Here is a 53,515-nt window from a genome sequence, read left to right on the forward strand (position 1 = left end):
AGCGGCCCGCCGCGCCCCGATCCCTCGACGAGTTCGAGGCCGCGCGCGACCACGTCCTGCGCATCCTGGCCCTCGACGGCCGCGACATAGGCGGAATTGACCATCGACAGCCTGAGATCGCGCGCCCGGTACCACATCGGCAGCGGCGCCGCTTCGATCAGCCCGGTCAGCGCCTCATAGGCGGCACCAAGCCGCGCCGTCTCAGTGCCGAGGCGCTTGATCTCGGATTCGCTGTCCGTTGCATCGAACGCCCAGATCAGGATGCTGCCAGTTGCCCCCATCGCACCAGGCGCACGCGCGCCGCGCAGCGTGATGGCCCGCGTCGAACCGACGGGGCGGACGGCACGGACGAAGGGCCGGCCCGAACGCTGTGCAGCGGTCACATCAGCGGTCAGCGCGGCAGCATCCTCGGGTGAGAGCCCGGATTCCTCACCCGCCAGATCCATCAGATAGCGTGGCGCCGGAATACCCAGCCAGTCCGCCATCCGCTGCGGCATCTCCACTCGTCCATCCGAGCGGACGACCGTCGCGACGGCCGGCGACCCATCGAGCAACGCGCGCATCGTCGCATTCTCAGCGAGGGTCGTCGCGACGCCGGCGCGCGCGCGCAATCCCAGGAACAGCAGCAGCCCGCCAAGCCCGAGCAGCAGCAGCGTCGCAACGCCGGCCAGAACGGTCGCCCATGTTCCGGGGACCGTCATGTCCCGGAGACACTCTTCGCAACGAGATCGGGAAACACGGTAACCGCCATGGCTCCGTCTACGCCAACAGCCGCCCCCCGGGGGAAGACGGCGATCGGGAAATCGCATGCGGCTGATCGGGTGCCTCACCTGCACGCTTGGCGGCTCCGGCGCGTCAGCCCGAGGCGCTGGAAACCCAATCCCTCCAGACTGTTGCAAGGATGAAACACATTGTAAAAAAACGATCCTATTCGTCTCAATCGAGTGGATCGGGCCGCGCCGCGCGGCCTAACGGCGGCGCATCGACGAAGGTCAGCGGCTTTGCCCCTTCGTCGGAATGTTTCAGTCGAGAGTATTAAATGACCCAAGCCTATCGTCGCAGTCTGCTCGCCACGAGCCTCCTCGTTGCGGTTTCCACGCTCCCCGCTGCCGCACAAACCGCTCCGGCAACGCCTGCGGCCACGCCCGAGGCAGCCGCTCAGGCAGAGGCTTTGGAGCCAGCGACCCCGACCCAGACCGCGACGGATCAGAACCCGCAGGGTGCTACAGAAGCGCCGGCAGGCGAGATCGTCGTGACCGGCTCGCGCATCGCATCGCCGTCGGCCACCGCCGCCTCGCCGCTCCAGAGCGTCGGCATCGCGCAGATCCAGCAGGCCGGCGCGATCAACGTACAGGACGTCCTGCTCCAGAATCCGGCATTCGGTACGCCGGGCGTCAGCCGCACCAATTCGAGCTTCGCGACGCAGGGCGCGGGCGTAGCGACGGTCAATCTGCGCAACCTTGGCGAGGACCGCACGCTGGTCCTCGTCAACGGCCGCCGCTTCGTCTCGGGCCTTCCGGGCAGCAGCGCGGTCGATCTCAACGTGATTCCGACGCAGTTCCTCGAGAACGTCGACATCCTGACCGGCGGCGCATCGGCCGTCTACGGGTCCGACGCGGTCGCGGGCGTCGTCAACATGATCTACAAGACGAAGTTCGACGGCATCCAGCTCGACGGCCAAGTCGGCATGTCGCAATATGGCGACGGCTTCGACCGTCAGGTCAATGCCCTCGTCGGGAAGAACTTCGCTGACGATCGCGGCAACATCATGCTGTTCGGTGGCTATTCGAAGCAGGGTACAGTGCTGAAGCGCGACCGTTTCACCGAGGCGGGTTCAAGCGCCGTCGATTCGACAAGCCGCGGCTATCTAACAGGCAACGATGCCGAGCTGTTTACGCCGCAGCGGCCGTATCTTTCGGGGTTTGCGCCGCAGGGTCGCTATTATGCCGGCGACAGCACCTTCACCTATGGTCAGGATGGCGCGCTGCGCGATTGCGCGTCCGCCAACGGCACGGGGGGCTGCGTCAATGCCGATGGTACGGCCGCGGGCCCGGACGGCTTCAACCGGTCCGACTTCCGTTATCTCGCCGTTCCCGTCGAGCGCTACGTTGCCGCCGGCCGCGCAAATTACGAGGTGTCGCCTGCACTCAACCTGTTCGTCGAGGGCAATTATGCCAAGACCAAGGTCAGCACCGTGATCGAGGCGTTCCCCCTCGATTCGACCTTCAGCAACCCACGCAATTCGGGCCAGATCCCGATCCAGACGGTCGTCGGCGGCGTAACCTATCGCAACCCCTATGTGCCAGACGCGATCTTCAATGCTGCGACGGACACCGACAATGATGGACTGCGGGACATCTATTTTGATCGCCGTCTCGCCGATTTCGGACCCCGGACGATCCGGTCCAGCCGTGACCTGTTCCGCATCGCGGGCGGCGCAAACGGCAAGTTCCTCGAAGACCGCTTTAACTATGAAGTTTATGGGATCTATGGCCAGACCAAAGAAGACAGGTCGGAACCGGCCAATTTAATACCGCTAACTTCTTCCAGGCGCTAAATTCTTATCGCGACCCAGCAACGGGGCAGATCGTGTGCGCCGATCCGACCGCGCGCGCAGCAGGCTGCGTTCCCGCCAACATCTACGGCGCGGGCGCGCTCGCACCGGCGGCCGGCTATCTCGCCGTGCCGACCACGCTCAGCACGAAGGTCACGCAGACCGTTGCCGGCGGCAACGTATCGGGCAAGCTCTTCTCGCTGTTCGGCGCCGACCCGATCGGCTTCAGCGTCGGTACCGAATACCGCCGCGAGAGCAGCCGCAACGACTTCGATCTGCTCACCCAGCAGGGCCTGAACGGCAACAACGCGCTGCCATCGACCGCGGGACGTTTCCATCTCTGGGAAGGGTTCGGCGAGGTCGTCGCACCGATCATCCAGGACAAGCCGTTCTTCCAGTCGCTGAGCGTCCGCGGCGCGATCCGCGTGTCCGATTATTCGACCGTCGGCACCACCTACAGCTACAATTTCGGCGGCGAATGGGCACCGGTCGAGGATATCCGCTTCCGCGTGATGCAGGCGCGGTCGGTGCGTGCGCCGAACATCAACGAGCTGTTCCAGGCTCCGCAGCAGAATTTCCCAAGCGTCAACGATCCCTGCATCGGCGTGACCGCGGCGACGGCCGGAACGCTCGGCACGACCTGCCGTGCCGCGTCCGGCGTGCTCGCCAACATCGCGGCGAACGGCGGCGCGTTCGCCGCGAACCAGGCCGATATCCAGGCGTCACCAGCTTCGAGGCGGGCAATCGCAACCTCCAAGAAGAGAAGGGCGATTCCTTCACCGCGGGCGTGGTGATCAACCCGCGTTCGGTCCGAGCGCTGCGCAACCTCGTCGTCACGGTCGATTACTTCAACATCCGGATCAAGGATGCGATCGTCCAGACGCCGCTGCAATACATCGTCAACCAGTGCTACCAGCAGGGCAATTCGGATTATTGCAGCCAGATCACGCGCCGTGCGGCCGCGCTCGGGCCGAACAGCGCCGGGTCGCTCGACCAGCTGACGACCAGCTTCCTCAACAGCGGTGGCGTCAAGACCCGGGGCATCGATACGGTCATCACCTATCGCCAGGATCTCGCCGATATCGGTCTCGCCGGCACACTTGGTCTGCGAGGCTCATACACGCATCTGATCTCGGGCTACACGGTGCCCCTGCCCGATGCGGATCGTGACTATTTCGCGGGTGAGATCGGTGCGTCGCGCGACCGGTTTACGACGAACCTGTCCTATGACATCGATGGTGTCGGCTTTACGACGACGGGCACCTGGATGAGCCAGGCAAGCCTCGACGACCAGTTGACCGGCGCCCGCCCGGGTACCAATCCGCTGTACCGCGTCCGTCCGCAATTCTACCTGGACTCGCAGATCCGTTTCCAGACGAACGACGGCTTCGAATTCTACGTCGCGGGTCGAACCTGCTCAATAACAAGCCGCCCTATCTCGCCGATATCGGCGCGTCGGCCGGCCAGGATACCGATGCGGGCACTTATGATCCGCTCGGCCGCCGCTATTATGCAGGTGTCCGGATCAACTTCTGATCCCCGGACACATCGTACCTCAGGAGGGGAGCCGGCAACGGCTCCCCTTTTTTGTCCGAGCGACATGGACAAAAAAAAGGGCGCGGGCCGCGGGAGGATATCCCGATGCCCGCGCCCTTCACGTCTGGAGGATGGCGATCACGCCGCCATGAACATCTCCGGCGGCAACGCCATCAGCGACTCCGCGCCACCCTCGATCTTGCGACGCAGCGCGCCCGCGTCGGGCAGGATCCGCTCGGCATAGAAACGCGCGGTGATCAGCTTGGCGTCGAGGAACGCCGCCTCGCCCTCACCGGCCGCCTTCAGCTTGGTGGCGGCAACCGCCATCCGCAGCCACATCGCGCCGACCGCGACGATCCCCATCAGATGCATGTAGCTGACCGCACCGGCGCCGACATTCTCAGGGTTCTTCATGCCGTTCGCCATGAACCACATTGTCGCCGCCTGAAGCTGGCCGTTCGCCTTTTCCAGCGCCTCGGCAAATGCCGCCGTCGCCGGATCGCTCTTGGCCGCCGCAACGTCGTCCGCGACCAGCTTGAAGAACGCCTGGATCCCGCGACCGCCGTTCTGCGCCAGCTTGCGACCGACCAGATCCATCGCCTGCACGCCGTTGGTGCCTTCGTAGATCATCGCGATCCGCGCATCGCGCACATATTGCTCCATGCCCCATTCTGCGATGTAGCCATGACCGCCATAGACCTGCTGCGCGTTGGTGGCGATCTCATAGCCCTTGTCGGTGCCATAGCCCTTGATGACCGGGGTCAGCAGGCTGATCATGTCGCCCGCCAGCTGACGCTCTTCCTCGGTCGCGGCGTTATGCTCGAGATCGCCCTGCAGCGCGGTCCACAGGATCAACGCGCGCAACCCCTCGGTCATCGCCTTGCCCTCCATCAGCATGCGGCGCACGTCGGGATGGACGAACAGCGAATCCGCCTTTTCCTGCGGCTCCTTCGGCCCGGTCAGCGCGCGTCCCTGGCGACGGTCCTGCGCATATTGCACCGCATTCTGATACGCGACCTCGGCCACGCCCAGCCCCTGAAGGCCGACGCCCAAACGCGCCGCGTTCATCATGATGAACATCGCGGCGAGGCCCTTCATCTCCTCGCCGACGAGCCAGCCGGTCGCCGAGTCATAGTTCATCACGCAGGTCGAGTTGGCGTGGATCCCCATCTTGTGCTCGATCGACCCGCAGGTGACGCCGTTGCGATCGCCGAGCGAACCGTCTTCGTTGACGAGGAACTTCGGCACGACAAACAGCGAGATACCCTTCGAACTGTCGGGCGCGCCCGGCGTCTTGGCGAGGACGAGGTGGATAATGTTCTCCGTCAGGTCATGCTCGCCGCTCGAGATGAAGATCTTCGTGCCGGTGATAGCATAGGAGCCGTCCGCCTGCGGCTCGGCCTTGGTGCGGATCAGGCCCAGATCGGTGCCGCACTGCGGCTCGGTCAGGTTCATCGTCCCGCCCCATTCGCCCGACACCATCTTCGGCACGTACATCGCCTTCTGCGCGTCCGATCCCTTGGCGACCAGCGCGGCGATCGCGCCATGCGTCAGGCCGGGGTACATCGCGAACGCCATGTTCGACGAGATCATGTATTCCTGGAACGCGGTCGAGACGACGTGCGGCATCCCCTGCCCGCCATATTCGGGCTGGTTGCCAAGCGTCGCCCAGCCGCTCTCGACATACTGCTTGTACGCCTCCTTGAAGCCGTCGGGCGTCGTGACCGATCCGTCCTCGTGGCGGGTGCAGCCCTGCTGATCACCCGACAGGTTGAGCGGGAACAGGACTTCGGCGACGAATTTTCCGCCCTCTTCCAGCACCGCGTCGACGACGTCGGGGGGAAGCCGCGTCGAAGCCCGGCAGGTTGCTGTAGCGGTCGAGGCCGACGACCTGTTCGAGGACGAAGCGCGTGTCGCGGACGGGGGGGCGTATATTGGGGCATGGTCTATCCTTGCTGGTCGTTGGCGCGGCCGACTTCGAGAAGGGCCACGAAATTGGTAAGTTCGTCGATGGCGGCGTCGATATCCCGCTTCTGCGCGGTCAGCAGCGCGATCCGCGACTGGCTGCGCTCGATCACGACCTGACGCTGCGCACGACGCCCGTCGCCGACGTCGTAAAGGTCGATCATCTCGCGGATCTCGCCGAGGCTGAAGCCGACACGCTTGCCGCGCAGGATCCATGCGAGCCGTGCGCGGTCGCGGTGCGAGTAGATACGCTGCGTGCCCCGTCGCTCGGGCGCGATCAGCCCTTCGTCTTCGTAGAAGCGAAGCGCGCGTGCGGTCACGTCGAACTCGCTCGACAGATCCGATATCGTGAAATGGTCGCGATCATGCCGCGGTTCGATCACCGCATAGGATTCGGGAGATGCCCGTTCTGCCGGGGATGCTCTGGTCGCCATGCCGGAACATTTAGCTCTCGTTTACGTCAACGTCAATCTCGGCATAGAAATTTGCCCGCCTTCGAGCGCAGCGTGGCCGCCTCGGACCGCGACTCGCTCAACCGATCGACCGTCACCGCGGCAAGCGAGGCTCGTCCCGCACACAGCGCTTCGCACGCTTCGGGCATGTCGGCGGGGAATGTGATGCGATCCCCGTCGAACCGCGCATCGAATGCGCATTTGCCGAACGTCATCTGCAGCCGCTCGCCGGAGCGCTCGACGGTCCCCGATGCCGCGCAGCTCTGAGCTTCGCCATAATCGACGCTGACGCCGATCCGGCTGACCCGCTCGGTCCCAATGATGCAGATCCGGTCGGTATCGCGCGCCCAGGAGCCCTGAAGCGCGGCACCGGGATCACCAACGATACCCGCGCTCCGCGCCGCCGACTCGAGCCGCGAACCGGGCGTGCTCTCGGTATTGGTGATGCTGGTCGACGCACCGTCGCATCCGGCCAGCAGCGACAGCAGGAGCATGAGCCCGCCACGCCAGTGGCTCATTCGGCGGTCACCAGGCCATCACCCTCTATACGCCGGAAAAAACAGGTACGTTCGCCGGTGTGACAGGCCGGGCCCGCGGCATCGGCGATCACCCATATCGCGTCCTGGTCGCAGTCGATCCGGAGTTCGGCGACGCGCAGCACATTGCCCGACGTCTCCCCCTTGCGCCACAAGGCTTGCCGGCTCCGCGACCAGAAATGCGCCTCTCCGGTCGCCTGGGTCTGCGCCAGCGCGTCGGCATTCATGTGCGCCACCATCAAGACATCGCCCGACACGCGATCGGTGACGACCGCCGTCAGCAGGCCGGAGGAGTCGAACTTCGGATCGAGCGTCAGGCCCGTGTCGCGGCTGTGTGTCATGCCCGGGGACATACCAGAAAGCGGGCGCGAAGCGACGCGAGAGATCAAACCCATTGCGCAATGTTATTACAAGGAGGCGACAAACGTGTGAACCGCGACTATAGGGCATGCTCCGCACGACGTGAGACCCGGCATGCTGACCACAAACCCTTATGATGACGACAAACTCCGTGAAGAATGCGGGGTGTTTGGCGTCTCGGCCACCGACGGCGCGGCGGCGCTTGTCGCCCTGGGCCTCCATGCGCTGCAGCATCGCGGCCAGGAAGCCGCCGGCATAACGACGTTCGACGGCGCCCATTTCCATACGCACCGCGCGATGGGGCATGTCGCCGGGAACTTCGATCGCGACGACGTGATTCGCGCGCTGCCGGGCACGGTGGCCTGCGGGCACGTCCGCTACTCGACGACCGGCGAGACCGCGCTCCGCAACGTGCAGCCGCTGTACGCCGAGCTGTCGACGGGCGGTTTCGCGATCGCGCATAACGGCAATATCTCTAACGCAATGCGGCTGCGTCGCGAGCTCGTGCGTCGTGGCTCGATCTTCCAGTCGACCAGCGATACCGAGACGATCATCCATCTCGTCGCGACGTCGAACTATCGCACGCTGCTCGATCGCTTCATCGATGCGCTAAAGCAGGTCGAGGGTGCCTATTCGCTCATCGTAATGACGCCCGAGGGCATGATCGCCTGCCGCGATCCGCTGGGCATCCGGCCGCTGGTCATGGGCAAGCTTGGCGACGCAGTGATCTTTGCGTCCGAAACCGTCGCGCTCGACGTCGTTGGCGCGACCTTCGTCCGCGCGGTCGAGCCGGGCGAACTCGTGATCGTCCAGGGGTCCGAGATCCGCTCGATCCGCCCGTTCGCGCCGATGGCGGCGCGGCCGTGCATCTTCGAATGGGTCTATTTCTCGCGCCCCGACTCGATCGTCGACGACCATTCGGTCTATTCGGTGCGGAAAGCGATCGGGGCGCAGCTCGCGATCGAATCGCCGGTCGATGCCGATCTCGTCATCCCGGTCCCAGATTCGGGCACCCCCGCGGCGATCGGCTATGCGCAGCAATCGGGGATTCCGTTCGAGCTCGGAATCATTCGCTCGCATTATGTCGGTCGCACCTTCATCTCGCCGGGCGACAAGGTCCGCCATCTCGGCGTGAAGCTGAAGCACAACGCCAACCGTGCGCTGATCAAGGGCAAGCGCGTCATCCTCGTCGACGATTCGATCGTCCGCGGCACGACCTCGCTCAAGATCGTGCAGATGATGCGCGAGGCGGGCGCGGCCGAAGTCCATATGCGCATCGCCAGCCCGCCGACCCGCCACTCCTGCTTCTACGGCGTCGACACGCCGGAGCGCGCCAAGCTGCTCGCGGCCAAGCTCGATCTGGGCGGCATGACCGGCTTCATCCACGCCGACAGCCTCAACTTCATCTCGATCGACGGGCTGTACAAGGCGCTCGGTGAGGCCAAGCGCGCGGATATCCGACCGAAATATTGCGATGCCTGCTTCACCGGCGATTACCCGACCACGCTGACCGATCATGACGAGGGCGCCGAGGTCGATCAGTTCGCGATGCTCGCCGAACGCGTCATCTGAGAGTCTTGGAGCTAGAATGACCGACAAGCCTCTCGAAGGCCGGCTTGCGCTGGTCACCGGTGCAAGCGCGGCATCGGCGCCGCCACCGCGATCGCGCTCGCTGCAAAGGGCGCGCACGTGGTTTTGACCGCGCGCACGCCGGGCGGCCTCGAAGAGGTCGAGACAGCGATCCATGACGCCGGCGGCTCCGCGACGATCGCGCCGCTCGACCTCGCCGAGAGCGAGGCGATCGGCCGGCTCGCGAGTGCGGTCGGTGATCGCTGGGATGCGCTCGACATCCTCGTGTTGAATGCGGGCATGCTGGGATCGCTGTCGTCGGTCCCGGCGATCGATCCGAAGGAAATGGCGCAGGTCCTCACGCTCAACGTCAGCGCGCAGGCGGCGATGATCGCCGCGTTCGATCCGATGCTGAAGAGGGCGAAGTCGGCGCGCGTGATCGGCGTCACGTCGAGCGTCGGTCGCAAGCCGCGCGCTTATTGGGGGCTCTACGGTGCCTCGAAGGCGGCGTTCGAGACGCTGCTCGGCGCTTATGGGGACGAGATGGCCGAGATCAGCGGCATACGCACCGCGATCGTCGATCCCGGCGCTACCCGCACCAAGATGCGCGCGCGCGCCTATCCGGGCGAGGATCCGAATTCGGTCAAGGATCCGCAGGTCGTTGCGGACCGCATCGTCGCGCTGGCTGTCGAAGGGTTTGAACCCGGCCATTTCGAGCGCGTCGCCTAAATCCTTCCCCTTGCGGGGCGGACGATCAGCGTCGCTTCACCAGCGTTACCTGCGCGACGTCGATCCCGCCACCGCGAAACCCGCCCTCGCAATACATCAGGTAATAGCGCCACAGCGCAATGAACTTCGCGTCGAGCCGTGCCGGCAGGCGCCCCTGCGCAACAGCGGCGTCGAACGCGATCCGCCACGCCGGCATGTCTCGGCATAGTGCAGCCCGAAGCTTCGTTGATCCTCCCACGTCAACCCGCGCGCCTCCGCCAGAGCGCGGAACCGCGGCTCGGACAGCAGCATGCCGCCGGGAAACACGTAGCGCTGGATGAAGTCGACGCTTGTCGAATAGGCGTCGAAGATCGCATCGTCGATCGTGATATATTGAAGCGCGGCACGGCCGCCGGGTTTCAGCGCCCGTGCGACCGCGTCGAGATAGGCCGGCCAATAGGCCTCACCCACCGCCTCGACCATTTCGATACTGGCCACCGCGTCATAGGTTCCGACGACGTCGCGGTAATCGGTCAGCGAGACGGTCACCCCCGTCAGCCCTGCCTCGGCCATCCGCGCGTCGACCTGTCGCTTCTGCTCGGTCGACAGGGTGAGGCCATGCACGTCGACACCGGACTGCGCGGCGAGGGCTGCGAAGGACCCCCAGCCGCAGCCGATCTCGAGGATGCGATCGCCGGGCTGCGTACCCGTCCTGTCCAGAATCGCCTGGAGCTTCGTCGTCTGGGCATGCTCGAGCGGTTCGGCCTCGCTAATCGGCTCCGCGAACAGCGCGCTCGAATAGGTCAGGCTGGGATCGAGCCACGTCTCGTAGAAGTCGTTGCCGAGATCATAGTGCGCGGCGATGTTGCGCCGTGATCCCGTGCGGTGGTTGCGTCGCATCCAGTGCCAAGCGCGGGCCGAGAGTCGCGCAACCCCGCCCGATCGCGCCGTCCTGCCGAGCGATATCCGGTTGCGCATGAACAGGTCGAACAGCGGGACCGGATCGGGACTGGACCAGTCGCCCGCGGTCCAGCCTTCATACCAGCCGACCGATCCGGCCGTTGCCAGCCTTACCAATGCCCGCCAGCGATGGACGGTGACGATCGGCATCGGCCCGGGTGCACGCCCTCCCAGCAAACGGCGGGTGCCGTCGGGCAAGCTTGCCTCAATACCGCCGCTCTCGAGACCTGCATCGATCCGGTCGAGCAGGCGGTGGAATATCGGCGCGGTCAGGCGTGCTGCACTGGTTGCGCGCCCTGTAGCGGCATCGTCAAAGGCGTGGGCGGCGGTCATCGCGGCGCTCCATGCAACAGCGTCGCGACCTAGGAAAGAGGCGCGTGCCAAAAGGCGTCAGCGCGCGTGCCGCCCCGCCTCGAGCGCGCGCTCGCGTGCCTCGCGGTGACCGATGATCTTGGCCGGATAGTCGCGCGGCCGACACCCGGACTCGTCCGGGTCGTGGATCGCGTCGCCCGTAACCTTGGCGAGTTCCGGCACCCATTGTCGGATATAGTCGCCCGCATCGAATTTTTCCGATTGCGACAGCGGCGCCATGATCCGGCCGAACATGTTCGTATCGACCCCCGTGCCCGCGACCCATTGCCAGTTGACTGAATTATTGCCGTAGTCCGCATCGACCAGGCAATCCCAGAACCAGCGTTCGCCCTCGCGCCAGTCGAGCAGCAGATGTTTGACGAGGAAGCTCGCGGTGATCATCCGGACGCGATTGTGCATCCAGCCCGTCGCCCAGAGCTGTCGCATCCCTGCATCGACGATCGGATAGCCTGTCCGACCGGTCTGCCACGCTTTCAGATCGGACGCCGCCGCCTTGCCGGTGCGCCATGGCAACGCATCGAACGCCGGCCTTCCGTTGCGGCGGGCATAATCGGGGAGCGCCAGCACCACGCCCTGCGTGAAATCACGCCACGCCACTTCCTTGCGGAACGTCGTGACGCCGTCGCCGTGTCCCGAGACGGCATGCCAGACCTGGCGAGGACTGATCTCGCCGAAATGAAGATGCGGGGACAGCCGGGACGTCCCCTCGGTCGAGGGTATGTTGCGGTCGTGGTCGTAATCGTCGGCGACGTCCGCGAACCGCGCCACCGCCTTCCGCGCGGCGTCCTCACCGGGGCGCCAGTTGGAAAAGCCACCCGACCAGTCGGGCTTGGTCGCAACAGCTTCCAGCTCTCCACCGCGTCCGATTCCGGCCACGTCTCCGGCGCATCGATCTTGCGCGGCATCGCCACCGGTTCCGGTGGCGGCATCATCTGCGACAATGCTTTCCAGAACGACGAATAGACACGGAACTGCCCGCCTGCTCCGGTCGTGACGCTCTCGACCCGAGCCAGCTGGTTGCCATCATGGAGGCAGATCGCGTCGCCGAGCGCATCCTCGGCCTTGCGCCACCATGGCTCATACTGGCGTGTCGCGAACACCCGCTCCGCGCCCGTCTCCGTCATCAGCGACTGCAGCGTCGCAACCGCATCGCCCCGCCGCAGGATGAGGCGGGAGCCCTTCTTGTCGAGCGACTTGGCGAACGCCTCGAGGCTGTGATGGAGCCACCAGCGCTGGGCACCGCCGATTGCCCAGTCGCCGGGCGCGTCGTCGTCGAGGATATAGACGGGGATCACCGGCCCTTCCTGCGTGGCGGCGACGAGCGCCGGGTGGTCATGCAGGCGAAGGTCCTGGCGAAGCCAGAGAAGTACGGGTGTTGTCATCGCCTGCTGCTACACTTTGGAGGCCATTGCGGTTCCCTTGGCATCCTCGAATGCCGCACCAAGTGTCATGATCGCAGTGACATGGCGCTCGGCAATGGCGAGCGCATCGTCGCCATAGCCGCCGCCGACGGTGCTCGCCAGCGGGATGCCACGCGCGATCGCCAGCCGCGCGATCAGGCGTTCGCGTCGTACCAGTCCGTCGAGCGTCAGCGACAGCCGGCCGAGCCGGTCTCCTGCAAAGGGATCCACCCCCGCCTGATACAGGATCAGGTCGGCGCCAAAGGAATCGAGCAGCGGGACCAGCGTCTCTTCCAGCGTCGCCAGATACTGGTCATCGTCGACGCCGTCAGGCAGCGGTACGTCGAGCGTCGACTGCGCTTTTCGCACCGGAAAGTTCTTGTCCGCATGGATCGAATAGGTGGCGATTCCCGGCCGGCCCGCGAGCAGCGCGGCGGTGCCATCGCCCTGATGGACGTCGCAATCGACCACCAGGACCCGCTCGACGCTGCCCTCCTCGACCAGCCGGACCGCAGCGACGGCGAGATCGTTGAACACGCAGTAGCCCGCGCCCGTATCGGCGAGCGCATGATGACTGCCGCCCGCGGTATTGGCGGCAAAGCCGTGGCGCAGCGCGAGCACCGCGGCGACCCAGGTGCCGTCGGGAACGATCGCGGCGCGGCGGGCAACGGGGGCGCTGACCGGAAAGCCGATCCTGCGTTCCTTCAAGGGCGGCACGCGGGCTTCGAGAACCTCGGCGACATAGTCCGGCTCATGGACCGCCTCGAGCCATTCACGCGGCGTCGCGCGCGGCTCGTGCCAGGCCACCGCGCTGCCATGCGCGCGCAGCAGATCGCGGATGAGCCCGTTCTTGTTCCAGCGATAGGTCGACCGGGCGGGCGCCGGGGTCACATAATCGGGATGGTGGACAACATGGATCATCGCGACCGACCGCACGATTGATCCGCGCCGATCGTCGACGGCGCGGACAAACCCCGCCACTTCACCAAGGTCCGCCTCATCCCCCTGCTCCTATCATACGCGACCACCATGTCCTTCGCTCAACGCGGAGTCCTTTCGGAGGATGCATGATCGCGTGGCGCGGCTCGACCGCCTTCGGGCTTGCAGACGGTCAGGAAACACCCGAATGGGCAGGGATGACCGATCCGACCACCCTGCCCTATCGTCCCTGCGCGGGCATCATGCTGATCAACGGAGCGGGCCGGGTGTTCGTGGGCCGCCGCAGCGACTCGACGCTCGACGCGTGGCAGATGCCGCAGGGCGGGATCGACCCCGGCGAGGACCCTGAGGCCGCGGCCCTTCGCGAACTGGGCGAGGAAACCGGCGTTTCACCCGACAAGGTCACGCTGATCGCGCAGGCCCCGGGCGAGTTCGTCTACGATCTTCCCCCCGAACTTCTGGGCAAGGTCTGGAAGGGCCGTTGGCGCGGCCAGCGGCAGCGCTGGTTCCTCTACCGCTTCCACGGCGATGACGGGGATATCGCGATCGACACGGAACATGCGGAATTCGATGCCTGGCGCTGGATCGACCCCGCCGAACTCCCCGCAGTGATCGTTCCGTTCAAGAAACGCCTCTACGAGGAGGTGCTGGCCGCCTTCGCGCCACATCTCGGCGCAAGCGGACCGCGCTGAACCGTTCCCAACGCGGCGTGGTGACGCTACGGAACGCTGTGTGCCGATCCAGCCCCTCCTCCTGTCGCGATTTTGACCCGATTATGCGCTGTTTCCGTCTCCCGCTTTTCGCCGGCCTCCTGGTGACGGCATTGGCCCCCGCGGCCGCCATCGCCCAGACCGTGATGATCCCGGAAAATATCCGCGCGATGCTCGATGCTGCACTCGATGCGGGTAACGAGAGCGATGTCTCGACAATCGTCAAATATGCCCGCGCGGCCGACCCGCTCAGCGGCGACGCGGTTCTGGCAATCGCGGAAAAGTGGAAGGCCGATCGCGCCGCCCAACGCACACAGGTCATCCGTCAGGCCAGCTTCCTCGACCTCTGGAGCGGCCGCGCCGAAGTGGGCGGCTATCTCACGACCGGCAATTCGGACACGGCCGGCGGTACTGCGGTTGTCGACCTGACCCGCGAAGGCCTGCGCTGGCGGCAGAAATTCCACGCCCAGGCGGATTACCAGGAAAATCAGAATGTCGCCGTGCGAGAGCATTATCTCGCCTCCTACGAACCCAACTACAAGATCGATGACCGCGCCTATATCTATGGCGCGGCGCAGTATGAAGGGGATCGGTTCCTCGGCTATAATAACCGCTATTCGGTCTCGGTCGGCGGCGGGTACAGCGTGCTCAAATCGGCACGGACCAAGCTCGATCTCGAATTGGGGCCGGCATATCGGAACACCGAGTTCACCGACGACACGAACCAGAGCGCGATCGCCGGACGCGGGACGCTGAACTTCAGCTGGCGGATCACCAACGGCCTGTCGGTCACCCAAGTCGCATCCGCCTATGTCCAGCGGTTCAACAGCACGCTTGGTGGAACCACTTCGCTGACCGCGAAACTGATCGGTCCGCTATCGGCTTCGCTGTCCTATGCCGTTCAATATGAAAGCGAACCGCCGGCGGGATCGATGACGACCGACACGACCAGCCGCGCCGCGCTGGTTTACAGCTTCTGACGGTTCCCCCCCGCGCCGCGCGAGGCTAGGGTCGGGGGGATGAGAGGACTTTCGCACGACGAAACAGGCGCGGTCGCCAGGCTTGATGCGGCCGCGATGCTGCAGCAGGTGGAAAGCTGGGCCGCGGTCAACAGCGGCACGCGCAACCTGGAGGGGCTGGCGACGATGGCGGGGCTGCTCGCCGACGCGTTTTCGTGTCTTCCCGGCGATATCACACTTGTCGAGCCCGAACCGGCCGATAGCGTCGCGACCGATGGCACCGTAAACCCGCTGGACCACGGTCGGCATCTCCATCTTCGCGTTCGCCCGGATGCCGCGATGCGGATGCTGTTCACCGGTCACATGGACACGGTCTATCCGCACGACCACATGTTCCAGACATTGCGGAATCTGCCGGATGGCACGATCAACGGACCCGGCGTCGCCGACATGAAGGGCGGGCTGGCCGTGATGCTGGCCGCGCTCAAGACGATCGAGGCCAGCCCGCTGGGTCGGCGGATCGGGTATGACGTGGTGATCAACTCGGACGAGGAGACCGGCTCCTTCTCGTCTGCCGCCCTGCTCGCTCGCGCGGCGCAAGGGAAGATTGCAGCGCTGACCTACGAGCCGGCGCTTGCTGACGGCACGCTGGCCGGCGCACGCGGTGGCACGGGTAATTTCTCGATCACCGTCCGCGGCCGGAGCGCGCACGCCGGCCGCAATCCTGAAGAGGGCCGCAACGCGCTGGTCGCGGCCGCCGATATCGCGGTCCAGCTGTCAAAGGTCCGCAGGCCCGGGCTGTCCGTCAATCCCGCAAGGATCGATGGCGGCGGACCCAACAACGTCGTTCCCGACGTCGCCGTTCTTCGCATCAACTTCCGCCCGGCGACGCGCGAGGACATCACCCAGGCCCGCGCGCATATCGACGCCGTCGTCGCGACGGTGGCGGCCGAGCATGACGTCCAGATTGCGGTCCATGGCGGCTTCAATCGTCCGCCCAAGCCGATCGATACGGGGGCCGCGCACTTGTTCGCGCTGGTCAAGGCGAGCGGCGCGGACCTGGGCCTGGACATCGCCTGGAAAGCGACCGGGGGCGTGTGCGACGGCAACAACATCGCGGCCGCGGGCGTGCCGGTCGTCGACACCATGGGGGTCCGCGGCGGCGCGATCCATTCGCCGGACGAATTCATGATCCCCGAGAGTCTGACCGAGCGGGCGGCGCTGTCCGCGGTCACCATCCTGCGAATCTGCGAGAACGGCTTATGAGGACGCATCTGTGAGTTTCCGGATCCGCGCGGCGGTCGATAGCGACCTCCAGCCCTTGTACGAGATGGCCAAGCTGACCGGTGGGGGCTTTACCAACCTGCCCCCCGATCGCCGCGCGCTGCGCGCCAAGCTCGAACGCAGCCACGCCGCTTTCGCCCGGACCGCGCCCGCCGAAGACGGCGTGGTCAGCGACGAACTGTTCGTCCTTGTCCTCGAGAATTGCGAGACGGGGGAAGTCCGCGGCACGTGTCAGCTGTTCACGCATGTCGGTCAGAGCTGGCCCTTCTACAGCTACCGGATCGGCACGCTGACGCAGCACAGCCGCGAGCTCTCGCGAACCTTCCGCGCCGACATGCTGAGCCTCGCCACCGATCTCGAGGGGTCGAGCGAGGTCGGCGGGCTGTTTCTGCATCCGGGCGAGCGGGCCGGCGGGCTGGGCCTGCTGCTCGCGCGCAGCCGCTATCTCTTCATCAAGGCGCATCGCGCCCGATTCGCCGACCGGATCCTGGCCGAGCTTCGCGGGATCATCGACGAGGCGGGTGGTTCGCCGTTCTGGGACGGTCTGGCGGGGCGGTTCTTCGGGATGAATTTCCAGGACGCCGATCAGTTCAATGCGATCAATGGGCATCAGTTCATCGCCGATCTGATGCCGAAGCATCCGATCTACACCGCGATGCTGTCCGAGACCGCGCGTGCCGCGATCGGCTTGCCACACCCCTCCGGCCGGGCGGCGATGCGGATGCTCGAGAATGAGGGGTTCGCATTCGAGAATTATGTCGACATCTTCGACGGCGGGCCGACGATGACCGCGCGCACCGACAAGGTCCGGTCGATCGCGGATGCGCGCACGGCCCAGGTCGTGACGATCGCGGACACCCTGCCCGCCAGCGACGTCACGACCGAAGCGCTGGTCGCGACGGGTACGCTGGCGGATTTCCGGTGTGCGTTCGGCGATATCCGCCCGGTGGCCGATGGCATCGCCCTCTCGCGAGGCTGCGCAGCGGCGCTGGACGTCAGCGAAGGCGCATCCGTCCTCCACGTGGCGCGCCTCTGATGCGCGGCGCCAACCTGGTCGAGATCAACTTCGACGGCCTGATCGGTCCCAGTCACAATTACGCAGGGCTGAGCCCAGGCAACCTGGCCGCGACCCGTAATGCGGGTGCTGTCGCACGGCCCCGCGCCGCCGCGCTGCAGGGGATCGCGAAGATGCGCGCGAACCTCGACCTCGGGCTGGTGCAGGGGATCCTCCTCCCCCACCCCCGCCCCGATCATCGCTGGCTCGATGCGCTCGCGACCCGGTATGCGGACGCACCCATGCATCTGCAGGCGCAGGCGATGTCGGCCTCGGCGATGTGGGCGGCCAATGCCGCGACCGTATCGCCCGCCCCTGATACCGCGGACGGGCGCTGCCACCTGAGCGTCGCGAACCTCGGCACGATGCCGCACCGCAGCCACGAATGGCCCGCGACGCTCGCACAGCTGCGTATCGCCTTCGCCAACCCGGCCTTCGCGGTACACCCGCCCGTCCCGCTACCGTTCGGCGACGAGGGCGCGGCCAACCACATGCGACTGTGCGAAGCCCACGGCGCACCGGGCGCGAGATCTTCGTCTATGGCGAAGCCGGCGGCCCATTTCCCGCGCGCCAGCACCGCGAGGCCAGCGAGGCGATCGCGCGCCGGCACGGGCTCGACCCCGCGCGGACCCTTTTCGTGCGCCAGTCGGATGCGGCGATCGCGGCAGGCGCGTTCCACAACGACGTGGTCGCCGTCGCCAACGAAACCGTGCTGTTCACGCATGAGCAGGCCTTTGCCGACGCTGACCGCTTCTATGAGGATTTGCGACGGCTGATGCCCTCGGTCGAGATCGTCGAGGTGCCCAGCGCCCGCGTCAGCCTCGAAGATGCAGTCAGCTCCTATCTGTTCAACGCGCAGCTCGTCTCGCGCGCCGCGGGCATGACGCTGATCCTGCCCGAGGAAGCGCGGAGCAACGCACCGGTCTGGCGCTGGCTGGGCGAGCATGTCGCGGGCAACGGATCGATCCGCGCGCTCGAAATCGTCGCGTCCGCGAATCGATGGCCAATGGCGGCGGCCCCGCCTGCCTGCGCCTGCGCGTCGTCGCCGACCCCCGGACGGTTGATCCCCGCTTCCTCGTCGATCACGCCAGCCTCGACCGTATCGCCGGCCTCATCACCGAGCATTGGCCCGAGACGATCGACGCGAATGCGATCGGCGACGCGGCGCTCGTCGCTCGGATCGAGGCCGCGCATCGTGCCTTGCTCGAGGCCCTCGATCTTGTCGGGTTAATTGACAGATAACCCGAGTTGGCAGAATTGCGCGAGTCGCGAGCAGAGTTTTCCACTGTTTGTACGTTCACGGTTTGCTCTCCCACCGCGCAAGGGCGGCATCGGCGAGCGTCGATTGGTTGCGCTGTCGGGCGTAATGCTCGACCATCTGCAGCGATTGGCCGCTGACCGATGCGGTCTCGGCGGTTGAGCACCCGGCCTCGAGCAGCGCGATCACGGCGTTCTTGCGCAGGCCGTGCGGTACGCTGGGCGCGCCGGCAGTGGCCGAGAAAGCCTTAAGCATCTTGCGGGCGTTGTCGTCCCGCAGCGGCGCGCCGCGCGGCGTCCGGCATATCGCGCCCTCCACCCGCTCGTGCTTCGCAAGCTCCGCGCTCAGCGCGCTATGGACCGGGATGCTTAGTCGCTTCTTCGTCTTGTCTTGGCGGACCTCGACGCGATCGGTAGCAACATCCGACCAGGTCATTCTAAGCACGTCGCCGAGGCGCTGCGCGGTGTAGTAGAGCAGATGCGCGAGCAGGCGCACCGTGGGGTCTTCGGCGGCTAGAACCGCGCGCAGCACATGCTGCGGCCAAGGCTCGTGTTCCCCGCCATCCATCATCGTAATTCCGTCGCACGGGTTCTTCGCGATGTGCTCGCGATCGACGGCCCAGGCAAATAGCGCGCCGCTCGTCCTGAGGAATGCGTTTGCCGCGCCCGGCGTTGCGGCCATCTTGTCCAGCACCGTCCGCATGTCGCCGCGGGTGATGCCGTTGACCGGGGCGGTCGGCAGCGCCCGCTCCAGGCGGCGAAGATAGATGTCGTACAGCTTGCGCGACGACGGCGCCAAGGCGCCGTAGGCGGCCCCGCGCTGGTACATGTCGACGAGAACCGGGACCGTTACGAGGGTCGACTTCGTCTTCCGATTGCGGTGGCCCATCAGCGCCGCATAGCTTCCTCCGAACTCCATTGACCGGAGCGGCGGCAGGCGAGTCATCAGCCGCTTTCCGTCGACCACCTTGCCGGTGTCGAAATATAGGTACTCCCGGCCCTTCGACCGCACCCGCTTTACATATTTGGGCAGGTCATGCGGCAAGGCCCGGCTGATCCTTCCGCCAGTCGTTGGCCCCACTCGACATCTCGTCGAGGCTCGCGTCGAGTGCGGCGCGATCCCAACGCGGCCCTCCCGACATCGCGACCGACCCCGGCAGCCGGCCGGCGAACACCTCCGCGTCAAACTGCTGCGGCGTGAGCTCGCAGTATTTCGCGGCATTCGCCCGCTTGAGCATGCGCGGCCAATACGGAGCTGCGCTCATCGGTTCTGTCCTTCTTGATCTGTAAAGTGAGCTTTCACGGCGAGACCAGCGGCTGCGGGACCCAGCGGTGAGGGTTTTTGGGTGGCATGAACAAGGCCCGCCCTCCGGGGCGATAAGCGCACCATGTCAACTGCACGCCACGATGTGCAGCGTGCTACGGTGCTGAGTGTTCACCGGCGAAATATGCCGTCTCCGATCCTTCGTATGATCAATGGCATAGCGGCGCCGATGTGGTATGATGACCAAACGCGGGACGTTTTTAGGAATACAATAAATGGATTTCCCGTGGACCGAGGCCGCAACATTGGTGCGGATGCCAGCAGCGCAAAAAGACGACGAAGGAAACGAGCTTCTGTTCGAGGGGTCGTTGCTATTAATGGCCCAAAAGGTTCGGGCTATGAAGCCGCTTGAACGGCGCCATCTAAAAATCTCCCTTCCCGATAGAGTAGTGCGACCGCACACCTTCAAAGACGGTTCGCTCGCCGCCCTGATTGACGACATTCCCGTGGTGGGGTGACAATGTGCGTTTTCGATTGGCGCAACGGCGATTTGATTAATCGCATTTGAAGTGCCTAGCGAGCCGTCACATGTGCCGAGCCTGTCCTGCCATCCAGCAGGACTCGTCTTGAGGTCGCCATGTTTTCTTTGATTGCACTTTATCTGGAATATCGCAGGACGAAGGCGCGAGGCGGTACAGCTCGTGTCGTATCCGCGACTAACACAGCTGTTGCTGCCAATGACCGAGGCGCGTCGCAAACGGCCGCCGACGCAGCGTAACGCTCGACGGACGCTGACGCGGCGGTGCCGCTGCGCTAAAGCCGCTCTTTGGACGACCATAGAGGCACTACCATGCAGCGACGATCATCACTCCCAGCGGCACTGGTGCGATGGAGGCCGGGCTCGTACTTGACGAGGAAGGCAGCCGGTTCGTCGTCCTGACGTTCAAGGAGCCACAGGGCGAACCGACGCTCGTCACGTTTACAGTTCCGGTTTTTCAGAACTACGTCGAGCATCTGGTTCGAACGGCCAAGGCCGCTAACGAGGATGCCAACTGGGGCATTCCGGGCTGAGTATCTCCACCACAGTATCGTGCCGCGATCTTTTCGAAACAGCGTGACGGTACGGCGGCCTGCAACGGCCTTCGCAGTACGTTTTTTGTCCTCCGGGCTCACGCTGCCAATATTCGCTGCTCGATCGCCGCATTCTTGGCTCTCACCGGCGACGCTACTCGGGACCAGCGCGCGCGCGGTGCGGATGCTGCCCTCAAGCATGGCCTGGGCCACGTCGTTTGTTCTTTCGGCATCATCAGCCACGGGAAGCTCTCCGATCAATGCTGCGCAGCTGGGCGTGGATGGTGGTCAGGGCGGCGCTGCGCTCGGCGGAGGGCGGCTGCTGCATGAGGCGGTCGCGGCGGTCGAGGACTTCGGCCTGGTCGAGCACGCGCTGGCTCTCGCGGGGCCCGGCTGAGTTGCGGCCGATCTGGCTGTGCATCTTCATGCGACGCGCTTCGAATGGGTTGGCTGGGCGTCGGCCTCGTCGACGGGCAGCCGGGAATGACCAGTCCGGAGGGGACGGACCGAGGCAGTCGGGGAAGCTGGGGCGTCATCGAGGATGATGTTGCCAAGGGCGCGGGGCCAGATCCGCGACCAGTTGTGGAACAGCGCCTCGCCGATCATGACCATCGAGATGATGAAGACGCACGCGAGGCAGGCCCAACCAGCGCCGTACATGAGCAGGTTCCAGGTCACGGGCGATCTCCAAGGGTGAGGATGGCGATCATCAGGTCGATCAGGGTCTCCGCGGAGACGACGCCCAACAGATCGGGGACAGGGGGAAGCGGCGCGCGCGTGGCCGCAGCTGCGGGGTCGAGGTAGCTCACTGCCCCTGCCCTTCGGCCGCGGCGCGGATCGCCTGCCCCCATGCGTGGCTGGAAACCTGCGGATCGATCGGCTTGGCGACGTCGTAAGGCGCGCCCTTCTCGATGATGGCGGGGTGCACGATGCCGACTTTGCGCTGCTCGACGGCCTGGCGCTTCAAGGTTCCAGGCACCCATGCGGGCTTGCGGGGCGCCCGGAGCCGGCACACGCCGGGGATCTGGACCGTCCGACCAGCTGCCAGCGACGACAGGACGGCACCGAACACACGTTCGGCCATGTCCTGCGCGTCATCGGCAGCGATGCCCGACTCCGCGATGGCTGCGATGATGTGCTTATCGACCATGAACGATGTCCATCCACTGGATTGCCCCTGCGGGCGTGATCACTTGGGCGCGCTTTCCGTCGTGCCTGAGCCTGAGGCGCGGCAGGACGAGCTCGACGGCTTTGGGCGGCATGGTCCAGTCGTCAGGGTTTTCCCGCGGGCGCCGAAGAACAGTGGCGGTCGGCACTGAGACCGGATCCCGCCCTTCCTTCATCAGCGCGCCGATCTGCTGGACCGTCCAGCGCGAGGTCGGATGCGGGGTGCCCTGCCACAGCGACGAGGGGGTGATGGCCTGTGTCATGCGGCGCTCAGATCGATGTAGCGCGCAATGGCCCCAGCCGCGGATGCGCGGACTGCCGAAGTTCGCATGCGAAACTCGTTTTCGACCTTGTCGGCCTCGGCCTCGATGCGATCGCGCTCGGCGAGCTCGCCCATGTCGCGGACCATTGCCTTGATCATCGCTGGGGTCGGCTTACGCCGGTTGCGGCCGTAGAGGATCCACGCGACCTCCGTGACCAGCAGCAGCGCGCGCGCCCCGAGGTGGTGGTCCTCGGGTACCAGCTGCAGCTTCTCGGCCTTCGATCGCAGGGTCGCCCAGATCTCTCCCCGCTCGTGCTTGATTGCGGCGAAGTGCTTGTAGCGGTCGGTCGCAGCTGTCAGCATTTGCTGGTCGAGCGTCCGCAACCGCGTCGTGACATAGCGGAACTCGGTGATCGCGGAATCAAGGTCCGGATCGCAGGTCATGCTCGGGCCGGTCATGCTGCGACGCCCAGCGCGCGATCAGCCTGCGCGGCGAGGATTTCGCGGCGCAGCGGGCTCGCTTGAATGAATTCAGCGATCAGGCGCTCGTAGTCGATACCAGCCCAGAACGATCGCTCGCCCATGGCATGTTGCGCGTCGGCGCGCGGGCCCCTGTGACAAGCAGAGCAAAGGCTCACAGTGCGCCAGTCGTCCGGCTTCTGCCCCATGCCAGCACCAGACCCGATACGGACGTGCGCGGCCTCGACCGACTTCATCGAACCGCATTTGCAGCAAGCGAAGCCAGCGACGGACGTGCGGTGACGCTTCGATATCCAGCGGCTAGCGTGCTTCGCCGCCTTGGGAATGCGAGCTGGCAAAGCCATTACGCGACCACCCGGCAGGCAACGATGTCAGACAGGGCGTCCTGATGCGTCCAGCAGTCGCGGTAAATGTAAGCGGGATGGCCGTCGGCGGGGTTCGCGCGCTCCGCGGTGCGGCGGTCACGATCAAACCGGAACTGCACCTGGACACGTGCAAGATCCGAGACAGGGCACCCTGTCCCATCGCACTCGATCCAATCTGTGGAAGCCTGCTCGGCCACGTTGGTCTCCTAGCCGGGCCGGGCTGGCTGATAGTCGACATGTACGGTTACCGTATGCCTATGTCAAACGGTTTCCGTACACTCCGGGCGACTCGATAAAATGCCGGGCTAAGAAATTTCCTATCGACACACGCCGCCCAGCAGAACACAATGAGAACATGGCGCGCGAATCCCAATTCTTACCGTTGAGCGGCATTAATTCAGAAGGCGCATGCTTTCCGCCAGGCTATCGCTCGCGATGAGATTAGCGCACGAAAATGAGCGTCGCCTATCGGCGACTGAGCGCGATCTGCTGCTGACGTTGCAACTTAAGTGCGAGCTGGCAGGCGCGATCGACGACCATCAAGCCAGCCCTCCGCTCGGTCAAGATTTTCGCCAATCTGAGAAGATGCGGCGAACTCAGAATATGCTCGAATGTCTAGAGCGAGGTCTTCGACTCGCTCATCATCGGGATCGATCCGCACGCCAAGCTGCTGAGCAATATACTGAACCGCCAACCTTGCGACTGGTAGGCTCATCGGCTCAATCGGGCGATCCTCGTATTGGTTATCCAAGTCGAACGCGGTGATTAAGGCCATACCCTCGTCGAAACTCAGCTTCCGCGTTTTCCCGGTTTTCGGGTCCGGGTTGTAGAGCCGGGTTGCATTGTTCGTCGTTACGTTGAGGACCGCCGCGATCCGAGCATGCGTAACATTGCGCTCGCGCAGGGCCGCCAGGATCTTTTCGGACGTGTCCATTTTTAGTTGATGGGCGGCCCACGTGATACGCGCTAGCCGGAAAGTCGCACAATCCCCTTGCCAATCGTGTACGGATACCGTACTTGATAGGTCATGGAAAACGTTGACCAGATCATTGCGACGATCGGCGGGGTTCGCAAAACCGCAGCTGTGCTCGGCATCGCGCCGACGACCGTTCAGCACTGGAAGACGCACAACCGCGTGCCGGCTTGGCGGCAGAGCGACCTGACGGCAGCGTATGACCACGCCGTCAGCCAGAAGAAAGCGGCATAGGTGCTGCTCACCTTCCCATCCATGGAGCCGTCCCGCGTCGCTGGCGCCGCTACTGCGATCATCGCGATCGGTGAGCAGCGGTTCGGTTTCCATGCTGCCTCCGATCCCTTGTACATCGAGGCACCGGTCCTCGACGTCACGCACTGCACGGCCTGTGGTTGCCGAGCCGCAATTGCGGTTCGGTCCTGCCAAGCGCCGGTTTGTCCCTCCAGAGATCGGAAAGCTGCATGACCCTCGTCATGATCTGCGTCGCGTGCCTCGCGTGCTTCGCCTTGGGCCACGCCCATGCGGTCTGGCAGCGTCACCGTTTCATCCAGTCGCTGCTCTCGGGCAGGGACGCGGCGGCATACGGCAGAGTCATCCGCGACGCCGAAGGGAACGTCCTGTGACGGACTACTGGTCCATCGTCGCCATGACGGTCCTCATCACGATCGCCTCGGGCGTGCTGCTCTGGGGCATCGACCTCTGCTGCCGTCACGAGGTTGCGATGCTTGAGCAGCGCGCGCGCAACGGCGAGGCGAACGGCCTTCGGGGCGGTAATCAGGGTCTCAGTTTCCATGAACGGGAGAATGGCCGATGACCGTCGATAATTCTGCCCAAACTGGGCCCATCGTGTCGGACGAACGTATCAGGGACACGCTGCGGCGGCAGATCGAGCGCGCGTATAACGTCGACCGCTCTTTCAGCCGTGCCACGCTCTCGAACGAGAGCGGCGTCTCGGTCCACACGCTTGACCAGATCATGTCGCGGAACCCGGAGAAGAAGCGGCGCGTGACCATGGAGGACGCATTCTCCATCGCGCAGCTGCTCGGCGATCGTGCCGTCAGCGCCCTGCTCTCGACGATCGGTTACACCGCCCGCCGCATGGACGAGCCGGATGCGCTGCAGCCGATGCTGATCGCTGCGACCGCGATGGCCCACCTTTCGACGATCGCGACTGCTGCGGCCGACGGACGGATCGATCACACCGAGCAACCCAGGTGCCAGGAAGCGGCCGACATGATCATCGCGACTGTGTTGCCGATGTCGTCGGCGGGCCGTCAGGGCGCCTGAAGCCGACGAATATTACGCGGAAAACCCCGCAACGGAGATGACTATGGACGCGCTCAATAGCGCAGTGCCGGTTGAGCCCGGTTCTGCGAGCGAGTTTGCACGTGTGCCTGACACCTCGCCTTCGGTGGCGGGTGGCAAGGCATTCTCGCGTGCGCAGACCGATGATCCGGTCAACCGCGAGAAACATGACTTCTATCCGACGTGGCCCGCGGCGACGCGCGCTCTGCTTGAGGTCGAGAAATTCGACGGGGCGATCTGGGAGCCTGCATGCGGCGATGGCGCAATCTCCGATGCGCTGACTGCCGCCGGCTATACCGTCGTCAGCACCGACCTGATCGATCGCGGCTATGGCGAGGGCGAGCTCGACTTCCTGATGCAGTGGCAGCCTCGCGCGCCGAACATCTTCACGAACCCGCCGTTCCGCGACGCCCTGCAGTTCATCGACCGCGCGCTGATGCTAATTACGGGCAAGGTCGTGATGTTCCTTCGCCTTGCGTGTCTGGAAGGCGTCGAGCGGGGCAAGTGGTTCCCCAGTACGCCGCTAGCGCGCGTCTACATCATGTCGCGCCGGGTGCCGATGGGTCGCGGGAAGCTCGCCGGGGAAGGCGAAGGCCATGGGGTCATCGCTTTTGCGTGGTTCGTTTGGGAGCACGGTCATCAAGGACCACCCTCCCTGTTCTTCCTCGATTGGAAGACCTCGGCATAATGACGAAGCCCCGCCGCACCGCTGCGCAGTCCCGCGACGTCGTCTACGATGCACTGCTGCGCGCGGCGCGCGCCGGTGCCCGCTGTCCGACGAACCTCGCCTTGGCATCGCTGCTCGGTGTGCGGTCCTCCTCGATCCCTCAGAAGGCCCTGGTCGACCTCATCGCGGCGGATAAGATCGTGGTGACCACCACGCCGTTCTCGCGTGAGATCCTCATTCCCGAGCTGGGCGCAACGATCCGCGCCAGCAAGGCTCCGGATGGCTCAAAAAGGGAGACGGACCGCGCCGAGGCAATTGCCCAAGCCGAGCGCCGTGAGCCCCTGCCCCCGGTGCTCGATCGCACCCCCTGTTTCCGCTGCGGGATCCGCGCCGACATCGGCTGCGATCATCAGCCCGCATCGGCCCCCTACATCATCGACCTGGAGTTCGCGGCATGACGCGCACCTGCATGGACTGCCCGACCGAGCTCGGGGCGAGAAATCTGACAGGGCGCTGCAAGTCCTGCGCGACCCGCCACAACAACGCCGACCCAGTCGCCGCCGAGAAACGCCGTCAGGGCATCGCCCGGCGGTTCGCGGATCCGGAATATCGTGCCGCGCATGCCGCGCGCTGCGCCAGCATGAATCGGCACATCAGCCCGGAGGTGCGGGAACAGCGTCGCCAGCACGGGCACCGGATGACCGCGACGTTGCGCGCGGCGAACGACAAGATCACGAAGGATCAGCGGATGGCGGCGGGCGCGGCGCGATCGGCAACGGTGCTCGCCTGGTGCCCGCCTGAGTGGCGCGAGAAATACCGTGACTTGAAGCGCGGCGGCCGCCCCGCCGCGGACGCCAAGCGGCTCGTGCTTGATCTGATCGCCGGGAAGCCGATGCCGACGCCGTATGCCAAGCAGCGCGCGGCGCTCAACTGGTGCCCGCCCGCCCGCCGCGCTGAGTACGCTAGCGCGCGGGCCGCCCTGGGTGCCGCCGAGGCCCGCCGCATCATCGAGGCAGACATGACGCCGTTCGAGCGCCAGATGGCCCGCATCGCTGCCGGCGCTGAGCTCGTCGCCGCCCCTGACACCCGCACCGGCGGCCCGGCTTATACGCTCGGCGGCATTTCGTCGGGGATGCTCTGACATGCAGGCCGACACCCTTACATGCACCGCTAAACCGGCTCACCTCTCGACCGTAGAAGATCTCGACGCGGTCATGCGCGTGCGCGGCGATCTTCGGCGTCAGCAACAGGAAGCCGACGCGGCCAAGCGATTGGCATCTAAGCGAGCTGCCAAAGCGGCTCACACGTCGCATCTGCTGTCAGTACCGCGGATGGCCGGGCTGATGAAAGCTGGCGTGCTGCTGGGCAGCGCCGCGGCGCTCGCGGAGGCGATGAACATCGAACCCCGCAGCCTGCGCGCGAAGACCGGTGCAGAGCGCGGGATCTCGTGTGACGATCTCCGTGCGGCGGCTGAAGCGCTCGACGCGCGCGCCGCGCTAATGATCGAACATGCCGCTAAGCTGCGCGCCGAGGCCGACGCATAATGGACGGTACCGACACCCTCTTCGCCGTCTTCGCGGTGCTGTATGCGATCTGGCAGCTGATCCGGGTCGCCAACGGCGTTCAGTCGATCGCCACTGAGCTTCGCGCCCTGTGCGCCATTGCCGAGCAGAACCGCCGATGAGCGTCCGGATCATGACCGCAGTGTGGAGCGTGACACTGCCAGATAGCGAGAAGATCGTCCTTCTCGCGTTGGCTGACTGCGCCAACGATGAAGGCCTCTGCTGGCCCTCGATGGCGACCTTGGCTGCGAAGTGCAGCAAGAGCGACCGCACCGTCCAGGCTGCCATCAAATCGCTCGTGGCTAGCGGCCACATGAGCCGGCAGGAAATCGCAGGGCGCGGATGTCGGTACATCGTGCACCCAACCCCCGAAGCCGCTGCACCCCCGAAGCCGCTTCACCCCGAAGCCATTTCACCCCCGAAGCGAACAGCGCTGACCCCCGAAGCCGCTGCGGACAAACCATCAAGAACCATAACCTCTCCGGAGGCTTCGCCTCCTTCGAGGCGCGGGCGGGTGCAGGCCGTGAAGGTCAAGCCGTTCCGCCTTCCAGAAGATTGGGCGCCGGTTCGGTTCGCAGACGACACCGTTGCTCGAGCAATCGTCGATCGACGGGGCAAGGATTGGAGCCTGCGTGCACTCGAAAGCTTCCGGAATTGGGCTGCGAACGCCGCCGACAAGGACGGGCTGGGCCGGAAAGCCGACTGGCAGAAGGCGTGGAGCAACTGGATAATCGAACAGGATAACCGAGATGGACAACGATCAGGCAACGGACGTGTGGGCGGAAACGGGCAGTCGCGGAGCGGTCACGGTCGCACGGTCGATGCTGCCGAGCGATTCAAGGCGCGCCGCGGACTATCGGGACCTGGAGCCGGCGTCTGATGACCAGTTCATCACGACCCTGCTCCCATGCCTCCAGCTGGTTGCACCGGTCGGCATGGACGAAGACAGCAGGATACTTGGTTCGAAGCTGCCCGGATCGCGCTCGACGGCATCCCGATCGGCCTGCTGCAACGCGGTGCGGAAGCAGCGATGCAGAAGGCTGACCACCCTTCGAAGGTCGTTCCTACCATCATGGCTGAGATTAGCGGGGCTTGGGCTCGTCGCCAGCGGCTGGCCGCGCCGGCTGTCGGTGTTCAAGCGCCCGCCCTGCCCGAGCCTGACCGCTGTACGCCGGCAGAGGCGGCCGAGATAATCGAGCGCTTCAAGATTGGCCGCGGCGCGGGCCCGGTTCGCGACGCATCGCGGCCGGTACCAGTGCCCGGCGCCTCCGGCGCGCCCAGCCGCAAGCCGACCTGCGCGGATTACATCCGCCTCTTCGGCATCGATCCCGGCGAGTCCTACGACCAGCAGGCTGCGGCATGACACATACCTATAAGAGCGAGGGTTGAGACGATGGGGCGGGGAAACGATTGGTGCATCCTTCGAACAAGAGCGTCGCGCACGCTGCCGCTGGTCGCCTCTCTTGAGGCGGCCGGCTTCGACGTATGGAGCCCAGTGCAGACGCTGACTCGCCGCCGCGGGCGGACGCGCGAGCGGGTGGAGTACGCGGCGCCGATAATGCCCACGTTCGTGTTCGCACGCGCAATTCACCGTGATGAATTACTGCGGCTGGCCTCCCTGCCTTTCAGCGACCACCCTGGGTTCTCAGTTTTTCGGCACCTTGGCGGCATACCGCTGATCAGCGACGCGGAAGTCGCCGGTGCGCGCAGAATCGAAGACCGGTGCAAGCGCGCGGCGAAGCAGGGGCAGCGCCAAGCATTTGCCGTGGGGCAGCAAGTGCGAGTTACCGAAGGTGCAGCAGCGGGCCTGTTCGGCGAAGTTGTCCAAGATGGGGATGGCAAATTTGTGCTCGTCGCGTTCGCGGGCATCAATCTGAAGATCGGGTCTTGGCTACTGGGAACAGATGCGGTACAGGATCGGGCAGACGCTGCTTGAGCAGCTGCAACGAGCGCAGAGGTATCCTCCCCGTTGCCCCCAACCGATACGCGGGTGGGAAATGCGAAGCTATGGGGATTGGGGTGACTGGCGAGATAGGCCTCTTCGCTCTTATCCAAGGCCTTGCCGATTTTAACCGAAGCGGTGTGTACTTCCTCTATCGGGAAGGTGTCGTCGTTTATGTTGGCCAAGCGGTCAACGTCAGACGGCGGGTCGCTGATCACATCGGTGAAGGGGTCAAAGACTTCGACGCCGTCTCTTTTATTCCTTTCGCTCCAGACAAGCTGCTGGCGGCCGAAGCGCGATATATTCGTCGTCTGCGACCCGCCCTTAACAAGGCGCTCAACTCCGCGGCGGCCGGGTGGACTTTGTTCGGTTCGTTCTCGCCGTCTGAGCCTCTCACGAAGAGCGCTTTATCGGCGAGCGAAGCAGCGGCTCGGCTGGGCGTTCCAGTCGAGCAGGTGCTGAGTTTATGGCACGCGAATGGCTATCGGCCCAAACGCTTTGGGCGCTCTAAGAGTCGAGGCTTTTGCCCGATAGACTGCGACGAGCTAGCACAGAAGCTAGTGGCTGCAAGGCCCACGGAGGTTGACGATGGCGGCACCGCAATTGCGGCTCACCACAGCTGACCATGTCGAGGCGATCGGCATGCGCCTACTTCGGATCTCCAGAAATGTGCGCAGTTCATCGCGCCATCATGGTCGCAGCGATCCACTTATCGAGGATGTCGAGCAACCGGCGCAGAACCTTCGAGAGCGCGTTGGCTAGCCACCCTCGTCCTCTCACTCTGGAGCTATGCACCGAGCGATTGTCTTACGGTATGGTCAGACGCGACGTTACTTTGTGCGTTGATGTGGTCTATGCTTGGTGGCCCACTACGCTCAGGAACTTTATATGAAGAACGTCGTCAGTCTGGTTCTAGCATCCATCTTAGTTGCCGCTCCGGCGCACGCGCAGACGGTGAACGACGATGTCCGGTGCCTGGTTGTAACCAGTGCCGTCGGCGAGCAGGCCGAGAACGAGCCAACGCGGAAGGTCGCGAATTTGACGGCGGCGTTCTATATGGGGCGGCTGGATGGACGGGTTCCCGCAACTGTTGCTGCAGCCCTCAAGTCTCAACCGGCTGTCGCTGGAACCGCCGCGCTGGGAATTTTCAAAGCCTGCGCTGCGAGGGCACAGGGCGCACAGGCGCGCTTGCGCGCAGAATCTCGGTGATTTGACGGCACCAAGTAATTGAGCGTGAGATGAGACGCGGAATGGGAGGAGCAGTGTGAGACGCCCTCATGCCCTTACGCAGGAGCCATGCTGCGAGCGATTGTCCCACTGTATGGCGTAAGTCGCATGCTCTCTAAGCGGTTATCAGTACTCAGGGGACTGGCTCTCCAATCCCCTGAGTGGCGGTTTTATCGGGACCTTGTAGCGGATCCGTGATCTGAATAGGCGACTGTATTGTCGCCGACGATGTTGAATAAGCCGTGGTCATTATCTGCGACATGATCGTCAGGCCATGGTGATTGTTCCGAGCCGTGATCGCTATTAGCTTCGCTGGGGCAACGCGCTGATGGCCTATCCCTTTTACGCTCGTACGTACTCAGCATCTTAACTCTCCATTGCTCAACCTCGAGTCGGGTCGTTGTTTGATTGGGAGCCTTGCTTAGAGCGCCGTCAAGTCCCCTCCGGCAAATCTCATAGCTTAACAGCTCGCAAAATCTTGCTGCCAACACGGAAAGCGTCGTGCTGTGTCCCTATTAATCAGAGCAACGTCGCTGAATGTCCCAAGGGCGGGAGATGGCATGGCATTAACTACCCGACCTTCTACAGCTGACCGCGTTGACGCTATCGGCATGCGCGTGCTTCGGATTGCCGAGGAGATGTCGAGCGGGTCGCGCCATCAGGGGCGCAGCGAGCGCCTAATCGAGCAGGCCGAGCAAGCCGCGATCGACCTGCGCGCCGCTGTCCGCGGTCGCTAACTCACTTCCAGGAGAGCTTCTATGAGCACCTTACAACAGGGTGATGACGCTGCTGCGGCTGTTGCCGTCGCACCCCGCGTCACGCTGGCCTCGATCGAGGCGAAGATCGCTCGTGAGGAATACGCCGTGTTCGGCGATGTTCTGACCGTGTGCGTGCTTCACACCGTCAACGGCTTTACGGTCACCGGTGAGAGCGCATGCGCTTCGCCTGAGAACTTCAATGCCGAGCTGGGTCAGAAGTTCGCTCGCGAGCGCGCGATCGCCAAGCTCTGGGGCTTCGAGGGCTACCTACTGCGCGAGCAGCTTTACGCCGCAGCTACCGTTTAAGGTCAGGGAGTTGGGCAAGCTCAAGGCTTTGCCGAACCGCCTCACCTCGCTGCGGCCAGGGCTTGGTTCGTTGCCGCCTGTCGAGCGCACCCGCGACGAGGACCGCATGCTGCACGCGCCTTGGCGCAAGCTCTACAAGACGGCGCGCTGGCGTGCCCTGCGCATGGTCATCCTGACGCGTGACATGTTCACGTGTCAGTGGCCTAGCTGCGGACTGATGACCGCGGACACGTCGCAGCTGGTCGTCGACCACAAGCGGCCGCACCGCGGTGACGAGGCGTTGTTCTGGGACGAGCGCAACCTGCAATGCCTGTGCGCGCCCTGCCATAACAGCCGCAAGCAGCGCGCTGAGCGCGCCCAACGACACTGACCACGCCGCCCCACCCCCGGGGGGGAGGGTCTGACCATCGGTAGGGCGCGCCCTGCTGGACCCCATAGGCTCTCACGCGCAGATTTTTTCCCCCTCACGTTTTGAGGTGCGTACTTTTCGGCCGGAGGTGCCGCGTCATGGCAACCCGAAAATCATCTTTCGACTGGACGCGCATCGAGCTTGAATACTTGGCCGGCGAAGATTCCATTCGAGAAATAGCTGACCGGCACGCAATTTCGGAAGGCGCTATTCGGAAGCGCGCCAAGGCCGAAAAGTGGGTTCGAGTGGTACGCAGGGTACGCAAAGTGCGTACTTCGACGCCTCCGCAGTCTACGCCGCCAGTCGAGCGCGAACGCGAGCCGGTACCGGATGCTGCCGCCATCGCCGAACGTGGACGCGGGTTGGTGTCGCGTATGCTGGATGAGCTGGAGGCGACGACAACGCATGCCGGCGAACTCGAGGAGATGATCGAGGAGATCACCGCTGACGATCGCGATGGCCGTCGCCGCGATGGCATGCTCGGCGCGATCAGCCTTGGTGGCCGGGCGAAGACCCTGAAGGAACTCGCCACCGCGTTTAAGACAATCAATGAGGCTTCCGCGCCGCAGGGCAAAAAGGCGGCGGCGCAGGATCGCGCACGAGAGGTGGCGGGCGGTAGCCGGTTCCGGCCCGTCGGGACGCCAGCCCTCAGTGTGGTGAAGCCGTAAGTTGGCCCAGCCAACCTGGTCGACCGCATGCTTGGATTGGAAGCGTCGGATCTGCGAACGACGATCACTGATCCCATTCTCGCCTCTCTTCCCGGCGTCGGCTGAGGCCAAAATGGCCGTTTTCACCTCGCTCAAGATCGTTGACCTGCCTGGGCAGCCGACGTTCGGTGAGGCAAGCGACGAATGGCTGCTCGACTTCGCTGCGGCCGTGTTCGGCGCCTTTGACCCTGACACCAATCGGCAGCTGATCACCGAGTACATGTTGCTGATCAGCAAGAAGAATACGAAGTCGACGCTGGCTGCCGGCATCATGCTCACGGAGCTGGCCTGCGGCTTCCGGTCCTACGACGAGAATCTGATCCTGGCGCCGACAAAGGAGGTTGCGGCCAACAGCTTCGCACCGGCCATGGGAATGATCGATGCCGATGAAGAGCTGACGGATCTCCTGAAGCATCAGGAGCACCTGAAGCTCATCACCCACCGCGAGATGAAATCCACGCTCAAGATCGTTGCGGCAGATAGCGGCACGGTGGCGGGCAAGAAGGCCAGCCGCGTGCTGGTGGATGAGCTCTGGCTCTTCGGTGAAATGGCAAACGCCGATTCGATGTTGAAGGAGGCCACCGGCGGCCAGGTGAGCCGCCCCGAAGGGTACACGATCTATCTGACGACGCAGTCGGACAAGCCACCCGCAGGCGTGTTCAAGCAGAAGCTCAACTACTTCCGCGACGTCCGAGATGGAAAGATCGTGGACCCGCGAAAGCTGCCAGTCCTGTACGAATACCCCGAGGAGATGGTCGCGGACGGTGACCACCTGAAGCGCGAAAAATTTCTTCATCACTAACCCGAACATGGGTCGATCGGTCACACAGGACTGGCTTGAGGAGAAGGCGGCCGAGGCTGACCACGGTGAGGATGGGCCTCGCGCTGTATTTTACGCAAAGCACCTGAATGTCGAGATCGGCATCGGCCTGCGTCACGACGCATGGATCGGCTCGCTGTATTGGCAGGGTGCCAAAGCCGAAGCGAGCCTATGGGACGGCTCGTTCGGATCCTTCCTCGATATCTGCGAAGCCGTAGTTGCCGGAATCGATGGTGGCGGCCTCGACGATCTGCTCGGCCTGGCACTGCTGGGTCGGCACAAGGTGACGAAGCAGTGGATCCTTTGGTGCAAGGCTTGGGCGCAGCAGGACGTTTTCGATCGTCGGAAGGATATTGCTAGCCGGCTCACCGACTTCATCGGTGAGAAGACGCTGGTGCGCTGCGAGGCGCCAACCCAGGATCTGATCGAAGTCGCGGACCTGCTCGAGCAGGTGAAGGACGCCGGGCTTTTCCCTGAGCAAGCAGCGATTGGCCTCGACCCTCAAGGCGTCACCGCGCTGGTCGACGAGCTGGCCGGCCGCGGTTTCACTGCCGAGCAGATGCTCGCCGTCAGCCAGGGTTTCCGGCTTTCGGCCGCTGTCTGGGGCATGGAGCGCAAGCTGAAGGACGGCACGCTGATCCATGGCGGGCAAGAACTCATGGCTTGGTGCGTCGGCAACGCGAAAGCCGAGCAGCGCGGAAACGCGGTGCTCATCACGAAACAGGTCGCCGGCAAGGCGAAGATCGATCCCCTCGTCGCCGCCTTCAACGCGGTGATGCTGATGACCCGCAACCCGGAAGCCGCAGGCGCCGGGCTGCAGGTCATGTTCCTCTGAAAGGCCTCCTCATGCAGAACCGCGCATTCAGTGTGCTGACCATCAAGTCGGCTGACGACGACGCCCGCATCATCCGGGGCATTGCGACGTCGCCCAGCGTTGACCGCGTCGGCGACATCATCGAGCCGCTGGGCGTCAAGTTCGCCAATCCGATTTCACTGCTGTGGCAGCATAAGCATGATCAACCGATCGGCAGCGTGACCTTCGAGAAGCCGACCGCCAAGGGGATCGTGTTCGAGGCTACGGTTGCCAAGCTGGATGAGCCCGGCACGCTGAAGGACCGCCTCGACGAGGCGTGGCACTCGATTAAGCTCGGCCTCGTCCGTGCGGTTAGCATCGGCTTCCGGCCAATCGAGTACAGCTACATGGACAACGGTGGCATCCGGTACACGGAGACCGAGGTTTACGAGCTGTCCGCGGTCACGATCCCCGCGAACAGCGATGCCATCATCAGCCAGATCAAGTCGATCGACGCCGCCCTGCGCAAGGAAGCCGGCGTTCCCGACCCCGAGATTCCCGCCAACCCAGAACCTGCCGCGGTCGGCAAATCGGTTCGCGTGGTGAAGCTGGATGACCCCGCCCGCGACCGGGCGAAGCCATTCGTCATCAACACCATTCGAAGGATTTGAAGTGACCAAATTTGCCGAGCAGATCGCCGCGTATGAGGCGAAGCGCGCCTCGGTCGTGGGCGCCATGGACGCGATCATGACCAAGGCCGCCACCGATGGCGCCACCCTCGACGCTTCGCAGTCGGAGGAATATGACGGCCATTCCGCCGACATCGTCGCGATCGACAAGCACCTCGATCGGCTGCGCACCGCCGAGCGCACTATCGCCAAAACGGCAAAGCCAATCGAGGACGTGCGCGATCCCTCGGCCGCAGCCGCGCAGCGCGGCGGCGTGACCCAGGTCAAGGCGCAGCCCAAGCTCGCTCCCGGCATCGCCTTCGCGCGCTATGCCAAGGCCCGCGCCGTCTCGCGCCTCGATAACGAGCCGGTGATGACCATCGCCGAGCGCATGTACGGTCCGGACAGCGACGTCGTCGGCACCATCAAGGCAGCCGTCGCGGCCGGTTCAAACCAGCCCGGTAGCTGGGCAGCGGCCCTGCACAGCCCGGAAGGCGCTGCGTTCGTCGACTTCGCCGAGTTCCTCCGTCCGGCGACGATCCTCGGCAAGTTCGGCACCGGCATCATCCCGTCGCTGCGGAAGATCGGCTTCGACGAGCCCGTCATCCTTCAGACCGGCGGCGGCGAGGGCTACTGGGTCGGCGAGGGCAAGCCGAAGCCGCTGACGTCGTTCGACTTCACGCGCAGCGTGCTCGGCCGCCTCAAGGTTGCCAACATCGCCGTCCTCACCGAGGAGAACGTGCGCAGCTCGAACCCGAGTTCTGAAGCGATCGTGCGCGACGCGCTCAAGGCCGCGCTGCTCGAGACGCAGGATCTGGCGTTCATCAATCCGACCAACGCCGGTGTCGATACCGTTCGCCCGGCATCGGTCACGAACGGCGCGACCGCGGTGGCATCGTCGGGCCGTGATGCCGATGCAGTGCGCGCCGATGCGCGCGCAGCGATGGCGGCGTTCATCGCGGCGAACAACTCGCTGACGACCGGCGTCTGGATCATGTCGGCAACCAATGCGCTCGGCCTGTCGATGATGAGCAATGCCCTTGGGCAGAAGGAATTCGCCGGCATGACCATGCTCGGCGGTACCTTCGAGGGCCTGCCGGTCATCGTGTCGGAATATGCCGGGCAGACCGTCGCGCTCGTCAATGCGGCCGATATCTACGAGGCCGACGAGGGCGATATCGCGGTTGATATGAGCCGCGAAGCATCGCTCGAGATGAAGGATAGCGCCCTTCAGCAGGACGGCCTCGCCGGTACCGGCACGCAGCTGGTGTCGCTGTGGCAGAACAACCTGGTCGGCCTGCGCGCCGAGCGCACCATCAACTGGCGCCGTCGCCGCACAACCGCGGTCGCGTACCTGACGGGCGTCCGCTGGGGCGAACCGGTGGCCGCAGGCGCATAAGCCACCAGTGAGTCAGACGGATCGGCGGGCAGCAATCCTGCCCGCCGATCAACTGAGGAGACACCTATGCCTCACCTTATCGCCACCCGCGACATGAGGTACGCGACCCGCGCGCTTCAGGCGGGCGACCCATTCCAGGCGAGCAACCAAGACGCCCGCATCCTGATTGCGATCAAGAAGGCGCGCCCAGCTGACGCGTCGGCAGATCCGTCCGCCGCGGCACCGACGCTCGATGAGCTGCGTGACAAGGCCGCCAAGCTCGGCATCACCGTCAGCACCCGCTGGGGCGACAAGCGCCTGCTCGAAGAGATCGCCAAGGTCGCGAGCGCCTGATGCGGATCCTCGGCCGGGAGTTCGGGCGCTCCCGGCAGATCACCATCGGGCAGGCCGAACCCGAAACTGAAGGCGGCCTGCCCATCATTCGCGAGAAGGCGGCACGCATCGTCAGCACGCCGTCGGGCCCTTGGATGCCGATCGTTCGTGAAAGCTTCAGCGGCGCGTGGCAGCAGAACGTCGAGGTCAACCAGACCGCCGTGCTGGCCTTCCACGCCGTCTTCTCGTGCATGACGCTCATTGCGTCGGACATCTCGAAGCTGCGCGTCAAGCTGGTCAGCCAGGACACGCATGGCATCTGGGCCGAAACCACCCGCCCCGCCTATTCGCCAGTGCTGCGCAAGCCCAACAGCTTCCAGACCCGGATCCAGTTCTTCGAATCGTGGTTCCTGTCGAAGCTCAGCAGCGGCAACACCTATGTCCTCAAGCGCCGCGACGCGCGCAACGTTGTGATCGCGCTCTACGTGCTCGACCCTCACCGGGTGAAGCCGCTGGTCGCCGACGACGGCAGCATCTTCTACGAGTTGCAGCAGGACGATATTTCGGAGATCGCTGGCCCGATGGTCGTGCCGGCCCGCGAGATCATCCACGACCGGTTCAACTGCCTGTTCCACCCGCTGGTCGGCGTATCGCCGATCTATGCGAACGGCCTCGCGGCGACGCAGGGCCTGCGCATCCAGGACAATTCAGCGGTCTTCTTCGGCAACCAGTCGCGCCCCGGCGGCCTGCTGTCGGCGCCGGGCAAGATTAGCAAGGAATCCTCGGAAGAGCTTAAGGCCAACTGGTACGACTATTACGGCGGCAAAAACTCCGGCCGCGTCGCCGTGCTCGGCGATGGCCTGAAATATGAGCACATGGCCGTCACCGCCAAGGATGCCGAGCTGATCGACCAGCTGAAGTGGACCGCCGAGGTGGTCTGCTCCACGTTCCATGTGCCGCCCTACAAGCTGGGTATCGGCAACCTGCCGACGAACAGCAACGTCGAGAGCCTCAACCTCGAATATTATACCCAGGCGCTGCAATCGCTGATCGAGGCCGCCGAGCTATGCCTCGATGAGGGACTCGGCATCGGCGAAGGCATGGGCATCGGCACCGAGTTCGACCTCGACGGCCTGCTGCGCATGGACACCAAGGCGCTGATCGAAGCCGAAGCGCTGGCCACCGGGGCTGGGATCAAGAAAATTGACGAAGCGCGTCGGCGGCTCGACCTCGGGCCGATCCCCGGCGGCGACACGCCGTACTTACAAGAGCAAAATTACAGCTTGGCGGCGCTAGCGAAACGCGACGCGCGAGAAGATCCGTGGGCGAAGGGTCAAGGCGATACGACGCCTGCGGCGGCGCCTCCGGCTGATCCCGCAGAAGTTGCTGAGCAATCGCGCGCGACCGCCGCCCTGTACAAAGAATATTGCCGGGAGTTGCTGAATGCTTGATGCCAAAGCGATGGCCGAGGCCACAGCAATCATTGTCCGTGAAGCTGTCGACAAGGCTACCACGCCGCTGCTCGCCCGCCTTGCAATTGTCGAGGCACGGGATGCGTCGCCGGATGAAGCAAGCATTCGGCAAATGATTGACGATGCGATCGCCGCCCTGCCCTCGCCGCGCGACGGCACCAGCGTCACGGTCGCCGACGTTGAGCCCCTTGTCGCCGCGGCCGTTGCGCGGGCTGTCGGCGATCTGCCCCCTGCCAAGGATGGCGTCAGCGTCACGCTGGACGACATGAAGCCGCTAATTACTGTCGAGGCCGAGCGGGCCGTTGCCGCGCTACCGCCGGTCGACGTCATTCCGCCGGTTGAGGCGGCAGTCGCTGCTGCGATCGCCGCGCTGCCTGCGCCGGCCGATGGCAAGAGCGTCACGCTTGACGACGTGAAGCCGCTGATCGCTGCCGAGACGGAACGAGCTGTAGCGGCACTGCCGCTGCCCGACTTGGTCGCACCGGTCGAGACCGCTGTTGCTGCGGCAGTGGCGGCGCTGCCGCCCGCGATCGATGGCAAGAGCGTCACGCTCGACGATGTGCGCCCACTGATTGCTCAGGAAGCGGAGCGCGCTGTCGCCGCACTGCCCCCGGTCGACGTCATCGCGCCGGTCGAGGCGGCGGTCGCGGCCGCAGTCTCGGCGCTACCGGTGCCGGTTGATGGTAAGAGCGTCACGGTCGCTGATGTCGAGCCGATCATCGCTGGGGCCGTAGCATCCGCAGTCGCGGCGCTGCCACCCCCTGCCGATGGCAAGAGCGTCACGATCGCCGACGTCGAGCCGATCATCGCATCGGCCGTCGAGCGCGCTGTTGCTGCGCTACCTGTTGCGAAGGACGGCGTCGGCCTTGCTGGCGCGATGATCGACCGCACGGGTGCGCTGGTCGTGACACTGAGCGACGGCAAGATGTGCCCGCTTGGGCGCGTAGATGGGAAGGACGGCGACCCCGGCTTGGGCTTCGACGATATGTCGATCGAGCAGACCGGGGAGCGCCAGGCGACCCTGAAGTTCGTGCGCGGTGAGCAGGTGAAGACCTTCGACCTCAGTGTGCCAGCAGTGATCGACCGTGGCGTGTTCAAGGAAGGCCAAGCCTATACGCTGGGCGACGCTGTCACCTTCGGCGGTTCGCTCTGGATCGCGCAGAAGGATACCGGCGACAAGCCGGACGGCCCTGACACCGGCTGGCGGCTTGCGGTGAAGAAAGGGCGCGATGGGCGCGATCTCACCCGTGGCTGAGCTCGTCACCCTCGCGGATGTGAAAACGCACCTTCGTCTAGGCTCGTCTGATCGTGAGGACGCTTATCTCGGCATTCTCATCGCGGCAGCTGTTAGAGCGATTGACGGCGCAACAGGGTGCGACTTCGCCACTGACGTGTCGCCGACGGCGTTGCGCGGTCGCGCCGTTGCCGCACAGGCAGTGCTGCTGCTCGTCGGACAATGGTACGCCAATCGCGAGGCGGCGGGGCAGAACCTGACGGAATTGCCGCTGGCGATCACCTTCCTAATCGCTCCCCTGCGCAAGTTCGTCGTATGACCCAGCTCACTGCCGGCGAATTGCCCGACTTCATCCGCATCGAGCGCCCCGTAGCCGATGACAGCCTCGACGGCGCCGGGTCAGGCAACTGGGTGCTGGTCGACGAGGTCTGGGCCGGCGTCGTCGACATGCTGCCGAGCCGTGGTGAAAAGCTCGCCGGAGGGATCAACGTGGCAGCGCGTCCAGCACGGGTGCGTATGCGGGCGCGCGACGATGTGACGCCTGACATGCGCTTCGTGATGGATGGGCGCATCATGCAGATCGTCGCCGGGCCAGCACTGATCCGCCAACGCTCGGGCATCGAGTTCATGGTCGAGGACTATACCTCGGCGGGCAACGCGGCCTAATGCCGAGCGTCAAAGGTCAGGCAGAGGTCGACCGTTTCATCGCCGGCCTGCCTGCGCAGATTGAAGCCAAGCTGCTGCGCGGCGCGGCGCGCGCCGGCGGCAGGGTGTTGCTTGACGAGACGAAGAGCCGCTCCCCGGCAGCCGAGGTGACCGAGGCGCTTACGCTGCGCACCAACAGCGAGCCGGGGCGGATTGTGGTCAAGGTCAGCGTCAAAGGTCACTGGCCTCGTTCGCTCGCGATCTGGGCAGAATACGGCACAGACCCGCATTTCATCACGGTCGATGACAGCCAGCGAGAGGGCAAGAGCGTCCGCCGCATCAATGAAACCGGCGGCGGGTCGTTGCGAATTGGCGGCAGCTTTGTCGGCAAGACGGTCCACCACCCTGGCGCCAAAGCCAACCCGTTCATGCGTCCCTCGCTCGATCTCAGCGCCGCAGCCGCCCGTGCCGCGATGCAGACTTACGTCAATGCCCGCGTCACCCGCGGCGGCATCATCGGCAGCGACGAACCGGAAGGGACCGACGAATGAGCGGTGTCGAGATCGTCGGTGACCTGCTGCGCGCTTACGAGCCGCTGACCGAGCTGATGGAGCCAACAAGCATCAAGGCCGGCAAGCTTCCCGATAACGTGGTGCTACCCGCCATTCTGATCCGCAGCGTGACCCTGGTCGATCGCCAACGCCTGAAGCGGGAGCCGCTCGTCCGTTCCGTCGAGCGCGTGTCCGTGGCGGTGCGGGCGGCGAACTATCGAGATCAGAAGGCCGCAATCAAGCTCATCCGGCAATGCTGCCGGGACGTGATCGGCGATCTTTCGGGCTGTTTTCGTGTCTCGATCTTCACCGCTGGGACCGGCCCTGATGTCGGCGGTCCGGCGAACAGCTTCGAGCAGACCCAAGACTTCCGCGTCAGCTTCGACGCGGCAGCGTGAGAGAAAAGGAACCTACCATGTCCGACACCAAGCCCAAGACGATCCGCGCCAAGGCGACCCGCGATTTCATCGACGCTGGCACCGAGCGGCGCTTCGACGCTGGCAAGGCGCACGATTTCACCGAGGGCGAGTTCGTCAACTTCGCAGCCGCTGGGCTGGTCGAGGCCGTCGACACTGCCGCTGACCCGAAGGCCAAGACCGCCGCCTAACCCGCGTGCCCGCCGCCCAGCGGGCGCCACCCCGCCGGCCCTGCCGGTATTAAATCACGAGGATCATCACCATGGGTTCACAGACCGCCGCAGGCTCGTCGCTTGCGATCTCCGTTACGTCGCCGGCGACTGCCGACGCCACTGGCTACGCCGCCCTGACCTTCACCGATGTTGGTCAGGTCGAAAAGCTCGGCTCGATCGGCGCCAGCTTCGCCAAGGTCGAATTCCAGCCGCTCAAGGGTGCAAAACAGAAGTTCAAGGGCTCGGCCGACTATGGCGCTCTGCAGCCATCGATGGCGCTCGACAGCTCCGACGCCGGCCAGGCGATCATGCAGACGTCGGCCGATGACGAGAGCCAGAAGCTCTATTCGTTCCGCGTGACCTATCCGGACGGTGCCAAGCGCTACTTCGGCGGCCGCAACTTCGGCATGCCGGAAACCGCCGACGGTGCCGACAGCATGCTGACCGGCGCTCCGACGATCGAGATCTGCACCAAGATCGTCAAGGTTGCTGCGCCGACCACCTGATTCCTTTCCTGCCCGGCGCCGCGACGCCGGTCCTTATGCGCCAGATCGGCCCGTCGTCGCGGGTCGCGAGCCGGGCTGGCGCACCATCCTCCCGCGAAGGAATACCACGTGACCAAGCTGCTCAATATCGCCTCGCTGGCCATTGCCGCGACCGCCGCCCTGCACGTCAAGGGCCCCACCGGCGAACCGCTTTATGCCGACGAGGCTGGCAAGCTCCCCATCCGCATCCATCTCCACGGCCCCGGCAGCCGCCCCTATGGCGCTGTCGAATCACGCCAATCCGCGCGCGCGCTGAAGCGCATGCAGGACAACGATGGCAAGATCACCGCGGCGACCCAGGAAGAGCGCATCGCCGAGACGGCCGAAGACCTCGCCGCGATCACCGTGTCGTTCGAGAACTTCGACTATCAGCCCGAAGGGGCCAGTCTCACTGGGCAGGACATGTTCCGCGCCGCATATGCCGATCAAGGTATTGGCTACATCACCCGCCAGGTGGCGAAGTTCGTCGCCGATTGGGGAAACTTCAAGGCCGCATCGAAAGCGGCCTGACCCTCTATATCCGGCATATGGCGTGGCTTCAGGCCACGCCAAAGCCGGACCCTCGATCACGGCGAGCCAAGTTCGTAGAGGACTCTCCCGTTCCCCCGGCTCAGTCGGATCGAGAAGATGAAGCGCGACAAGATCGTGCCACCTATGCCGCCCAATCCGGCGCCGCACATCACCGACCGGCTGATCGAGATGGGCCTGACCCAAGCGGCCGGCATGGGCGCCGTGCCGCTATCGTGGATCGAGATCAATGCGTGGTGCGAACGTACCGCCGTTGACCTTGAGCCATGGGAGGCGCGGCTGATCCGCCGCCTCTCGGCTGCCTACCTCGCCGAGAGCCACAAGGCCGACGTCGAAACCTGTCCGCCTCCATGGCGCGCAGCGGTGACCGCACGTGAGCGTGAGATCGAAGAAGCCAAGCTCCGCGCCGTGCTGGGCTGATCCTCGAAAGGAGGCCGCGATGATTGACGACGACGGCGCGGCCTCCCTCGAGGTTGGCTTCATCCTCAATACCGAAGGCGCGTTCGCCGAGCTGCTGCGCTTCGGCCAGATGTTCAGCTCCGAGACTCAGGACTTCATTCGCAACTCGGCGCGTATTGAAGCCGCGGCGGGTGGGATCAAGCTTGCCGGCGCCACCAGCGCAGTTGCCAATTTCGGCGCAGCGGCAACCCGCGAGGGTGCCAGCGCGGCGCGCGAGTTCGCCCGGGTCGAGAAGGCAGGCGAGGCGATGGCACGCCAGCTCGAGCGTCAAAACAGCGTTTTCGGCAAAACACGCGAGGAGGTGCGTAGCGCATCAGCCGAGTTCAAAGCGTTCGCAGCTGAGCAGCAGGGACTGACTGAGCTTGCCGGGCGGATCCGCAGCGAAGAGCTGGCCTTGGTCACCGCGACCAACCAGGCCGCGGCTGCGGCGAATGCTCAGGCGGAAGCCCTGCGGCAAGCCGCGTATGCCCACCAGATGTTCGAGGCCCGCGTGCGTGCCGGCGTAGTGGCGCTGCGCGAGGAAGAGGCAGCCAGCCTTGCTGCGGCTGCAGCGCTCGATGCGCAGGCCCGTCGTCAGGCCGCGCTCGGCAGCGCGATGTTCGAGGCGCGCGCCAAGCAGGGCATGCGCGACTATAACGAGCAGCAGGCAGCTGCAGAGATTGCGCAGCGTGAAGCCAATGCAGCGGCGATGCGCCTCGAGGGGTTGGCGGCTGAGCAGCTTGCGCGCGAGCATGGCCAGCTGGCGTCGGCCGTGCGCGCGTCGCACGATGCTCAGGTCGCCGATGCGGCCGCGGCCGAGCAGCTGCGCATGTCGACCGATCCCCTCTATGCGTTGACGAAGAAACTGAACGCTGAGATCGCGGAGTCGACGCGCCTCTATCACGCCGGAGCAACCGCACCCGCCGAATATGCGCGCCAGCAGGAAGTGCTGACCGGACGCTGCGGCAAAGCGCGCAGGCGCAGGACGACATGGACCGCGTCGCTCGCAAGGGCAAAGGCACCCTGACGCAGCTTTCGTTCCAGCTGAACGACGTCGCCACCATGGCGGCGATGGGCGCAGCGCCGTTCCAGATCTTCGCCAGCCAGGCGGGCCAGATCTTTCAGGTCGCGCAGATGGCTGAAGGCGGCGTGAAGGGCTTTGCCGCCGAGATGGGCGGCCTCGCCGTCGCGTTCCTCCCTGCGATCGCGGTTGCGTCCGTCGCCGGCGTCGCGCTCTACCGGTGGAAGGAGCAGATCAACGAAGACGCCGGCATGAAGAAGTTCGCCGAGGGTCTCGGGCTGACGTCCAAGGAGATGAAGAAGCTTGGCGATCAGTCGATCACGACCGGCGACATGGTTGCCGGCGTATGGAAGACGATCACCGACGGCCTCAACCTGGGCGGGTCGGGCAAGTCGCTCATGGACTATCTGTTCTCACCGAACGACGCGCAGCAGGTGCAGGGCTTCCTGGCGTCGATCTATGGCACATTCACCGGCACCTATGCGGCGATCGTCGAGCTGTGGAGCAGCATCTCGACGTCGGTGTCGGCCTATGTCTCGGCCGCAGCCACGGCCGTCGCGCAGTTCTTCGCCCCCGTTGTCGCCGCGGCCCAGTGGGCCGGCAACGGCATCGCCCAGATCTTCAACGCCATCTACAATCGCGTCGCCAGCTGGCTGAAGTCGATCGGCAGCGCGATCAGCGACTTCGCCGGTCCGATCCTGAAGGCCATGGGCCAGAGCGACGCCGCCACGGCCGTGACCAGCACCGGCAGCAGCCTCGGCAAGGCGTTCGGCAAGGGCTACGCGCAGGCGCCGGGCAGGTCGTCAACGGGACGAACAGGTTCTTCGCCACGGCTGCCGAGAACATCATCAGCAAGTCGCAGGAGCGGCTGCTGAAGAAGGCCAACGAGATCAAGGCGGATCGCACGCCGAAGAAGGCGCCCGTCGACAGCCATGCGGCGTCGCTCGTGCGCGATTCTGAGGCGATCGAGGCGGAGATCCGCAACCTGTACAAGCTGGCAGATGCCTATGGCGTCTCCGGGGCCGCGGCGCTGATCGCCGAGGCCCGCGTGAAGGCCGAGAGCAAGGCGATCAAGCAGCGCGCCGACATCGAGGCGTCGGTCGACCGTCAGGTGCGGCTAGCGATCGCGCAGCGCGTCTCGGACGTCGCGAAGTCGACCGCGAGCGCACGCGACCAGGCCGCGGCGCAGATGCTGGTCAACGCGCAGGTCGCAGCCGGTCTCGTGCCCGCCATGCGCGCGGCCGAGCTGGTCAAGGATCAGATCGCGGATCTGCCGTTGCTCGCCGCGATCGAGGCAGCCCGCACCCGGGGGCTGACGACCGAGGCCGAGCGCGCGACCAAGGCGCTGGCCGACCAGCGCGCGGCACGCGCGGATCTCACTACGGCCGAACGCAGCGCGCAGTTCAACACCGACATGGCAGCCGGCAACGACCGACTCGCTCAGATGCGCGAAGAGCTTCGCCTCGTCGGTGCGACAGACATGGAGCGGGTGCGCGCGCTCGCTACGCTGAAGGCCACGCAGGAGGCGCAGAAGTACAATCCCGGCGACCGCGCGGCCTATATCGAGCAGCAGGTCGCGATCGCGGTCGGCGCGCAGCAATTGGTCGAAAAGCAGGCGGAGCTCAATGCCGAGCTGCGCGCCACGGCCGACCTGTTCGATACGATCGACCAGAGCGCGCAGCGCGCCGCGCAGGGCATGGCCGATGCGTTCGGCAATGCCGGCACGGCGATCGGCGACGCGCTGACCGTCATGACCGGCTATTACGCCGACCAGGCCAAGCTGCAGGAAGCACACAAGGCCGCGATCACCGCGGCGGGCGACGATCAGCAGCAGATCGATCGCGAGAACCGGCTCTTCTCGTTGCGGTCATCGTCGCAGCAGATCAGCGCGTTCGGCGACATGACCGCGGCTGCCAAGGGGTTCTTCAAGGAAGGCTCGAGCGGCTATCAGGCGCTGGCGACCGCGGAAAGGCATTCCGCCTCGTCCAGTTCGCGATGTCGGTTCGTGCGATCGCACAGGATGCGATCGAGACCGGCAGCAAGATCGCCAACAGCGTCGCGCGAATCGCGGTCGGGGCGACCGAGGCCGTAGTCAACGCGATCAAGAGTCTCCCCTTCCCGCTCAATATCGCCGCGGGCGCCGCGACGGTCGCCGCGCTGGCCGGGATCGGCGTGTCGGTCGCCGGCTCGTTCGGTGGTGGCGGCAAGAACGATCTGGCGCCGACCAACACCGGCACCGGCACCGTCCTCGGCGATTCCTCGGCCAAGAGCGAGAGCATCCGGAACGCCATCGATGCCCTGAAGGACGTCGACACCGTCATGCTGTCCTATTCGCGCGACATGGCCGCATCGCTCAAGTCGATCGACAGCCAGATCGGGGGCGTTGCAACCCTCGTCGTCCGCGCCGGCAACATCGATGCGAATGCCGGCGTCAACACCGGGTTCAAGAGCAACGCGACGGCAACGATGGCAGGCATCGGCATGGCGATCGGCGGCCCGATCGGTGCGGGCATCGGTGCGGTGCTGACCAAGATCCCGGTCATCGGCAGCATCCTCAGCGGCCTGTTTGGCACCAAGACCTCGGTCATCGGCAACGGCCTGTCGGGCGGGCCGCAGTCGGTCGGCAGCATCCTGAACAGCGGCTTCGACGCGTCCTATTATTCGGACGTGAAGAAGAAGTCGTCGTTCCTTGGGATCTCAACCGGCACGAAATATTCGACGCAGTACGGCGCGGCTGACCCGGGGCTGGAAAACCAGTTCACGCTGATCCTGCGCCAGTTCAACGATGCGATCGTGGCGTCGGCCGGGCCGCTGGGGGCCGCGACCGGTGACATCCAGAACCGCCTCAACAGCTTCGTCGTCAACATCGGCAAGATCGACCTGCAGGACCTGACCGGCGAGCAGATCCAGGAGAAACTGACTGCGATCTTCGGTGCCGCGGCCGATGGCATGGCGGCCGCGGCTTTCCCGGCCGTCGCGCAGTTCCAGAAGGTCGGCGAAGGCACCTTCGAAACGCTCGTGCGCGTCGCCTCGACCGTCGAGGCGGTCGGCGCGTCGCTCGATCTGCTCGGTACCAGCGCGCAGACGATGGGCATTGCGGCAAAGCTCGGCCTTGCCGACCAGTTCGACAGCGTGTCCGCGCTGACGTCGGCAGCTGATGCCTATTTCGAGTCCTTCTACACGCAGGAGGAGCAGGCAGCCGCGAAGACGGCGCAGTTCGCCGGCGTGTTCAGCAGCCTCGGCATGGTGATGCCCGAAACGCTGGCGGGCTTCCGTCAGCTGGTCGAGGCGCAGGATCTGACGAGCGCGGCGGGTCAGGCGACCTATGCGACCCTGCTACAGCTCGCCCCGGCCTTCGCCGACCTTCAGGCCTCCATGGAGGGTGCCAAGAGCGCGGCGGACATCGCGAGCGAGCGGCAGGATCTCCAGCGCCAGCTACTCGAATTGCAGGGCGACACGGCCGCCCTGCGTGCGCTCGATCTTGCCAAGCTCGATGCCAGCAACCGCAGTCTGCAGCAGAAGATCTATGCCGTGCAGGACGCCCAGGCCGCAGCGTCGGCCGCCAAGACGCTGGCGGACGCATGGACGTCGGTCGGCGACAGCATCATGGACGAGGTAAATCGCATCCGCGGCGTCACCGACGCTGCCGGCGGCAACGGCTTTGTGGCGTTGCAGGGGCAGTTCAATGCGGCCAACACCGCCGCGCGCGGCGGTGATCAGGATGCGGCGAAGACGCTGCCGGCGCTCAGCCAGGCACTGCTGACGGCCGCAGCCGAGCAGGCGACCAGCCGGCAGGAACTGGAACGCGTGCGCGCCATGACCGCCGCGAGCCTCGAGGCAACCTATGGGGTGATCAGCGCGCTCGGCAACGGGACCACCGCGCGACCGTCGAACAGACGACGAGCCGGCAGGAGCTCGACCGCGTGCAGGCGATGAATGATGCCAGCCGGCAGGCCGCCTATGGCGTCGGCAGCGCGCTGGCCGGCGGAACCCCCGCGTCGGCCAGGACCGCCACGCCGATCGATACGATGATCACGGCTGCCAACGCAGCGACCGGCAAGGCGCCCGCACCGGCCAACGACGATCTGATCGTCAGCGCCATCGAGGCCTTGAAGGAAGAGGTCGCCGGTCTGCGCCGTGAAAATGGTTCGGCGCAGACCGAGATCGCCCGCAACACTAAGGGGATCGATCGCAAGCTCGACGATGTCACGGCCGATCATAACGGCATGGCGTTCAGCGTCGGCAATGCGAGCGCCGCCTGATGAAGGTCGTCACCTCCACAGGCGCAATCGAGCTAGGCACCGTTGAGACGGCGCCGACGATCGGCGTCATCGACTATAGCCGCAGGGTCACCGACGAATTCGGGGTGACCACGGTTGTGCCGCGCCGTTTCGCGCGTAGCATGACGGTGCGTCTCGCGGTACCATTCGACGACGTCGACACGATCCAGCGCCAGCTCGCCGAGCTTCGTGCCACCTCGCGACGTGGATCGCCGACGATCGCTTCGGCAGCCTGACCGTCCGCGGGTTCTACAGAGAATTCGAGGTCGACCATGCGTCCGCGCCGCTCAGCTATTGTACGCTGACGGTTGAGGGGCTGACCGGTGAGGAGGCGTTTACGGACGACGGCTCGGATCCGGCCCCGGCCGGGCAGGCGTCCACCCTTCAGCTGCTACAGCCGATCGCGATCACAGAAGCCGTGCTGACATCGAGCAGCGTCTCCGAGGACGATGCCATCGAGTGGACGGCGGCCGGCGGCTACGCGTTGGGGCAGCGCGTCATCCGTCGGTCGACGCATCGCGTCTGGGAAAGCGTAATTGATCGCAACATCGGTCATGACCCCGCGACCACGACGGGGGCATGGCTCGATGTCGGACCGACGAACCGCTGGGCCATGTTCGACCAGGCGCTCGGATCCGTCACCACCGACGAGGCCCCGATCGTGGTCACGCTGCGGCCCGGTCTCGCCGCATCCGGGCTCGCGATCCTCGATTGTAACGCCGCAACGGTTCGCGTTCAGGCCCCCGGATATGACCGCACCGTCGCGCCGTCGGGCGGCTCCGGCGGCGCGCTGTTCCTAGATCTGTCGCTGGCGGCCGGCGCCAGCATCACGGTGACGCTGACGCCGTTCGGCAAGGCCGCGACGCGTGTCGTCTGGGACGATGGCTTCGCATGGGACGATTCGGTCGCGTGGCACGACACGGTCGCCGGTACCGCCACGGCGGAACCACCAAGCTGGGCCGATGCCGAGGGCGTGAGCGACGTCACCAAATGGCAGGACAGCCGCGGTGGCGATGGTACCGTATTTGTCGGCACCCTGCTGCTCGGCATATTGCGGCCGCTCGGTATCACCGAGGGTTCAGCGACGTCGGGCATCACCGACTATAGCGTCGCGAGACGGACGAGTTCGGCGAGACGATGATCGTCCCGCGCGCCTGGGCGAAGCGGATGGCAGGCAAGGCGCTGATCCGGACCGACGCGGTCGACCAGGTCGTCGGACGGATCGCAGCCGTCCGCGCGGTCCCGTCGCTGTGGCTTGGCGACGCTGGCGTCGACAGCCTCATCGTCTACGGCTTCTTCAAAGACTTTAGCGTTGAGGTCGGCGAGACGCTGAGCAAGCTGACGCTGTCGATCGAGGGCTTCAGCGAAGCAAAAACCCCGGCGCCACTGACGATCCCCTGGGAGAATGTCAGCGGCACGAAGCCGACCGAGAACGCCGACAACACCGCTGAAAACACGTCGAAGGACACTGGCGCTGTTGCAGGGGTGCCGGCGAAGCAGGTCATTGCAGATGCGGTCTCGATAAAGCAGCGATCAGATATTCTCGAGAACACCACGATCCCCGCAATCAACAGCGCGGTCGCGGCCGCCAATGCCCTGATCAAGACGGCCGGGGCGAAGGCAGATGCGGCGCTGGCCGATCTCAATGCCAAGCTGCTCGCGTCCGGTATCGTCCTCGACGCGGCACTCGCCAAAGCTGATAGCAAACTGGTCGAGGCGCGCGTCACTGCCGACCTAGCTGTCAGCCGGGCAAATAACCGCATCGATGCGGCGATGACCGACCTCAACGCTGAAGCGAACCGGGCGCAGGGCAAGGACGAGCTGCTCGATCGTCGCATCGACAGCCTGACCGTCATCACCAACAAGAACGACGGTGAGGTTCGCGCGCTGATCGAGACGGAGCGGCTGGTCCGCACCGATGATGTCCGTGCGATCGCGCAGCGCATCGACAGCGTCGTCACCGATTATACCAGCCGCGACAGCGTCACCAATACGCGGATCACGACCCAGGTCACCGCCCTGTCCGCGGCCGACAGGGCGCTTGGTGAGCGGATTGACACCGTCACCACTGAGTTCAAGGCGGCGGACTCGGCGACCAGCACGCGGATCACGGATTCGGTCGCGGCCTTGTCGGCTGCTGACGAAGCGATCGGCAAGCGCGTTGACTCGATCGTAACCGACGTCACCATGAAAGACACCGCCACCCGCGCGGAGATCAGCCGGGTCGAACTCGCCTCGTCGACCCGCGACACCGCGCTTGGGCAGCGGATCGATACTGTCGTGACGGACTATACAGGCCGCGACAGCGCCACCAACACGCGCATCACGACCCAGGTCACCGCGTTATCTGCCGCGGACAAGGCGCTCGGCGAGCGTATCGACACCGTCACCACCGATTTCAAGGCGGCGGATGCGGCGACCAGCACCCGGATTATCAATGCGGTCACCGCCCTTTCCGACGCTGACGCGGCGACCGGCAGACGCGTCGACTCCATCGTGACCGACGTCACCACCAAGGATACCGCCACCCGCGCCGAGATCGGCCGGGTCGAACTAGCCTCGTCGACCCGCGACACCGCGCTCGGGCAGCGGATTGACACGGTCACGGCCGACTACCAGTCTGCCAACACTGCCACCAACACCCGGATCACTGACACATCGCGTGCGCTCGCTAACGCGACGACGGCCGTCGGCGAACGCGCATCGGTGCTCGAATCGCAGGCCAGCCCTTCGGGGGGCAACCTGGTGCCGAACAGCAGTCTGAGCACGCTTGATGGCTGGGTGCTGGTCACAAATCCCCAGCTTACGTCGACCATGAGCCTGAACCGGGCAGCTCAGCCTTTCATGATTGGCGGCATCGAGAACAACCTAACCCTGCATCGTCCTAGCCCCGGCGCTGGCCTTTGCAGTGAGGCTCAGAGCGCTCCCTTTGCCGTGCGCCCCGGGTCCAGCATCCAGCTGTACGCCATGACCGCGTCTCACCGTTGCCGGGCATGGGTCACCGTCTTTTTCTTCAATGACAGTGGCTACGTCGGTTACGCCGGCGAGAACTCGGCATTGAGGATCAACGCCGGCGGGCAGGATCTGAACGCCTGGGATCAGACGGGCGTGAAGGAATTCATCGTGCCGGGTGGTGCGGTTCGCGCCACGATTGCCCTCCGCTCCTACGATGTCGAAAACGACGGCTATGCATGGTTCTCGCGGCCATTCGTTACCGAGGTAAAGCCGGGCACCAAAACCTGGGTTCCGTACAGTGCTGGCAACGACCGGACCGTTACTGCGAGCACGCGAGCGCTTGTCAGCTCGACGGCAACTACGTTGGCTGATGCCGACAGCGCGATCGGGCGGCGGATCGACACCATCACTACCGACTATGTCGGCCGGGACAGCGCAACAACGCCCGCGTCGACCAGACGGCGAGCGCAATGAGCGAGGCGGATCGTGCCCTCGGTATTCGGGTTGACGGTGTCGCCGCCAGCCTGGCGACCACGGACAGCGCCGTGCGCGCTGAGATCGGCCGGGTCGAGCGGACATCGGTTGATCGGGATACGGCGCTTGGACAGCGCAGCGACACGATCACGGCATCGCTTAACGATGCGCGCGGCCGCCTGTCGACAGTTGAAACGGCGGTCACCGATGGCCGGTTTGCGGCCGCCCAGCGCGTGTCGAGCCTCGAAGCCCAAGTCGGCGCCGACTTGTCTGCAAGGATCGACCAGCGGGCAACGGCGATCGTCGATCCCAAGATCGGCGTCGTGACGCAGAGCGTGACGGATCTGCGCAGCGCCTACAACGGCACCGAAGCAAGGGTGCAGCAGCAGGCTGGCACGCTAGTCGACCTCGCCGGCAAAGCGACAGCCTACGTCAGATTGCTCGCCGATGGCGGCAACGGTGTCGCACGACTCAGCCTCTGGTCGGATCAGTTCGGCGGAGCTTGGGAGCTGATCGGGGATGGTAGGATCGGCGGAAATCTCGTCGTTGATGGCACGATCACCTCGACGAAGATGGGTGCCTCATCGGTTCAACAGGCGATGTTCCTCACGCTGCCTGGCAGCATGTCGATCCCCTATGGTTGAGGCAGCGGCATGGCGATTCCGTATCCGGTATACGAAGATGATCCGAGCACTGGCGGGGGCGGGGGCGGGAGCGGCGGTAGCGGTGGCGGCGGTGGCTACGTGATCGGCACAACCATATTTCAGGCCACCTTCAACAAGGCCGAGGCAAACAGCGCGTTGCGCATCCTCGCCTATGCCAGCCTGCAAAGCCCCGACGATCTCCAGTTCGCTGGCTACATCACGATCGACGGCGCCCTCTACCAGACCGGCTCAGTGAATATCGTGTTGGATCTTCAGCGCTCGAATGGCGCGATGCCGATCACCTTGCCTGCTTTCGTCACCGGCCTCGCGGCGGGCAATCACACCATCATCTTTTCGATCCGCAATCTTGAGCCAGACGGCGCCCTGACCGTGCTCGCCGGTTCGACGATGGAAATCACCGAACTGAAACGCGCAGCCGTCTGAAGGGACAGGTCATGGAATATTGGATCGTTTACGACCTTGCGTCTGGCGCCGAGCGCTGGCGCGGGAGCGGCGTCACGGGCGCGGCAGCGGCACAGGTGTTGCCCGAGGGCCTTGGGATTGTACTGGTCCCCTCAGCGGCGCTCGAAGGCGAAGCGCTTGATCTGGACGTGCTGCGCAAGACCGCGGCCGCCAGCATCGATGCCCAGGCTGAGGTGATCCGGCAGAGCATTCTGACGCCCGGCGCCGGGCAGGCGATGACGTACCAGCGCAAGGAAGCCGAAGCGCGCGCGTGGTCCCTCGACAACGACACCACCACGCCGTTCCTGTCTGCCGAGGCCGGCGCGCGAAATGACGATCGCCAACCTCGCGGCCGAGGTCATCCAGCTCGCCGACGCATGGGTGGCGATCGGTGCGGCGATCGAGGGGCTGCGCATGGGTGCCAAGGCCGAGGTCGGTCGCGCTGCGAACCTCGGCGCGATTGTCGCTGCCGGCAAGGTCGATTGGTCCGCCCTCAATGGCTGAGCGCTTCTGGCTCGGCCTACGGCAGCTGCTCGTTGCGGTTGACCAGCTCGTCTACATCCTGA

69 protein-coding genes and 7 pseudogenes (1 of these 76 cut by a window edge) are annotated in these 53,515 nt (G+C 65.1%); 55 read left to right on the forward strand and 21 right to left on the reverse strand.

Annotated features, from left to right (window positions below; genetic code table 11):
* Positions 1-701, reverse strand: a pseudogene (locus NI18_RS02955) (histidine kinase); the annotation flags it as partial.
* Positions 702-1,039: 338 nt separating this feature from the next.
* On the opposite strand from NI18_RS02955, the gene NI18_RS22000 reads away from it, so the two are divergent.
* From NI18_RS22000 to NI18_RS22010, 3 genes and pseudogenes are all read left to right on the forward strand, one after another.
* A complete protein-coding gene (locus tag NI18_RS22000; protein ID WP_084214999.1) occupies positions 1,040-2,557 on the forward strand; it encodes a TonB-dependent receptor plug domain-containing protein in 1,518 nt (505 codons plus the stop codon).
* A gap of 125 nt (positions 2,558-2,682) precedes the next feature.
* Positions 2,683-3,108 (forward strand): annotated as a pseudogene (locus NI18_RS26370) (TonB-dependent receptor); the annotation flags it as partial.
* On the forward strand, positions 3,033-4,334 hold the full coding sequence (locus NI18_RS22010) for a TonB-dependent receptor (protein ID WP_084215002.1): 1,302 nt from the start codon (positions 3,033-3,035) through the stop codon (positions 4,332-4,334). The pseudogene NI18_RS26370 and the gene NI18_RS22010, both read left to right, overlap by 76 nt.
* Here the strand turns inward: NI18_RS22010 and NI18_RS02965 are convergent.
* The 4 genes and pseudogenes from NI18_RS02965 to hisI form a co-directional block, all read right to left on the reverse strand.
* Positions 4,229-6,023 (reverse strand): annotated as a pseudogene (locus tag NI18_RS02965) (acyl-CoA dehydrogenase C-terminal domain-containing protein). The gene NI18_RS22010 and the pseudogene NI18_RS02965 overlap by 106 nt on opposite strands.
* 13 nt (positions 6,024-6,036) lie before the next feature.
* Positions 6,037-6,489 carry a MerR family DNA-binding transcriptional regulator gene (locus tag NI18_RS02970; RefSeq protein WP_031396539.1) on the reverse strand — a complete coding sequence of 151 codons (453 nt, stop codon included), beginning with the start codon at positions 6,487-6,489 and terminating at the stop codon, positions 6,037-6,039.
* Positions 6,490-6,521: 32 nt separating this feature from the next.
* Positions 6,522-7,001 (reverse strand): hypothetical protein, encoded by a 480-nt coding sequence (locus NI18_RS02975; protein WP_037528110.1) that lies wholly within the window; start codon positions 6,999-7,001, stop codon positions 6,522-6,524.
* A 20-nt stretch (positions 7,002-7,021) separates the two neighbouring features.
* The gene (hisI, locus tag NI18_RS02980) at positions 7,022-7,384 is read right to left on the reverse strand and encodes a phosphoribosyl-AMP cyclohydrolase (protein WP_031396541.1); all 363 of its coding nucleotides are present in this window, start codon (positions 7,382-7,384) and stop codon (positions 7,022-7,024) included.
* Between the two features lie 133 nt (positions 7,385-7,517).
* Between hisI and purF the strand changes: the two genes are divergently transcribed.
* Positions 7,518-8,975: an amidophosphoribosyltransferase gene (purF, locus tag NI18_RS02985; protein WP_037527979.1), complete on the forward strand. Its 1,458-nt coding sequence runs from the start codon at positions 7,518-7,520 to the stop codon at positions 8,973-8,975.
* A 16-nt stretch (positions 8,976-8,991) separates the two neighbouring features.
* A pseudogene (locus tag NI18_RS02990) lies at positions 8,992-9,701 on the forward strand (SDR family NAD(P)-dependent oxidoreductase).
* 25 nt (positions 9,702-9,726) lie between these two features.
* On the opposite strand, the pseudogene NI18_RS02995 reads toward NI18_RS02990, so the two are convergent.
* The 3 genes and pseudogenes from NI18_RS02995 to NI18_RS03005 all read right to left on the reverse strand — a co-directional run bounded on the left by NI18_RS02995 (position 9,727) and on the right by NI18_RS03005 (position 13,333).
* Positions 9,727-10,973, reverse strand: a pseudogene (locus tag NI18_RS02995) (cyclopropane-fatty-acyl-phospholipid synthase family protein).
* A 57-nt stretch (positions 10,974-11,030) separates the two neighbouring features.
* A pseudogene (locus NI18_RS03000) lies at positions 11,031-12,394 on the reverse strand (deoxyribodipyrimidine photo-lyase).
* Between the two features lie 9 nt (positions 12,395-12,403).
* Complete coding sequence (locus NI18_RS03005; RefSeq protein ID WP_031441206.1) at positions 12,404-13,333, reverse strand: histone deacetylase; 930 nt, start codon at positions 13,331-13,333, stop codon at positions 12,404-12,406.
* A gap of 215 nt (positions 13,334-13,548) precedes the next feature.
* Here NI18_RS03005 and NI18_RS03010 point away from each other — a divergent pair, with 215 nt between their 5' ends.
* From NI18_RS03010 to NI18_RS03030, 5 genes and pseudogenes are all read left to right on the forward strand, one after another.
* The gene (locus NI18_RS03010; RefSeq protein ID WP_031441205.1) at positions 13,549-14,043 is read left to right on the forward strand and encodes an RNA pyrophosphohydrolase; all 495 of its coding nucleotides are present in this window, start codon (positions 13,549-13,551) and stop codon (positions 14,041-14,043) included.
* Positions 14,044-14,165: 122 nt separating this feature from the next.
* On the forward strand, positions 14,166-15,041 hold the full coding sequence (locus tag NI18_RS03015) for a DUF481 domain-containing protein (protein WP_234387715.1): 876 nt from the start codon (positions 14,166-14,168) through the stop codon (positions 15,039-15,041).
* Positions 15,042-15,080: 39 nt separating this feature from the next.
* Complete coding sequence (locus tag NI18_RS03020) at positions 15,081-16,286, forward strand: hydrolase (RefSeq protein WP_031441204.1); 1,206 nt, start codon at positions 15,081-15,083, stop codon at positions 16,284-16,286.
* Positions 16,287-16,296: 10 nt separating this feature from the next.
* Positions 16,297-17,340 (forward strand): arginine N-succinyltransferase, encoded by a 1,044-nt coding sequence (locus NI18_RS03025; protein ID WP_031441203.1) that lies wholly within the window; start codon positions 16,297-16,299, stop codon positions 17,338-17,340.
* Positions 17,340-18,600, forward strand: a pseudogene (locus NI18_RS03030) (N-succinylarginine dihydrolase). Before NI18_RS03025 ends, NI18_RS03030 begins: the two are co-directional and overlap by 1 nt.
* A gap of 55 nt (positions 18,601-18,655) precedes the next feature.
* On the opposite strand, the gene NI18_RS03035 reads toward NI18_RS03030, so the two are convergent.
* Both NI18_RS03035 and NI18_RS24920 read right to left on the reverse strand, forming a co-directional pair.
* A complete protein-coding gene (locus tag NI18_RS03035; RefSeq protein WP_037527984.1) occupies positions 18,656-19,660 on the reverse strand; it encodes a tyrosine-type recombinase/integrase in 1,005 nt (334 codons plus the stop codon).
* Positions 19,650-19,880, reverse strand: a complete 231-nt coding sequence (locus NI18_RS24920) for a hypothetical protein (protein WP_037527986.1) — start codon at positions 19,878-19,880, stop codon at positions 19,650-19,652. The genes NI18_RS03035 and NI18_RS24920 overlap by 11 nt, the downstream gene beginning before the upstream one ends.
* 274 nt (positions 19,881-20,154) lie before the next feature.
* Between NI18_RS24920 and NI18_RS03045 the strand changes: the two genes are divergently transcribed.
* Positions 20,155-20,397, forward strand: a complete 243-nt coding sequence (locus tag NI18_RS03045; RefSeq protein WP_037527987.1) for a hypothetical protein — start codon at positions 20,155-20,157, stop codon at positions 20,395-20,397.
* A 295-nt stretch (positions 20,398-20,692) separates the two neighbouring features.
* On the opposite strand, the gene NI18_RS24080 is transcribed toward NI18_RS03045, so the two are convergent.
* The 10 genes from NI18_RS24080 to NI18_RS24095 all read right to left on the reverse strand — a co-directional run bounded on the left by NI18_RS24080 (position 20,693) and on the right by NI18_RS24095 (position 24,524).
* Complete coding sequence (locus tag NI18_RS24080; protein ID WP_128082047.1) at positions 20,693-21,193, reverse strand: hypothetical protein; 501 nt, start codon at positions 21,191-21,193, stop codon at positions 20,693-20,695.
* Positions 21,186-21,377, reverse strand: a complete 192-nt coding sequence (locus NI18_RS24085) for a hypothetical protein (RefSeq protein ID WP_128082048.1) — start codon at positions 21,375-21,377, stop codon at positions 21,186-21,188. The genes NI18_RS24080 and NI18_RS24085 overlap by 8 nt, the downstream gene beginning before the upstream one ends.
* The gene (locus NI18_RS03055) at positions 21,374-21,628 is read right to left on the reverse strand and encodes a hypothetical protein (RefSeq protein ID WP_037527989.1); all 255 of its coding nucleotides are present in this window, start codon (positions 21,626-21,628) and stop codon (positions 21,374-21,376) included. The genes NI18_RS24085 and NI18_RS03055 overlap by 4 nt, the downstream gene beginning before the upstream one ends.
* Positions 21,625-21,759, reverse strand: coding sequence for a hypothetical protein (locus NI18_RS26375; RefSeq protein WP_306286210.1), 135 nt, complete (start codon positions 21,757-21,759; stop codon positions 21,625-21,627). Before NI18_RS26375 ends, NI18_RS03055 begins: the two co-directional genes overlap by 4 nt.
* Positions 21,756-22,100 (reverse strand): hypothetical protein, encoded by a 345-nt coding sequence (locus NI18_RS03060; protein ID WP_037527992.1) that lies wholly within the window; start codon positions 22,098-22,100, stop codon positions 21,756-21,758. The genes NI18_RS26375 and NI18_RS03060 overlap by 4 nt, the downstream gene beginning before the upstream one ends.
* Entirely contained in the window at positions 22,090-22,380 is a 291-nt protein-coding gene (locus tag NI18_RS03065) for a hypothetical protein (protein ID WP_037527994.1), read from the reverse strand. Before NI18_RS03065 ends, NI18_RS03060 begins: the two co-directional genes overlap by 11 nt.
* Positions 22,377-22,838 (reverse strand): hypothetical protein, encoded by a 462-nt coding sequence (locus tag NI18_RS03070; protein WP_037527997.1) that lies wholly within the window; start codon positions 22,836-22,838, stop codon positions 22,377-22,379. Before NI18_RS03070 ends, NI18_RS03065 begins: the two co-directional genes overlap by 4 nt.
* Positions 22,835-23,095, reverse strand: coding sequence for a hypothetical protein (locus NI18_RS22930; RefSeq protein ID WP_037527999.1), 261 nt, complete (start codon positions 23,093-23,095; stop codon positions 22,835-22,837). The genes NI18_RS03070 and NI18_RS22930 overlap by 4 nt, the downstream gene beginning before the upstream one ends.
* 107 nt (positions 23,096-23,202) lie before the next feature.
* Positions 23,203-23,421, reverse strand: coding sequence for a hypothetical protein (locus NI18_RS25470; protein ID WP_128082049.1), 219 nt, complete (start codon positions 23,419-23,421; stop codon positions 23,203-23,205).
* Between the two features lie 308 nt (positions 23,422-23,729).
* Positions 23,730-24,524, reverse strand: a complete 795-nt coding sequence (locus NI18_RS24095; RefSeq protein ID WP_128082050.1) for a hypothetical protein — start codon at positions 24,522-24,524, stop codon at positions 23,730-23,732.
* A gap of 134 nt (positions 24,525-24,658) precedes the next feature.
* Between NI18_RS24095 and NI18_RS24925 the strand changes: the two genes are divergently transcribed.
* From NI18_RS24925 to NI18_RS03275, 42 genes are all read left to right on the forward strand, one after another.
* On the forward strand, positions 24,659-24,820 hold the full coding sequence (locus NI18_RS24925; RefSeq protein WP_157840476.1) for a hypothetical protein: 162 nt from the start codon (positions 24,659-24,661) through the stop codon (positions 24,818-24,820).
* A complete protein-coding gene (locus NI18_RS03090; RefSeq protein ID WP_037528006.1) occupies positions 24,817-25,011 on the forward strand; it encodes a hypothetical protein in 195 nt (64 codons plus the stop codon). The genes NI18_RS24925 and NI18_RS03090 overlap by 4 nt, the downstream gene beginning before the upstream one ends.
* A gap of 32 nt (positions 25,012-25,043) precedes the next feature.
* Positions 25,044-25,484, forward strand: coding sequence for a hypothetical protein (locus tag NI18_RS03095; protein ID WP_157840477.1), 441 nt, complete (start codon positions 25,044-25,046; stop codon positions 25,482-25,484).
* Between the two features lie 43 nt (positions 25,485-25,527).
* Entirely contained in the window at positions 25,528-26,190 is a 663-nt protein-coding gene (locus NI18_RS03100; protein WP_052148955.1) for a hypothetical protein, read from the forward strand.
* Positions 26,190-26,627 (forward strand): hypothetical protein, encoded by a 438-nt coding sequence (locus NI18_RS03105; RefSeq protein WP_037528010.1) that lies wholly within the window; start codon positions 26,190-26,192, stop codon positions 26,625-26,627. Before NI18_RS03100 ends, NI18_RS03105 begins: the two co-directional genes overlap by 1 nt.
* Positions 26,624-27,310, forward strand: coding sequence for a hypothetical protein (locus NI18_RS03110; RefSeq protein ID WP_037528012.1), 687 nt, complete (start codon positions 26,624-26,626; stop codon positions 27,308-27,310). The genes NI18_RS03105 and NI18_RS03110 overlap by 4 nt, the downstream gene beginning before the upstream one ends.
* Position 27,311: 1 nt before the next feature.
* Positions 27,312-27,713, forward strand: coding sequence for a hypothetical protein (locus NI18_RS24100; protein WP_128082051.1), 402 nt, complete (start codon positions 27,312-27,314; stop codon positions 27,711-27,713).
* Entirely contained in the window at positions 27,713-27,853 is a 141-nt protein-coding gene (locus NI18_RS24930) for a hypothetical protein (RefSeq protein ID WP_157840478.1), read from the forward strand. The genes NI18_RS24100 and NI18_RS24930 overlap by 1 nt, the downstream gene beginning before the upstream one ends.
* Positions 27,850-28,611, forward strand: a complete 762-nt coding sequence (locus NI18_RS22935; protein ID WP_084215004.1) for a helix-turn-helix domain-containing protein — start codon at positions 27,850-27,852, stop codon at positions 28,609-28,611. The genes NI18_RS24930 and NI18_RS22935 overlap by 4 nt, the downstream gene beginning before the upstream one ends.
* Before the next feature lie 192 nt (positions 28,612-28,803).
* The gene (locus NI18_RS24935; RefSeq protein ID WP_157840479.1) at positions 28,804-29,094 is read left to right on the forward strand and encodes a hypothetical protein; all 291 of its coding nucleotides are present in this window, start codon (positions 28,804-28,806) and stop codon (positions 29,092-29,094) included.
* A 30-nt stretch (positions 29,095-29,124) separates the two neighbouring features.
* Complete coding sequence (locus NI18_RS03130; RefSeq protein ID WP_128082053.1) at positions 29,125-29,667, forward strand: transcription termination/antitermination NusG family protein; 543 nt, start codon at positions 29,125-29,127, stop codon at positions 29,665-29,667.
* Positions 29,668-29,750: 83 nt separating this feature from the next.
* Complete coding sequence (locus tag NI18_RS03135) at positions 29,751-30,296, forward strand: GIY-YIG nuclease family protein (protein WP_128082054.1); 546 nt, start codon at positions 29,751-29,753, stop codon at positions 30,294-30,296.
* 265 nt (positions 30,297-30,561) lie between these two features.
* Positions 30,562-30,882 (forward strand): hypothetical protein, encoded by a 321-nt coding sequence (locus tag NI18_RS03140; RefSeq protein ID WP_128082055.1) that lies wholly within the window; start codon positions 30,562-30,564, stop codon positions 30,880-30,882.
* Between the two features lie 629 nt (positions 30,883-31,511).
* On the forward strand, positions 31,512-31,637 hold the full coding sequence (locus NI18_RS26380) for a hypothetical protein (RefSeq protein ID WP_268893533.1): 126 nt from the start codon (positions 31,512-31,514) through the stop codon (positions 31,635-31,637).
* A 21-nt stretch (positions 31,638-31,658) separates the two neighbouring features.
* Complete coding sequence (locus NI18_RS03145; protein WP_037528026.1) at positions 31,659-31,964, forward strand: Gp49 family protein; 306 nt, start codon at positions 31,659-31,661, stop codon at positions 31,962-31,964.
* 10 nt (positions 31,965-31,974) lie between these two features.
* Complete coding sequence (locus tag NI18_RS03150; protein WP_037528028.1) at positions 31,975-32,334, forward strand: HNH endonuclease signature motif containing protein; 360 nt, start codon at positions 31,975-31,977, stop codon at positions 32,332-32,334.
* Between the two features lie 137 nt (positions 32,335-32,471).
* Positions 32,472-33,041, forward strand: a complete 570-nt coding sequence (locus NI18_RS26385) for a hypothetical protein (RefSeq protein WP_037528030.1) — start codon at positions 32,472-32,474, stop codon at positions 33,039-33,041.
* A gap of 112 nt (positions 33,042-33,153) precedes the next feature.
* Complete coding sequence (locus NI18_RS26390; protein ID WP_306286211.1) at positions 33,154-33,882, forward strand: terminase large subunit; 729 nt, start codon at positions 33,154-33,156, stop codon at positions 33,880-33,882.
* Between the two features lie 7 nt (positions 33,883-33,889).
* Positions 33,890-34,735: a terminase TerL endonuclease subunit gene (locus tag NI18_RS26395; RefSeq protein ID WP_306286212.1), complete on the forward strand. Its 846-nt coding sequence runs from the start codon at positions 33,890-33,892 to the stop codon at positions 34,733-34,735.
* Between the two features lie 11 nt (positions 34,736-34,746).
* Entirely contained in the window at positions 34,747-35,364 is a 618-nt protein-coding gene (locus NI18_RS25475) for an HK97 family phage prohead protease (RefSeq protein WP_192070233.1), read from the forward strand.
* Position 35,365: 1 nt separating this feature from the next.
* Positions 35,366-36,760, forward strand: coding sequence for a phage major capsid protein (locus tag NI18_RS03170; protein ID WP_037528032.1), 1,395 nt, complete (start codon positions 35,366-35,368; stop codon positions 36,758-36,760).
* A gap of 66 nt (positions 36,761-36,826) precedes the next feature.
* Positions 36,827-37,093, forward strand: coding sequence for a hypothetical protein (locus NI18_RS03175; protein ID WP_128082056.1), 267 nt, complete (start codon positions 36,827-36,829; stop codon positions 37,091-37,093).
* The gene (locus NI18_RS03180; RefSeq protein ID WP_084215006.1) at positions 37,093-38,523 is read left to right on the forward strand and encodes a phage portal protein; all 1,431 of its coding nucleotides are present in this window, start codon (positions 37,093-37,095) and stop codon (positions 38,521-38,523) included. Before NI18_RS03175 ends, NI18_RS03180 begins: the two co-directional genes overlap by 1 nt.
* A 133-nt stretch (positions 38,524-38,656) precedes the next feature.
* Entirely contained in the window at positions 38,657-39,799 is a 1,143-nt protein-coding gene (locus NI18_RS03185) for a hypothetical protein (RefSeq protein ID WP_128082057.1), read from the forward strand.
* Entirely contained in the window at positions 39,792-40,097 is a 306-nt protein-coding gene (locus NI18_RS03190; protein WP_052148957.1) for a head-tail connector protein, read from the forward strand. The genes NI18_RS03185 and NI18_RS03190 overlap by 8 nt, the downstream gene beginning before the upstream one ends.
* A complete protein-coding gene (locus NI18_RS03195) occupies positions 40,094-40,444 on the forward strand; it encodes a head-tail adaptor protein (RefSeq protein ID WP_037528040.1) in 351 nt (116 codons plus the stop codon). Before NI18_RS03190 ends, NI18_RS03195 begins: the two co-directional genes overlap by 4 nt.
* A complete protein-coding gene (locus tag NI18_RS03200) occupies positions 40,444-40,974 on the forward strand; it encodes a hypothetical protein (protein ID WP_037528042.1) in 531 nt (176 codons plus the stop codon). Before NI18_RS03195 ends, NI18_RS03200 begins: the two co-directional genes overlap by 1 nt.
* A complete protein-coding gene (locus tag NI18_RS03205; RefSeq protein ID WP_037528044.1) occupies positions 40,971-41,372 on the forward strand; it encodes a hypothetical protein in 402 nt (133 codons plus the stop codon). The genes NI18_RS03200 and NI18_RS03205 overlap by 4 nt, the downstream gene beginning before the upstream one ends.
* A 17-nt stretch (positions 41,373-41,389) precedes the next feature.
* Entirely contained in the window at positions 41,390-41,581 is a 192-nt protein-coding gene (locus NI18_RS03210) for a hypothetical protein (RefSeq protein ID WP_037528047.1), read from the forward strand.
* 71 nt (positions 41,582-41,652) lie between these two features.
* A complete protein-coding gene (locus tag NI18_RS03215; RefSeq protein WP_037528050.1) occupies positions 41,653-42,108 on the forward strand; it encodes a hypothetical protein in 456 nt (151 codons plus the stop codon).
* Between the two features lie 108 nt (positions 42,109-42,216).
* On the forward strand, positions 42,217-42,657 hold the full coding sequence (locus tag NI18_RS03220; RefSeq protein ID WP_037528052.1) for a hypothetical protein: 441 nt from the start codon (positions 42,217-42,219) through the stop codon (positions 42,655-42,657).
* Positions 42,658-42,774: 117 nt separating this feature from the next.
* A complete protein-coding gene (locus NI18_RS03225) occupies positions 42,775-43,095 on the forward strand; it encodes a hypothetical protein (RefSeq protein WP_037528054.1) in 321 nt (106 codons plus the stop codon).
* A 19-nt stretch (positions 43,096-43,114) separates the two neighbouring features.
* Positions 43,115-44,140 carry a hypothetical protein gene (locus NI18_RS03230; protein ID WP_037528056.1) on the forward strand — a complete coding sequence of 342 codons (1,026 nt, stop codon included), beginning with the start codon at positions 43,115-43,117 and terminating at the stop codon, positions 44,138-44,140.
* Positions 44,104-45,009, forward strand: coding sequence for a phage tail length tape measure family protein (locus tag NI18_RS03235; RefSeq protein WP_037528058.1), 906 nt, complete (start codon positions 44,104-44,106; stop codon positions 45,007-45,009). The genes NI18_RS03230 and NI18_RS03235 overlap by 37 nt, the downstream gene beginning before the upstream one ends.
* A 71-nt stretch (positions 45,010-45,080) precedes the next feature.
* On the forward strand, positions 45,081-46,226 hold the full coding sequence (locus NI18_RS03240) for a hypothetical protein (protein ID WP_037528060.1): 1,146 nt from the start codon (positions 45,081-45,083) through the stop codon (positions 46,224-46,226).
* Positions 46,130-48,070: a hypothetical protein gene (locus NI18_RS03245; RefSeq protein ID WP_037528061.1), complete on the forward strand. Its 1,941-nt coding sequence runs from the start codon at positions 46,130-46,132 to the stop codon at positions 48,068-48,070. Before NI18_RS03240 ends, NI18_RS03245 begins: the two co-directional genes overlap by 97 nt.
* Positions 48,058-48,396 carry a hypothetical protein gene (locus NI18_RS03250; RefSeq protein ID WP_037528062.1) on the forward strand — a complete coding sequence of 113 codons (339 nt, stop codon included), beginning with the start codon at positions 48,058-48,060 and terminating at the stop codon, positions 48,394-48,396. Before NI18_RS03245 ends, NI18_RS03250 begins: the two co-directional genes overlap by 13 nt.
* The gene (locus NI18_RS03255; protein ID WP_037528064.1) at positions 48,396-48,650 is read left to right on the forward strand and encodes a hypothetical protein; all 255 of its coding nucleotides are present in this window, start codon (positions 48,396-48,398) and stop codon (positions 48,648-48,650) included. Before NI18_RS03250 ends, NI18_RS03255 begins: the two co-directional genes overlap by 1 nt.
* A 182-nt stretch (positions 48,651-48,832) precedes the next feature.
* The gene (locus tag NI18_RS22020; protein ID WP_052148958.1) at positions 48,833-49,555 is read left to right on the forward strand and encodes a hypothetical protein; all 723 of its coding nucleotides are present in this window, start codon (positions 48,833-48,835) and stop codon (positions 49,553-49,555) included.
* Complete coding sequence (locus NI18_RS03265) at positions 49,552-51,843, forward strand: hypothetical protein (RefSeq protein ID WP_037528066.1); 2,292 nt, start codon at positions 49,552-49,554, stop codon at positions 51,841-51,843. Before NI18_RS22020 ends, NI18_RS03265 begins: the two co-directional genes overlap by 4 nt.
* On the forward strand, positions 51,840-52,487 hold the full coding sequence (locus NI18_RS03270; protein ID WP_037528068.1) for a hypothetical protein: 648 nt from the start codon (positions 51,840-51,842) through the stop codon (positions 52,485-52,487). The genes NI18_RS03265 and NI18_RS03270 overlap by 4 nt, the downstream gene beginning before the upstream one ends.
* 9 nt (positions 52,488-52,496) lie before the next feature.
* Positions 52,497-52,931 carry a hypothetical protein gene (locus NI18_RS03275; RefSeq protein ID WP_037528070.1) on the forward strand — a complete coding sequence of 145 codons (435 nt, stop codon included), beginning with the start codon at positions 52,497-52,499 and terminating at the stop codon, positions 52,929-52,931.
* 131 nt (positions 52,932-53,062) lie between these two features.
* Here NI18_RS03275 and NI18_RS03280 read toward each other — a convergent pair whose 3' ends face one another.
* Positions 53,063-53,293 (reverse strand): hypothetical protein, encoded by a 231-nt coding sequence (locus tag NI18_RS03280; protein ID WP_037528072.1) that lies wholly within the window; start codon positions 53,291-53,293, stop codon positions 53,063-53,065.
* On the opposite strand from NI18_RS03280, the gene NI18_RS24940 reads away from it, so the two are divergent.
* Together NI18_RS24940 and NI18_RS03285 are read left to right on the forward strand one after the other, a co-directional pair.
* Complete coding sequence (locus NI18_RS24940) at positions 53,280-53,453, forward strand: hypothetical protein (RefSeq protein WP_157840480.1); 174 nt, start codon at positions 53,280-53,282, stop codon at positions 53,451-53,453. The two genes, NI18_RS03280 and NI18_RS24940, sit on opposite strands and share 14 nt — an antisense overlap.
* Positions 53,446-53,515, forward strand: partial view of a hypothetical protein gene (locus NI18_RS03285; protein WP_037528075.1) — the 5' portion only. It continues 215 nt past the right edge of the window; 70 of the gene's 285 nt are visible here — the first part of the coding sequence; its start codon is at positions 53,446-53,448; its stop codon lies off the right edge, out of view. Before NI18_RS24940 ends, NI18_RS03285 begins: the two co-directional genes overlap by 8 nt.

Origin of the sequence: Sphingomonas sp. Ant20 (assembly GCF_000783375.1) — a bacterium.
GTDB lineage: Bacteria > Pseudomonadota > Alphaproteobacteria > Sphingomonadales > Sphingomonadaceae > Sphingomonas > Sphingomonas aerolata.

Coding starts and splice junctions, on each gene's coding strand:
- NI18_RS03110 (WP_037528012.1), top strand. CDS start 26,624: ATGACGCGCACCTGCATGGACTGCCCGACCGAGCTCGGGGCGAGAAAT.
- NI18_RS03200 (WP_037528042.1), top strand. CDS start 40,444: ATGCCGAGCGTCAAAGGTCAGGCAGAGGTCGACCGTTTCATCGCCGGC.
- NI18_RS24920 (WP_037527986.1), bottom strand. CDS start 19,880: ATGAGCGCAGCTCCGTATTGGCCGCGCATGCTCAAGCGGGCGAATGCC.
- NI18_RS24100 (WP_128082051.1), top strand. CDS start 27,312: ATGCAGGCCGACACCCTTACATGCACCGCTAAACCGGCTCACCTCTCG.
- NI18_RS02970 (WP_031396539.1), bottom strand. CDS start 6,489: ATGGCGACCAGAGCATCCCCGGCAGAACGGGCATCTCCCGAATCCTAT.
- NI18_RS03275 (WP_037528070.1), top strand. CDS start 52,497: ATGGCGATTCCGTATCCGGTATACGAAGATGATCCGAGCACTGGCGGG.
- NI18_RS24095 (WP_128082050.1), bottom strand. CDS start 24,524: ATGGAAACCGAACCGCTGCTCACCGATCGCGATGATCGCAGTAGCGGC.
- NI18_RS24935 (WP_157840479.1), top strand. CDS start 28,804: ATGGCTGAGATTAGCGGGGCTTGGGCTCGTCGCCAGCGGCTGGCCGCG.
- NI18_RS03105 (WP_037528010.1), top strand. CDS start 26,190: ATGACGAAGCCCCGCCGCACCGCTGCGCAGTCCCGCGACGTCGTCTAC.
- NI18_RS03235 (WP_037528058.1), top strand. CDS start 44,104: ATGGACCGCGTCGCTCGCAAGGGCAAAGGCACCCTGACGCAGCTTTCG.
- hisI (WP_031396541.1), bottom strand. CDS start 7,384: ATGACACACAGCCGCGACACGGGCCTGACGCTCGATCCGAAGTTCGAC.
- NI18_RS03245 (WP_037528061.1), top strand. CDS start 46,130: ATGTCGGTTCGTGCGATCGCACAGGATGCGATCGAGACCGGCAGCAAG.
- NI18_RS26395 (WP_306286212.1), top strand. CDS start 33,890: ATGGGTCGATCGGTCACACAGGACTGGCTTGAGGAGAAGGCGGCCGAG.
- NI18_RS26385 (WP_037528030.1), top strand. CDS start 32,472: ATGGCAACCCGAAAATCATCTTTCGACTGGACGCGCATCGAGCTTGAA.
- NI18_RS22935 (WP_084215004.1), top strand. CDS start 27,850: ATGAGCGTCCGGATCATGACCGCAGTGTGGAGCGTGACACTGCCAGAT.
- NI18_RS03175 (WP_128082056.1), top strand. CDS start 36,827: ATGCCTCACCTTATCGCCACCCGCGACATGAGGTACGCGACCCGCGCG.
- NI18_RS26380 (WP_268893533.1), top strand. CDS start 31,512: ATGCGCGTGCTTCGGATTGCCGAGGAGATGTCGAGCGGGTCGCGCCAT.
- NI18_RS02975 (WP_037528110.1), bottom strand. CDS start 7,001: ATGCTCCTGCTGTCGCTGCTGGCCGGATGCGACGGTGCGTCGACCAGC.
- NI18_RS22010 (WP_084215002.1), top strand. CDS start 3,033: ATGGGCACCGGTCGAGGATATCCGCTTCCGCGTGATGCAGGCGCGGTC.
- NI18_RS03130 (WP_128082053.1), top strand. CDS start 29,125: ATGGGGCGGGGAAACGATTGGTGCATCCTTCGAACAAGAGCGTCGCGC.
- NI18_RS03180 (WP_084215006.1), top strand. CDS start 37,093: ATGCGGATCCTCGGCCGGGAGTTCGGGCGCTCCCGGCAGATCACCATC.
- NI18_RS24930 (WP_157840478.1), top strand. CDS start 27,713: ATGGACGGTACCGACACCCTCTTCGCCGTCTTCGCGGTGCTGTATGCG.
- NI18_RS03060 (WP_037527992.1), bottom strand. CDS start 22,100: ATGGTCGATAAGCACATCATCGCAGCCATCGCGGAGTCGGGCATCGCT.
- NI18_RS03210 (WP_037528047.1), top strand. CDS start 41,390: ATGTCCGACACCAAGCCCAAGACGATCCGCGCCAAGGCGACCCGCGAT.
- NI18_RS03205 (WP_037528044.1), top strand. CDS start 40,971: ATGAGCGGTGTCGAGATCGTCGGTGACCTGCTGCGCGCTTACGAGCCG.
- NI18_RS03070 (WP_037527997.1), bottom strand. CDS start 22,838: ATGACCGGCCCGAGCATGACCTGCGATCCGGACCTTGATTCCGCGATC.
- NI18_RS03215 (WP_037528050.1), top strand. CDS start 41,653: ATGGGTTCACAGACCGCCGCAGGCTCGTCGCTTGCGATCTCCGTTACG.
- NI18_RS03100 (WP_052148955.1), top strand. CDS start 25,528: ATGGACGCGCTCAATAGCGCAGTGCCGGTTGAGCCCGGTTCTGCGAGC.
- NI18_RS03225 (WP_037528054.1), top strand. CDS start 42,775: ATGAAGCGCGACAAGATCGTGCCACCTATGCCGCCCAATCCGGCGCCG.
- NI18_RS03010 (WP_031441205.1), top strand. CDS start 13,549: ATGACCGATCCGACCACCCTGCCCTATCGTCCCTGCGCGGGCATCATG.
- NI18_RS03145 (WP_037528026.1), top strand. CDS start 31,659: ATGAGCACCTTACAACAGGGTGATGACGCTGCTGCGGCTGTTGCCGTC.
- NI18_RS03195 (WP_037528040.1), top strand. CDS start 40,094: ATGACCCAGCTCACTGCCGGCGAATTGCCCGACTTCATCCGCATCGAG.
- NI18_RS03140 (WP_128082055.1), top strand. CDS start 30,562: ATGAAGAACGTCGTCAGTCTGGTTCTAGCATCCATCTTAGTTGCCGCT.
- NI18_RS03255 (WP_037528064.1), top strand. CDS start 48,396: ATGAAGGTCGTCACCTCCACAGGCGCAATCGAGCTAGGCACCGTTGAG.
- NI18_RS03045 (WP_037527987.1), top strand. CDS start 20,155: ATGGATTTCCCGTGGACCGAGGCCGCAACATTGGTGCGGATGCCAGCA.
- NI18_RS25475 (WP_192070233.1), top strand. CDS start 34,747: ATGCAGAACCGCGCATTCAGTGTGCTGACCATCAAGTCGGCTGACGAC.
- NI18_RS24940 (WP_157840480.1), top strand. CDS start 53,280: ATGACGATCGCCAACCTCGCGGCCGAGGTCATCCAGCTCGCCGACGCA.
- purF (WP_037527979.1), top strand. CDS start 7,518: ATGCTGACCACAAACCCTTATGATGACGACAAACTCCGTGAAGAATGC.
- NI18_RS03230 (WP_037528056.1), top strand. CDS start 43,115: ATGATTGACGACGACGGCGCGGCCTCCCTCGAGGTTGGCTTCATCCTC.
- NI18_RS24925 (WP_157840476.1), top strand. CDS start 24,659: ATGACCCTCGTCATGATCTGCGTCGCGTGCCTCGCGTGCTTCGCCTTG.
- NI18_RS22930 (WP_037527999.1), bottom strand. CDS start 23,095: ATGAAGTCGGTCGAGGCCGCGCACGTCCGTATCGGGTCTGGTGCTGGC.
- NI18_RS24085 (WP_128082048.1), bottom strand. CDS start 21,377: ATGAAGATGCACAGCCAGATCGGCCGCAACTCAGCCGGGCCCCGCGAG.
- NI18_RS03005 (WP_031441206.1), bottom strand. CDS start 13,333: ATGATCCATGTTGTCCACCATCCCGATTATGTGACCCCGGCGCCCGCC.
- NI18_RS03020 (WP_031441204.1), top strand. CDS start 15,081: ATGAGAGGACTTTCGCACGACGAAACAGGCGCGGTCGCCAGGCTTGAT.
- NI18_RS03185 (WP_128082057.1), top strand. CDS start 38,657: ATGATTGACGATGCGATCGCCGCCCTGCCCTCGCCGCGCGACGGCACC.
- NI18_RS03265 (WP_037528066.1), top strand. CDS start 49,552: ATGATCGTCCCGCGCGCCTGGGCGAAGCGGATGGCAGGCAAGGCGCTG.
- NI18_RS26390 (WP_306286211.1), top strand. CDS start 33,154: ATGGCCGTTTTCACCTCGCTCAAGATCGTTGACCTGCCTGGGCAGCCG.
- NI18_RS03270 (WP_037528068.1), top strand. CDS start 51,840: ATGAGCGAGGCGGATCGTGCCCTCGGTATTCGGGTTGACGGTGTCGCC.
- NI18_RS22000 (WP_084214999.1), top strand. CDS start 1,040: ATGACCCAAGCCTATCGTCGCAGTCTGCTCGCCACGAGCCTCCTCGTT.
- NI18_RS03065 (WP_037527994.1), bottom strand. CDS start 22,380: ATGACACAGGCCATCACCCCCTCGTCGCTGTGGCAGGGCACCCCGCAT.